This is a genomic window from Streptomyces sp. CB09001 (genome assembly GCF_003369795.1).
Taxonomy (GTDB): domain Bacteria; phylum Actinomycetota; class Actinomycetes; order Streptomycetales; family Streptomycetaceae; genus Streptomyces.
Genome location: NZ_CP026730.1, coordinates 3,889,116 through 3,942,081 on the forward strand (window position 1 = coordinate 3,889,116; position 52,966 = coordinate 3,942,081).

Sequence of the window (52,966 nt, forward strand, 5' to 3'; positions counted from 1 at the left end):
CGGTGCAGATGTAGACGCACTCGTGCCGGGGCACCGCCAGGAACTGGATGAAGCCGCGTCCGCCGAAGATGGGGAAGTTCCGTAACCCGCCGGGCTTCCCCTCCGGACGACTGCCCGCGATCTCGGCATCCGGCCCGAGGGCGGCGATCTCGGTTGCGATGCGCTCGACTTCGGCGACGACGCCCACGGGCAAGCCTGCCGTGAGGTACTCCTCGCTCGGGTTGTACTCCCACTTCCAATCGCTCACAGACCCGCCTCCGCCTCCGCCTCGGCGTGGATCTTCCGGATCTCGGCGATGGCGTTCGTCGGGTCCTCCGCGCCCGCGCTCACCACGTCCTCCAGATGGCGCAGGCGGGCCGCGCGGGACGGTCGTCGCTGGATCGCCACGAACACTCCCCAGGTGTGGACGAACATACGCAGCGGCGCGAGCGACTGCGTCTGCTGCGCGCTGGTCGTCGCCTCGACAAGATCCTGAACGAAGGCGGGCACCCGGCTCGGCGTCAGACTCGCGACCGCGGTACGGAGTGCCTCGGGCGTGAGCACGGGCATGGGGATAAGGGGCTCGGTGAGTGATTCCGGGCGTTGAGCGGTCATGGAGTCCTCCGGATCGAGGGCCGGTGCTGGTGTCGACGGTACCGACCGCGGCGACGGTCCGGTTCGCTTATTGGACGTCACACCGTCGGGAGGGCCGCCGGGCCTAGACTCGTGGTGTGGTGAGCACCGACTGGAAGAGCGACCTCAGGCAGCGCGGCTACCGGCTGACGCCCCAGCGGCAGCTGGTGCTGGAAGCCGTGGACACCCTTGAGCACGCGACCCCGGACGACATCCTGGGCCAGGTGCGCAAGACCGCGTCGGGGATCAACATCTCCACCGTGTACCGCACGCTGGAGCTGCTGGAGGAGCTGGGGCTGGTCAGCCACGCCCACCTCGGGCACGGTGCGCCCACCTACCACCTGGCCGACCGGCACCACCACATCCACCTGGTCTGCCGGGACTGCACCAACGTGATCGAGGCCGACCTGTCGGTGGCCGCCGACTTCACCGCCAAGCTGCGCGAGCAGTTCGGCTTCGACACCGACATGAAGCACTTCGCGATCTTCGGCCGGTGCGAGAGCTGTTCCCTGAAGGGTTCAACTACCGAGTCGTAGGCGACTCGTAAGCGAGTCGTACGCTGGGCGTATGAAGAGCCCCCTGCTGTCCCTGCCCGGCGCCGTTCCCGCCGAGGGTGTGGACGAAGGCGTCGCCGCCCACTACGGCGACCTGTTCCGCGAGCAGCGTGCCCTCGCCGACGGCACCGGCTTCGTCGACCTCTCCCACCGCGGTGTCGTCACCGTCACGGGCGACGACCGGCTGAGCTGGCTGCACCTGCTGCTCACCCAGCACGTCAGCGACCTGCCGACCGGGCAGGCCACCGAGGCGCTGATCCTCTCCGCGAACGGCCACATCGAACACGCCCTGTACCTCGTCGACGACGGCACGACCGTCTGGGCCCACGTGGAGCCCGGCAGCCAGGAGGCGCTGATCGCCTACCTGGAGTCGATGAAGTTCTTCTACCGGGTCGAGGTCGCCGACCGCACCGCCGACACCGCCGTCGTGCACCTGCCGGCCGGTTCGATCGCCCAGGCCCCCGCCTCGGCCGTCGTGCGCGAGACGCCGTACGGGCGTGACCTCTTCCTGCCGCGGGAGGAGCTGGAGAGCTTCGCCGCCGAGGCCGGGCCCGCGGCCGGGATCCTCGCCCACGAGGCGCTGCGGGTCGAGCAGCACCGTCCGCGCCTCGGCTTCGAGACCGACCACCGGACCATCCCGCACGAGCTGGGCTGGATCGGTACGGCCGTGCACCTGCAGAAGGGCTGTTACCGCGGGCAGGAGACCGTCGCCCGGGTGCAGAACCTCGGCAAGCCGCCGCGCCGGCTGGTCTTCCTGCACCTGGACGGCAGCGAGGTCCACCTGCCGCCGAACGGGGCGGAGATCCGCCTCGCGGACGACGGGCCCGACGGCCGGAAGATCGGCTTCGTCACCACGTCCGTACGCCACCACGAGCTGGGCCCGGTCGCCCTCGCCCTGGTGAAGCGGAACGTGCCGGTGGACGCCCGGCTGATGGCCGAGGACACGGCGGCCGCGCAGGAGACGGTCGTCGAGCCGTAGGGCCTCCAGGGCCCGTCTCAGACCTCCACGAGGACCGTGAAGGGGCCGTCGTTCGTCAGGGACACCCGCATCTGCGCGCCGAAGCGGCCCGTCGCCACGGTGGCGCCCAGCGCGCGCAGCTGGGCGACGACCTCGTCGACCAGGGGTTCGGCGACGTCACCGGGGGCGGCGGCGTTCCAGGTGGGGCGGCGGCCCTTGCGGGCGTCGCCGTAAAGAGTGAACTGGCTGATCACCAGCAGCGGTGCGGCGAGGTCGCTGCACGACTTCTCGTCGTGCAGGATCCGCACCGACCAGAGCTTGCGGGCCAGCTGCGCCGCCTTCTCCTTGGTGTCGTCGTGGGTGACGCCGACCAGGACGCACAGGCCCTCGCCGTCGATCGCCCCCACGGTCTCGCCGTCCACGACGACGCTCGCGCCGTCGACCCTCTGCACTACTGCACGCATCCCGCAATGATGCCGTGCGCCCCTAGGGTGCGGACGGGCGGGCCCGTACGGGGTTTCTTTTCGCTGCGAACCCCCCATCTGGGGCCGATCGGGTCCGATCGGGGGCACTCGGTCACATAGCGGCCACGTGGGGTGGCACGATGCTCCCAGACGCCGGGCGAGGGGACGGTTGAGGCGCATGAGCACACCGAGTACGGGGCGGTCGTTCGGGACTGCCGCGTTGACATGTCCGAGTGGCCGGGGCGGTCCGAGCGGTCCGGCCGGCCTGGGTGGTCTGGAGGCGCCCCGGGCGCCCGTGCAGCGCACGGACAGCCCCGAGCTGCCTGCGGATCCCCCGGAGCGGGACCTGATCGCACTGAGCCTGCCGGAGCTGCGCACGCTGCGCCGGGACGCCCAGCGCGAGGAGGCCGACCTCAGTTACGTACGGCGGCTGCTGCAGGGCCGTATCGACATCCTGCGCGCGGAGCTGGCGGGGCGCGGGCCGGCGACGCCGTCGTCGTCGGTGGTCACCACCGCGGCGACCGGGTCGGTGGTGGAGCGGCTCTCCGAGATCCTCGCCGACGCGCCCGCCCGGCAGCGCTCCTCCGCCCGCCACGTGACACTGGGCACCCCGCACAGCGAGGAGTGCAGGCGGCTGGCCGCGGAGATGATGGGCGAGGTGGAGCTGTCCGACCTGACGGCCCGCACCGACGGCGAGCTGACCGCCGGGATGGGGCGGCTCGTCCGCTACGAGCAGCAGGTCTCCCGCAGCCGGCAGCGGCTCCAGCGCACGGCGGACGGCTGCAGCGCGGAGATCGCCCGCCGGTACCGTGAGGGGGAAGCACAAGTCGACGACCTGCTCGTGTGACAGGGGGGCGGCCATCCGCGCCGCCTCCCGAGCCCGGTGATCCCGGGCCGTCGCCGCGGGGGGTCGCCCGTTCCGGAAGGCCACCGCCGATGCCCGCGCCCCAGCCGTCGCAGCCACAGCCGCAGCCGTCACAGACGCCGCAGCCGTCGCATGCGAACCAGTCCGCGCCCACGTCCGCCCTCTCGCCCGTCGTGCCGCCCGTCCTCGCCGAGGTCGTCCGGTCCGGCTTCGTCGAGGGGCGGCACCGGGGCAGCCTGGTGGTCCTGGGCGCCGACGGTGCGGTGGAGCTGGCGCTGGGCGAGGTGACGGCGCCGGTCTTCCCGCGTTCCTCGAACAAGCCGATGCAGGCGGCGGGCGTGCTGCGGGCAGGACTCGACCTCGCGGGGGAGCGGCTGGCGCTGGCCGCCGCGAGCCACTCCGGAGAACCGTTTCACCGTGATCTGGTCCGCAAGATGCTGGACGAGTACGGCCTGGACCCGGCGCTGCTCCAGTGCCCGCCCGACCTGCCCCTGGACGCCGAGGAACGGGAGACCTACCTGGCGTCGGGCGCCGTGCCCGACCGCGTCACCATGAACTGCTCCGGCAAGCACACCGCGATGCTGGCGGTCTGCGCCCAGCAGGGCTGGCCGCTGGAGACCTACCTCGATGCGGAGCACCCGCTGCAGCGGCTCATCCACAGGGTTGTGGAGGACGCGGCGGGCGAGCCGGTCGCCGCCGTCGGCACCGACGGGTGCGGGGCGCCGCTGATGGCGATCAGCCTGGTCGGGCTGGCCCGCGCCTTCCGCTCCTTCGTCGCCGCCGAGCCCGGTTCGGCCGAACGCCGGGTCGCCGACGCGATGCGCGCCCACCCCGAGTACGTCGCGGGCAGCCGCCGCGCGGACACCTGGCTGATGCGCGAGGTGCCCGGCACCCTCTCCAAGATGGGCGCCGAGGCCGTCCAGGCGGTGGCCCTGCCGGACGGCCGCGCCCTCGCCTTCAAGATCGAGGACGGCGCGAGCCGTGCCCTGGGCCCGGTGCTGGCCCGCGCCCTGACCCTGCTGGGCGTGGACGGGCCGGTCGTCGAGCGCATCGGGCGCGCGCCGCTGCTGGGCGGCGGCGGGGAGGTGGGGGAGATCCGGGCGTCCTTCTGACGTTCCGGGCCTTCGGGGCCGCCCCGTTAATCCCCGCGACGCAACCGGGTGGGCGATCTACGGTGAGCGTATGAGCCGCCGCACCGAGATAGACGTACGTCCCATCACCGAGGCCGAGTTCCCCGACTGGAACCGGGCCCTGAACACGGGGTTCCTGCGGCCGCCCGCCGTGGCCGAGGAGCAGTTGGAGGTCCGCCGCCACGAGTTCGTGCCCGGCCGGTCGCTCGGCGCCTTCGACGGGGACCGGTGCGTGGCCACCTTCCGGTCCTTCGACCAGGAGCTGACGGCCGTCGGCGGCGCCCCCGTCCGGGCCGACGCGATCTCCAACGTCACCGTCACCCCGACCCACCGCCGCCGCGGCCTGCTCACCCGGATGATGGCGCAGGACCTGGCCGCGGCGAAGGAGCGCGGTGACGTCGTCGCGACGCTGATCGCGGCGGAGTACCCGATCTACGGCCGGTACGGCTTCGGCCGCGGCACCACCATGACCGAGTGGACGGTCGACGTCCCCCGCGCCGGTCTGGACCCCCGCTGGGCCGCACCGGAGGACGGCGGCCGGATCGACCTTGTGGACGGCGACGACGTACGGCGGCTCGGACCCGGGCTGCACGAGCGGCTGCGCCGGACCCAGCCCGGAGCGGTCAGCCGGACCGGGCTGTGGTGGCGTTACCGGACCGGTGACCTCGACTGGAACGGCTCCCCGTGGACCGAGCCCTGCTACGCCGTGTACCGCTCGGCGGAGGGCGAGGTCGAGGGCATGGCCTCCTACCGGACCGACGACCGCTGGGGCGACGCCAAGCAGCCGCTGAACACGGCGACCGTGGACTGGCTGCTCGCCGTGACCCCGGCCGCGGAGCGCGCCCTGTGGCACTACCTGTGCTCGATCGACTGGGTCCAGACGGTGAAGAGCGGCTGGCGCTCCCCGGACGACCTGCTCCCGCACCTCCTGCCGGACCCGCGCGCGGCCCGCGTCACCACACAGGCCGACTGGCTGTGGGTGCGGATCCTGGACGTCGCGCGGGCGCTGGAGGCGCGGACGTACGACGGGCAGGGGTCGCTGGTCCTCGAGGTCGTGGACCGATGGGGGTCCCCCCGCTCGAGCGGAGCCGAGAGTGGGAGAGGCCTCACCGGCGGGCGGTGGCGCCTGGAGGCGGGGCCGGACGGGGCGTCCTGCGCGCCGGCCACCGAGAGCGCCGACCTCGTGCTGGACGTGGGCGACCTGGCAGCGCTGTGGCTGGGCGACGAGTCGGCGGTGCGGCTGGCCGCGCTCGGCCGGGTGCGGGAAGAACGAGCGGGCGCCGCCCGTGTGGTCGACGCCCTGCTGCGTACGTCCAGGCGGCCTTGGTGCCCGGACATGTTCTGAGGTGACTCCCTTCCTCCGGTGACGGTGGACGTGCGCATCCGTAGCGCGGGTTCTTCGACGTGCTCTTCAGTTGTGGTTGTGGTTGTTGTGCTCGTTGTGCTTGTTGTGCGTGGTGCCTACTGACCGGCCGGGCTCCCGGCTCCCCTCCGGAAGGGGGCCCGGCCGTCAGTACGTCGGTTCAGCCGGACTGGGCGAGCAGCATCACGAGGATCACCGCACCCACACCGCCGATCATGGTGTTCTTCGCCTTGATGCCGATGGACAGCGCGACGAACGCGATGATGCCCATCGGCCCGTACTTCCACTGCACGAGCTGCTCGAACCCGATGGCCAGAGCCGCGACGACGATGGCGATGAGCGGCATGGTGGACCCCCTGTCACCGTGGTGGCCAACCCCCGTGAGGCTCGACCACGTTGCTCAAGTTGGCTGCCAACTTCACTGTACTTATCTCCGCTTGGAAGCGTCTCATAACCACCTTTCCGCGAACTGCCCAAAGATGGCGAGAAGTTGTAGGGTTTGGTCGTGGAGCCGGAACACGCCCCCGTCAACGGGCGGGAGAGACCGCAGCGGCCACAGCCAACACATCGAGAGGTGGCCGACGAGCTGCGCGCCCGGATCAGGTCCGGTCGGCTGCGGCCGGGCCAGCGCATGCCCACGCAGGCCCGGTTGGCCGAGGAGTTCGGTGTGGAGCGGGGTGCCGTCCGCCAGGCCCTGCGCATCCTTCAGTCGGAACGTCTGCTCATCAATGTGTCCAAGGGGAGCCCCGCGACCGTCGCGCCCGACCTGTACGGCCCCCAGGCCGGCCCGGAAGCGCGGCCGATGCCCACCACCGTGGCCCTCGCCTCCCGGATCGCGGCGGCCTTCGCCGCCGAGCACGTCGAGATCGACGCGCTCTGTCTGACCTCCGTCTCCCTCACCCTCGCCCTCGGCGAACCGCTGAGCCAGATCCACGCGGGGCGACTGAAACCGGCCAAGGTCGACGTCCGGGTCCTGCTGCCGAGCGGCGACATCGACCTCGCCTTCCCGGTGGCGGTCTCCGGCGGCGCGGCGGGCGGCCCGGTGCACGAGCGGTGGCTGGCGATGCGCAACGCCCAGGGGCAGGTGCTCCGGCACAACCTGCTGAGCCTGCGTGCCACGCACGGCATCGACGTGCGCGTCTCCTTCCGTGCGCTGCCCTTCACCCCGCCGGTGAAGCTGTACGTGCTCAACGGCAGCGAGGCCCTCTTCGCGTACTACACCCTCGGCCGGCGCGAGCAGGAGATCGACCACGAGCAGCTGGAGATGTACGACGCGGAGGGCATCCGCTCGACGCTGTTCGCCTTCGAACAGGGCGGTGGCCTGCGCGACGGCGTGTTCGTGAAGCAGTCCCGGCTGTGGTTCGACGCGCTGTGGGGGACGATCAGCTCGGAGCTGGTGCTCACGGGCTGACCGTCCCCCTCACAGCGCGGGACCCGCGACCAGGAGGGCCAGCAGCACCGCTCCGGCGGAGCTGACGGAGGGGCTCTTGGCCTTGATGCCTATGGTGAGCAGGAGCAGGCCGACGATGCCGGTGGCACCGTACCTCCACTGGACGATCTGCTCGAAGGCGATGACGAAGACCGCGGAGACCAGGGCGAGGACGGGCATGGTCTTCCCCCCTTCGGGAAGATAGACTTTCGCCAACTGGGTGAGGTTGGCAACCAACTCTCCCTAGGTTGTCCCCACTTGGCTACTACCTATAAACAAGTTTCAAACAACTCCCTATAGGTAGGTCGAAGTTGTAGCGTTTGGTCGTGACTCAGGAGAACGTGTCCGTGAACGGCAGCAGAAGGCTCTCGGCACAGGAGATCGCCGACGTCCTGCGGGAGCGGATCCGCGGGGGAGACCTCAGGGCGGGCGACCGCCTGCCCACCCAGGCCGAGCTGGCCGAGGAGTTCGGCGTGGAGCGCGGCACCGTCCGCCAGGCCCTGCGCGCACTCCAGGAGGACGGCCTGCTCACCAACGTCAGCAAGGGCAGCCCGCCCCGCATCGCCGAGCCCGCCACACCGCGGGCCGAGCCGCAGCCGACGATGGTGTCGCTCGGGCCGCGCCTGGCGGAGGCGTTCGCGGCACCGCACGTCCGGGTCGACGTCGTGTGCCACACCTCGGAGACCCTGATGCTGGCCCTCAGCGAGCCGCTCCGCCTGATCCACGAGGGCCGCATCCACCCGGAGTCGATCGACTTCCGCGTGCTGATGCCCTCCCGCGACATCGACCTCGCCTTCCCCGTCCTGGTCGAGGACGAGGAGGACGACCCGGTCCACCAGCGCTGGCTCCAGATGCGCAACGCCCAGGCCCGCGTCCTCCAGCACAACCTGCAGGCCGTGCGCTCCACCCACCGCGTCGACGTGCGCATCGCGTTCCGCGCCCTGCCGTTCACCCCGCCGATGAAGCTGTACCTGCTCAACGGCGAGGAGGCCCTCCTCGGCTACTACATGCTGACCCGGCGCGAGGAGGAGTACGAGAGCCGGACGCTCCAGATGTACGACGCGCTCGGCTCCCAGTCGCTGCTGTTCTCGTTCCTGAAGCGGACCGGTCACCGGGACGCGGTGTTCGTGGAGGAATCACAGAAGTGGTTCGACGCCCTCTGGGAAACCATCACCACGGACATGACACTCTCCTAGTGACTTCCGATACGGATCAGACGGAACCGGTGAGCGAGCGGACCGGCCGCGACGAGCAGCCCGAGGCCCTGCGGGACCTGGTCATGGGCGCCCGCGTCGTCCTGTGGGACTTCGACGGCCCCATCTGCCGACTGTTCGCGGGTTACTCGGCCGACCGGGTGGCGGGCGAACTGGTGGACTGGCTGGAGCGGCTCGGCCTCAAGGAGCTGCTCACCCAGGAGGAGCAGGTCCACCCGGACCCGCACGTCCTGCTGGCCGCGGTCGACCGCAGACACCGGCAGAGCGACCTGGTCGTCGAGTTCGAGGACCGCCTGACCCGGGAGGAACGGCGCGCCGTGCCCACCGCGTGGCCGACCGCGTACGCGGACGCCCTGATCCGCACCTGGTCCGCCCTCGGCGTGGGCCTCGCGGTCACGACCAACAACTCGCCCCGCGTGGTGAGCGAGTACCTGGAGACCCGGGACCTGCTGGGCTGCTTCGCCCCGCACATCTACGGCCGCACCGGGGACCCCCAGCTGCTCAAGCCCGACCCCCACTGCCTCAACCGCGCCCTCAGCGCGATGGGCGCCGCCCCCGCACGGGCCCTGATGGTCGGCGACTCCGCCTCCGACGTGACCGCCGCCCGACGGGCCGGCGTGCCCTTCCTGGGCTACGGCCACAACGAACGGAAGACGAAGCTCCTCAAACAGGCGGGCGCGGAGACGGTCGTCGACTCCCTGGAGCCGGTCCTCAGGCTGCTGTGGGAGGGGACGGGGCCGGGACTCGTCCGGGCCTGACCCGCCCCGGCGTCGTACACGTGCTCATCCGTTCGCCGTGCGGTGGGACGGCGCGATGGCGTTCGCCGGGGTTCCGCGCGGATGAGGGCGACAACAGGAGTACCGTTTTCCCACTCCTGCACCTCCGCAAGGGTCCAAGGCGAGAGAAAAACGGTAGATGTCGCCTCAATCGGCCTCCCCCGCCCGGCTCCGTGCCGTCGAGGTGAGCGGTGACGCAAGCGCGGTCGAGGGCCCACTGCGCGGTTACCACCACGAGACGTACGTGGTTCCGCTGCCCGGAGCCGCGGGTGCCGCGGACGGGGCCCGCTGGAAGTGCCGGGAGCCGCGCAGCGGCCTGCTCTGGTTCGACCGCCGGTGCTTCGTCTCGGAGGAGCAGCTGCTGCGCGCCCTGCAGGGGCGGATCACCGACGTGCCGGACGTCTTCGAGGTCGGCGGGCTGCCCCTGCAGCGGTTCGTCGAGGGCCGGACCCTCGGATCGCTGTACGGCGCCGGGCGGGCGGTGCCCGAAGGGTTCACGCGGCAGATCCTGCGGCTCGTCGGCGAGATGGCGGCCGTCACGGCACGCACGCTGCCGGTGGAGCGGCGGTGCAGCCCCGAGGACCGGCCGGCGGACGGCGACACCGACGGCTTCATGGAACGGCTCGTCTGCTTCACCGAGCAGCGCGTCCACGCGGAGAACCTGCCGCGGTTCGGCTCCCTCTTCGCGGCCCTGGGGCTGGACGACGACGCGTTCAAGCGCCTGCGCAAGCACGTGGCCGGGCTCCGGGAACGTCCGTTCTGCCTGCTCCACGCCGACCTGCACCGCGAGAACATCATCGTCGACGCGGACCGGCGGCTGTGGACCATCGACTGGGAACTGGCCATGGTCGGCGACCCGCTCTACGACCTCGCCACCCATCTGCACCTGATGCGCTACCCGTCCTGGCAGGGCCCCCGGGTGGTGGAGCAGTGGCGCCGCACGGTCGAGGCCGTGCGGCCCGGCGGTACCCGCGGCTGGCGGGAGGACCTGGGGCGGATCGTCGGGTACAAGAGGGCCCAGTCGGTCTTCACCGACGTCATCCGCGAAGCCGTCTCGCTGGGGCGGCAGGCGCGGTCGGCCGGTCCCGAGGTCGGGGCCGCCGCCGCCAGGCTGCACACCATCCTGACCGGCGCGGCCCTGCCGCTCGGGCTGGAGTCGGTGCCCGGCCCCGCCGAGATCGGGACCGCCCTCGTGCGGTGGGGCCGTGCGCACCCGGACGAGGACGGGGCCCTGCCGGACACCCCCTAGGCTCGCCCCCATGAACGCCCCCGGTCTGCGCGAGCGCAAGAAGCAGCGGATGTTCCGGACCCTGTCGGACATCGCCGTCGAACTCTTCCTGGAGAAGGGCTTCGACGCGGTGTCGGTCGCGGAGGTGGCGGCCGCGGCCGAGGTCTCCAAGCCGACCCTCTTCCGGTACTTCCCGGCCAAGGAGGACCTGGTCCTGCACCGGATCGCCGACCACGAGGACGAGGCGGCCCGGGTGGCGGGAGAGGGGCTGCCCGCGCCGGTCGACGCACTGCGGCGGCACTTCCTGGCGGGTCTTGAGCGGTGCGACCCGGTGACCGGGCTCAACGACCACCCCGCCGTGCTCGCCTTCCACCGGCTGCTCTACGGCACCCCCGCCCTGGTCGCCCGGATGCACACCCAGCTGGAGCGGTCCGAGGCCGCGCTCGCCGAGGTGCTCGGCGGTGACCTGGAGGCCAGACTGGCGGCCGCGCAGATCATCGCCGTGCAGCGGGTCCTCGCGCTGGACAACTGGCGCCGGATCGCCGCCGGGGAACGGGTGGAGGACGTGCGGGCGGACGCGGTGGCGGCGGCGGAACGCGCGTTCGCGGGACTGGCGAGGGGGCTGGCGAGGGGGCTGGAGAGGGGGCCGGTGGCGGGGCTGCCGGGGACGGCCGGGCCGCCCCCGGAGTGACCGGCTCCGGCCGGTTCCACCGGTGCCCGTCGGCGCGCACCGGTCCCCGTCGGCGTGCACCGGTGCTCGTAGTGCGCACCGGTTCTCGTCGTGTGCACCGGTCCCCGTGTGCACCGGTGCCCGTGTGCACCGGTGCCCGTCGTGCGCACCGGTTCCCGTCGGTTCGACGAGTTCAGTCCCTGCGGTCCCGTACCCGTGTCCCGCTCAGGCGCCCGCGCCGCCGTCGACCGGCACGATCGCGCCGGTCACCCACGAGGCGCGGTCGCTGAGCAGCCACGCGGCCACCTCGGCGACCTCGCGGGGCTCGGCCATCCGGGCGAACGGGGTCGACGCGTTGATGCGCTCGACGACGCCGGGGGTCGCCGCCTCCCACGTGTCGATCATCTCCGTGGCGGTGCCGCCCGGCGTGATGCCGTTCACCCGGATGCGGTCGGCCGCCCAGCTCACCGCGGCGGTCTCGGTGAGACTGTTCAGCGCGCGCTTCATGGCGCCGTACGCGGGCAGGGCCGGGTTCGCGCGGCGGCTGCCGATGCTCGACGTGTTGACGATCGCCCCGCCACCACCGCGTCGCATGAGCGCGGCCTCGGCGTTCATGGCGGTCCAGTGCGCGCGGAAGTTCACGGCGAACTGCTCGTCGACGTCCTCGTCGCTCGTCGTGTCGAGCGGACCGGGCCGCTGGATCGCCGCGCCGTTGTTGAAGGCGCCGTCGAGCCGGCCGTGCAGGTTCCCCACGTGGTCGACGGCGGCGCGGATGCTCGCGGGGTCGGCGAGGTCCAGGGCGACGGCGTCGGCGACACCGCCGTCGGCGCGGATCTCCTTCACCACGCGGTCCAGGGCGTCGGTACCGCGGGCGGCGAGCACGACGGAGGCGCCCTCGGCGGCGAAGAGCCGGGCCGCGGCCGCACCGATGCCGCGGCTGGCACCGGTGAGGAAGAGCACCTTGCCGGTGAGCAGGCCGATGGGTGCGCTGTAGACGGTCTGCGTGCTGTTCGGCGCGTGTGTGTCGTTCGTGTCGTTCGTCATGGTTGACAGCGTCCGGCCGGCCGCCGGGCGGATACAGGCACAGGCTGTACCAGGCACCGGTCGCCGTGCGGCGTGCACACTCGGGGTATGGACAACAAGAAGGAACTCGGGGTGTTCCTGCGCAGCCGCCGCGAGCGGCTCCGGCCGGAGGACGTCGGCCTCCCCACGGGCCCGCGGCGCCGGACACCGGGCCTTCGCCGCGAGGAGGTGGCGGTCCTCGCGCACATCTCCACCGAGTACTACGTCCGGCTCGAACAGGGCAGGGCGCCGCGACCGTCGGGCGAGGTCCTCGCCGGGATCGCGGGCGCCCTGCGGCTCACGGACGCCGAGTCCGACCACCTCCACGTCCTCGCGGGCACCGCGCCGAGCCGTACCGGACTGCACCGGCGCGATGTCCGCCCGAGCATCCTCGCTCTCATCGAGCGGCTGCCGCAGACGGCCGCCTTCGTGGTCTCCGCCGCGTACGACGTGCTCGCGTGGAACGGCCTCGCGGCCGCGCTCATGGAGGACTTCGGCGAACTCGCCCCCAGGGACCGCAACCTGGCGCGCTGGGCGTTCCTCGGCACCACGCCCACCGGCACGGAGCTGTACGGGACCTCCCACGGCGCGGACTTCCGGCTGCACGTCGTGACGGGACTGCGCTCCGCACTCGCCCGGTACCCGTCGGACCCGGCGGTGCGAGAACTCGTCGACGAGTTGAGCGACGCCAGTCCCGAGTTCGGCCGGCTCTGGGAGCGGCACGACGTCCAGGCCGCGCCGACGCTCACGAAGACCTTCCGGCACCCGGTCGTCGGGGAGATCACCGTCGACTGCGACTCGCTCGTCCTCGACGACCGCGACCAGCGCCTCGTCCTCTACTCGGCGCCGGCGGGATCACGCGACGCCGAGGCCCTGGCGCTCCTGGACGTACTGGGGAGCCGGCCGGACGGGCACCTCAGCACGGCGGCCCGGGTTTGAGCTGACCGAGTAAAATATGCAACTCGGTAACGTCATTCCGGTAGGCTTGCCGGAATGACGTCGACCGACACCGCCCTCCAGCGCGCCCTCGACCGCGAGCGCGCCCACCACGAACACTGCCGGACCGTCCTCGCCGCGATGGTCGAGGGCGCCCAGGAGCACGTCGTCACCGGCGAGGACGTCTCCGCCTCCGGTGCCGACGCCGAGGTCCTCGGGTACCGGCTCCGCAGCCGGGCCAAGGAGATGCGCGAACTGCCCGCGGGACCACTGTTCTTCGGCCGGCTGGACTTCACCGAAGCGGAGGAGGAGGGGGAGGAGGGGGAGGGGGACGGGGGCGCCGGGCGGGCGCTGCACATCGGGCGGCTGCGGATCACCGAGCACCCGGCCGCCCCGCCCCTCGTCGTCGACTGGCGCGCCCCCGTCTCCCGCGCCTTCTACCAGGCCACCGCGGGCGACCCGCGCGGCGTGGACGTCCGCCGCCGGTTCGGATGGGCGCCCGGCAGCCGTGGCGACGCCGCCGACCTCACCTGCATGGAGGACGAGCACCTCGACCGGGGCGAGTCCCGGGCCAGCGCCATCGTCGCGCGGGAGATCGAACGGCCCCGCGTCGGACCCATGCGGGACATCGCCGCCACCATCCAGCCCGAGCAGGACGACCTGGTCCGCGCCCCCCTCGGCACCACCGTCTGCGTCCAGGGCGCCCCCGGCACCGGCAAGACCGCCGTCGGCCTGCACCGGGCCGCGTACCTCCTCTACACCCACCCGCAGCGCATCCGGCGCGGCGGACTGCTGATCCTCGGCCCCAACCCGACCTTCCTCTCCTACATCGCCGAGGTGCTCCCCGCCCTCGGCGAGAGCGGCGTACGGCAGTCCACGCTGGACCGGGAGATCGCCCGGCACCCGGTCACCCGCACCGACGACGCACCGGCCGCCGCCCTCAAGCACGACGCCCGGACCGCCGAGGTGCTGCGCCGCGCCCTGTACGCGCGCGTGGACCCGGGCGCCGCGGGCGACCTCGCCGTACCGGACGGCTCCTACCGCTGGCGGGTCCCGGCGGAGGCGCTGGCCCGCATCGTCGCGGAGGTCCGGGAGGAGCAGCCGCCGTACGGCGTCGGACGCGAGCGGGTCAGGGCCCGGATCGTGCGGTACGTCCAGGAGCGGGTCGAACGGCGCGCCGGGCCGCCGGCCAACGCCTGGCTGCGCCGCGTCGAACGGTCCCGGCCGGTCGGCGCGGCCCTCGACGCCGTATGGCCCCGGGTGCGCCCCGAAGAGGTCGTCGCGCCGCTGCTCGGCGACCCCGGCGAGCTGGCCCGCGCCGCCGACGGGCTGCTGGACCAGGAGGAGCAGCAGGCCCTGCTGTGGACGGGGCGGGCGCCGCGGTCGTGGAGGTCGGCGCGCTGGTCCGCCGCCGACCTGCTCCTCCTCGACGAGGTCGCCGGACTCCTCGAACACCCCGAGGGCTACGGCCACGTCGTCGTCGACGAGGCGCAGGACCTCTCCCCGATGGAGTGCCGGGCCATCGCCCGCCGGTCCGCCTTCGGTTCGCTCACCGTCCTCGGCGACCTCGCCCAGGGGACCACGCCGTGGGCCGCGCGCTCCTGGCGGACCGTCCTCGCCCACCTCGGCCGCCCGGACGCGGCCGTGGTGCCCCTGACCACCGGATTCCGGGTGCCGAAGGAGATCGTGGGCCTCGCCAACCGGCTGCTCGCACGGCTCGGAGTGGACGTGCCGCCGGCCCGTTCGCTGCGCGGCGACGGCGAGCTGACCCTGCGCGAGGCCGCGCCCGGCGCCGTCCCGGAGGCGGTCGTGGACGCCGTACGGCACGCACTCGCCCGGGAGGGCTCGGTGGGTGTCGTCGCCGCCGACCCGGACGTGCCGGGGCTGCGGGCCGCCCTCGACGCGGCCGGCATCGCGGCGGCCGGGCCCGAGGCGCTGGGCTCCCGGGTGGCCGTCGTGCCGGCGAGCGTGGTCAAGGGCCTGGAGTACGACCACGTCGTCGCCGTCGAACCGGCGGCGATCGCGGCGGCGGAGGGGCCCGGAGGGCGGGGCCTGCACCGGCTGTACGTGGTGCTGACCCGCGCGGTGTCCCGGCTGGACGTGGTGCACGAACGGCCGCTGCCGTTCTGAAGGCCCCGCGGGTCGTGGCGCGGCGACCGGCATGAACACCGTCTCCTCGACGACGGCCGCGACGGGGCACACCGCACACGGGCTGCCCCTGTTCGACACCGGCGTCAACCAGGCGTTCCGCCGCAGCACGCCACCGACGCCCACGTGGCCGGGCCGGTGCCCGGACTGGGCCCGGGTCCACGCCTCGCGCCCGGACCTGGAAACACTATTGCAAGCAGGTTGCTTGCAATAGTTAGCGCGGTGCTGCATGGTGGAGGCATGGCATCGCTCAACGTCGGCAATCTCGGCGAGTACCTGCGCGAGCAGCGGCGCAACGCGCAGCTGTCCCTGCGGCAGCTCGCGGACGCCGCAGGCGTGTCCAACCCGTACCTGAGCCAGATCGAGCGCGGGCTGCGCAAGCCGAGCGCGGAGGTGCTCCAGCAGGTCGCCAAGGCGCTGCGGATCTCCGCCGAGACGCTGTACGTCCGCGCGGGGATCCTCGACGCGGAGCGGGACCGGGAGGACGTGGAGACGCGTGCGGTCATCCTCGCCGACCCCTCGCTGAACGAGCGCCAGAAGCAGGTGCTGCTCCAGGTCTACGAGTCCTTCCGCAAGGAGAACGGGTTCGGGGCCGACGCGGAGCCGGGCGCCGACGCCGACATCGCCGTCGACGGGGCTGGAACGACACAAAACCCTCACTCGTAAGCAATTCCGGAGGACCATCACCATGGCCATCACCGACGACCTGCGCAAGACCTTCAGCGACCCCACCCCGCTCTACTTCGCCGCGGGCACCGCCGACCTCGCCTTCCAGCAGGCCAAGAAGGTGCCGGTGCTGGTGGAGCAGCTGCGCGCGGAGGCCCCGGCGCGGATCGACGCCGTACGCAACACCGACCCGAAGGCCGTCCAGGAGAAGGCGACGGCCCGCGTCAAGGAGACCCAGGGCAGCCTCCAGGCCAAGGCCAACGAGCTGTTCGGCTCCCTCGACGCCGACTTCAAGAAGCTCGGCGAGACCGCCCAGGACCTCGCGCTGCGTTCCGTCGGCGTCGCCGCCGAGTACGCCGTCAAGGCCCGGGAGACCTACGAGAAGGTCGCCGAGCGCGGCGAGCACGCGGTGCGCACCTGGCGCGGCCAGGCCTCCGACGGCATCGAGGACCTCGCCGAGGACGTGGAGGACCTCGCGGTCGCCGTCGAGCCGGCCAAGCCCGCCCCGGCCAGGCCCGCCCCGGCCAGGCCCGCCCCGGTCAAGCCGGCGACGCCGAAGCCGGCGACGGCCAAGTCCGAGCCGGTCCGGGTCACCGAGGACAAGTCCGCGGCGGCGAAGAAGACGCCCGCCCCGCGCAAGGCCCCGGCCAAGAAGAGCACCACCGCCAAGAAGACGACGCCGCCCGCCAAGTAGGGCAGGGCGCGAGGAGCGGGGAGCGGGCCGGGCACCCTTGGGGTGTCCGGCTCGTTCTGCGGGTACGGTGACCGCGTAATGACGATCCGATTCTGGTGGTGGACGTTGTGCTGATGCAGGGGTTCGCAGGCTTCATGTGGCTGCTGAGCATCGCCCTGATCCTTTTCAGCGGCTTCGCTTTGATCGACGCCGCCACGCGCCGCGAGGACGCCTACCGCGCGGCCGACAAGAAGACCAAGCCCTTCTGGCTGGTCATCCTCGGGCTCGCCTTCGTGGTGAACCTGATCTTCAACATCCTGTCGTTCCTGCCGATCATCGGCCTCATCGCGACGATCGTGTACATGGTCGACGTACGGCCCGCGCTGCGCGGCCTGTCGGGCGGCGGCCGCAGCAGCCGCCGCGGCTCCAGCAGCGACGGTCCGTACGGCCCGTACAACGGCGGACGCTGACCCCTGTACGACGACGGCGGACACCGGCGGGAACGCCCGCGCGGGAGCAGGGGCACCGGGACCGGGCGGCTCAGGCCGTCCGGTCCAGCAGGACCACGGCCAGGTCGTCGGCCAGCTCGCCGCCGTTGAGCTCGCGGACCTCGTTGACGGTCGCCCGCAGCAGCTCCTCGCCGGTCAGACCCTCGGCACGCTGGCGGCGGACCAGCTCCACCATGCCGTCCTGGCCGAGCCGCTCCCGGCCCCCGCCGACGTGGCCCTCGATCAGACCGTCGGTGTACAACATCAGGCTCCACTCGGCGCCCAGCTCCACCTGCATCCGCGGCCAGCGGGCGCCCTGCAGCAGCCCCAGCGCCGGGCCGTTGTTGTCGTAGGGCAGCAGTCGTGCGGGCACGCCCGGCGCGGCTATCAGCGGGGACGGGTGCCCGGCCAGGCACAGGCCCGCGCGGCGGCCGTCCGGGGAGATGTCCACGGCGCACAGGGTCGCGAAGATCTCGTCGTCCGAGCGCTCGTGCTCCAGCACCTGCTGGAGCGTGCCGAGCAGCTCGTCGCCGCACAGCCCGGCCAGCGTCAGCGCCCGCCAGGCGATCCGCAGCTCCACGCCGAGCGCCGCCTCGTCCGGGCCGTGCCCGCAGACGTCGCCGATCATGGCGTGCACGGTGCCGTCCGGGGTGCGCACGACGTCGTAGAAGTCGCCGCCCAGCAGCGCGCGCGAGCGGCCCGGGCGGTAGCGGGCGGCGAAGCGCAGCGGGGAGCCGGCCAGCAGCGGGGTCGGCAGCAGGCCGCGCTCCAGGCGACGGTTCTCCTGCGCCCGCAGCCTGCCCTCGGCCAGCCGCCGCTCCGCCGAGTCCGACCGTTTGCGCTCGACGGCGTAGCGGATCGCCCGGCTCAGCAGGCGGCCGTCCAGCTCGTCGCGGAACAGGTAGTCCTGCGCGCCGACCGCCACCGCCTCGGCGCCGCGCTCGGCGTCGCTGGAGGAGGTGAGGGCGAGCACGGCGTGCCGGGGCGCCAGCTCCAGGACGTGCCGCAGCACCGCCAGCTCGTCGTCGTCCTCCGCGTCGCCGCCGTTGCCACCGCCGTCGGTGCTCGTGCGGGCCGGGGCGGGGGCCGACAGGGCGAGGTCCAGCAGGATGCAGTGGACGTCGTCGGTCAGCAGCCGCCCGGCCTCGGTGAGGTTGCGTGCGGTGCGGACGCGGATCGGCTTGCCGGCCTGGTCGAGCAGGTCGGGGACGATCGGCGAGCCGGCCGGATCGTCCTCGATCAGCAGCACCGTCAGGTTCGTGGGTGCCGCGCTCTCGGTCCGGGCGCCGGGCGCCGGGTCGGTGCCGGTGCCGGTGCCGGTCTCCGTGCTGGTGTCCGTGGGCTTCTCGCGCTTCTCCGTGGGGTTCTCTCGGGTGTTCTCTCGCCGGGTGGCGGCGTTCTCGGCCTGGTGCGTCCCGGGCGGGGCCTGTTCCTTGGAAGGGCCGCTGTCCGGGGACGCGGCGGGCGCCTGACCACACTCCACGGCCGGGATCGCCCTCTGCCGCGGTACGGGTACGGGCATCGTCTTGGTTTCCTTCCCTCCCCCCGAGGGCATGGCGGGGCGAGGGACCTCGACCCACCGACGGGGACCATAGCGGGTGACCGCACCGCTGCGGAATGGTCCAGAACACGTCGGGCGGCCATCGGCCACTGTCATATGCCGCGTTTTCCCCCGCAGTTGGACACGTCGTCCCTGGGGCGGGGATGACGAAGGTCACGCGGGGGCGGGTGCCGGGCGTGGACTGGGTCACGTGGCCCGTCTCACGCACCCGGCACCGGTCGCGTGGCCCGCGTCACTCCTCGGGGGTGGACGCCTGCTCCGGGGCCGTGTCCGGGCGGACCACGCCGAGGATCGGCATCGAGCCCGCGCCCGCGACGGTGATCGAGCGGCCCGGACGGGGGGCGTGCACCATGGAGCCGTCGCCGACGTACATGCCGACGTGGCTGGCGTCGTCGAAGTAGATGATCAGGTCGCCGGGCCGCATGTCCTCGACGTCTACGTGCCTGAGCTGTTTCCACTGCTGCTGCGAGGTGCGCGGGATCGCCTGCCCGGCCGACACCCAGGCCTGTGAGGTCAGGCCGGAGCAGTCGTAGGACTTGGGGCCCTCGGCGCCCCACTGGTACGGCTTGCCGATCTGGGCGGTGGCGTACTCGACCGCCTTGCGGCCCCGCTCGGTCGCCCCGGTGTCGAGGTCCTTCAGGATGCCGGAGTCGAGCCAGGCGGTCTGCGCCCTGGCCTGCGCCTCGCGCTCCAGCCGGGCGAGGCGCTCCTTCTCCTCCTTCTCCAGCTCGGACTCCAGCTTCTCGGCCGCCGCGATCTGCTTCTCGATCTTCTTCTGGGCGGTGGCCTTGGCCTTGCGGTTCGCCTCCAGCTCCTTGAAGCGGGCGGAGGCGTCCGCCGCGTAGGCCTTCAGGTCCCGCTGGGCGCGGGTCAGCTCGCCGAGCAGGCCCTTGGTGGCGCGCTGGCCCTGGATCACCCGGCCGGTGCCGTCGAGGAAGTCCTCGGGGTCGTCGCTCAGGATGAGCTTCGCCCCGTCGGGCAGGCCGCCGTTGCGGTACTGGGAGCGGGCCGCGGCTCCCGCGCGGTCCTTGAGGCCGTCCAGCTTCTCCTGGCCCTTGACGATCTTCTTGGCCAGCTCGACGATCTCGGCGTTCTGCTTCTCGGCCTTCTCCTCGGCGGCGTTGTACTCCTCCGTGGCCGAGGCCGCCGCGCGGTAGAGCTGGTCGAGCTTCTTGCGTACGGCTTCCAGGTCCTTGCCCTTGCCGGGCGTGCCGGGCGTGGCGGGCGTGGCGGCCGGGGCGGAGGGAACGGCGGAGGCGCCGGGAGTGTCCGGGGTCGGGGACGGTGACGACGAGGCCGTGGGGCCCGGGTCCGCGAACGCCGTGCCCGGTGCCGCCAGTACGGTGATCGCGCAGACCACGGTCACGGCAGCCGTCGTCAGGCCACGCTTGCCCGTACGCATACCTCGCCCCCAACCTGATTAACCGTCAGTAACATAGCCCGCTCGGGGGATCGTGCCATGCCGGCGCGAAAAGCGACAGAGGTCGTGCTTTCCTCCCGCTTCCCCTCGGTTGCTTCCCTCGTTCGCCCTTCCTCTTGCCTTCCTCTTTGCCTTCCTCTTTGCTTCCTCGGTGTGTGACGAACGCCGCACGGAGATCGTTCCCGGTCGAGGGCCTGCCCGACCCCGCCGGACCCCGCCCGACCCGCCCGACCCCGTCCGTGCCGTGGGCTCAGGCGCGGGGCGCCAACGCCTCCCACCGCACCGTCACTTCGCCCTGCCGCCACCGCACCGGCCCGTCCGTCACCGGCCAGTCGCCCGTCAGGTCCCGCACCGCCCGCATCCAGCGCTGCCGGGCGCCGTAGGAGGCGTAGGGCGCGGCGGCGGCCCAGGTGCGGTCGAAGTCGCGCAGGAAGGCGTGCACGGGTTCGCCGGGGACATTGCGGTGGATGAGCGCCTTCGGCAGCCGTTCGGCCAGGTCGGAGGGGTGGTCCAGGGAGCCGAGCCGGGTCGCGAAGGTCACCGTGCGCGGCCCCTCGGGCCCGAGCGCCACCCACACGTGCCGACGCCCGATCTCGTCGCAGGTCCCCTCGACCAGCAGCCCGCCGCGCGAGTGCTCCGACGCCGGTGCGAGCCGCGCGCACAGCCGCCGCCAGACGGCGGCGACCTCGCCCTCGTCGTACTGGCGCAACACGTTCGCCGCGCGGATCAGCAGCGGGGGTGCGGAGACGGGGACCTCGAAGCCGCCGTGCCGGAAATCGAGCCCCGCGCGCGCGTACGGCTGGGCCGCCGCCACCCGCGCCGGGTCGATCTCGACGCCCACCACGCGCGCGTGCGGCGCAACCGTGCGCAGGCGGTGCAGCAGTTCGACCGCCGTCCAGGGCGCCGCGCCGTAGCCGAGGTCGACGGCGACCGGGTCGGCGGCGCGGCGCAGCTCGGCACCGTGCACGGCCGCGATCCAGCGGTCCATGCGGCGCAGCCGGTTGGGGTTCGTCGTCCCGCGCGTGACCGTGCCCACGGGGCGGGTGGCGGTGGCGCGGGGTGGCATGCCTACGAGGGTATGCGGCCGCCCGGGCCGCATTCGCCGACGGGATGGTGGTACCCGCACCCCGTGGCAGGGTGCCCGCCGCCACCGGTTCGGGCGGGGGACCCGATCAGTCATCGAACGGTTGAGCGATCGGCGGTAATGATTCGGCAAAGGTCGGAAAACCGGAATGGAGCACCGCCCGTCCGGTGTTCCCAACCCTTGGAGGGCAACCCAGGTCCTCCGACCGGCATGCCCGCAGCGAGGAGGAACGGCTCGTGAGCCAGTACGTCAGCAGGCTCGGGCGTCGCTCACCGGCGGCCTCCCCGCGGCTGAGGCTGAACCGAAGGCCTCGCCGCGTCGCCATGCTCTCCGTGCACACCTCACCGCTCCACCAGCCCGGCACCGGGGACGCCGGAGGCATGAACGTCTACATCGTGGAGCTGGCGCAGCGCCTGGCCGCGATCAACATCGAGGTCGAGATCTTCACCCGGGCGACCACCGCCGCCCTCCCGCCCGTCGTCGAGCTGGCCCCCGGTGTCCTCGTCCGGCACGTCGACGCGGGCCCGTACGACGGACTGGCCAAGGAGGACCTGCCCGCCCAGCTCTGCGCCTTCACCCACGGCGTGATGCAGGCCTGGGCCGGTCACCGCCCCGGCCACTACGACCTCGTGCACTCCCACTACTGGCTCTCCGGCCACGTCGGCTGGCTCGCCGCCCAGCGCTGGGGCGCGCCCCTCGTGCACGCCATGCACACCATGGCCAAGGTCAAGAACGCCAACCTGGCCGACGGCGACACGCCCGAACCGGCCGCCCGCGTCATCGGTGAGACCCAGATCGTCTCCGCCTCCGACCGGCTGATCGCCAACACGGCCGAGGAGGCCGACGAACTCGTCCGCCACTACGCCGCCGACCCCGACAAGGTCGCCGTGGTCCACCCCGGCGTGAACCTGGAGCGGTTCCGCCCCTTCCCCAAGGGCCGCGTCCCCGGCCCGGGACAGCACGGCAACGCCCGCGCCGCCGCCCGCGCCCGCCTCGGCCTCCCCCAGGACGCGCTGATCCCGCTCTTCGCGGGCCGCATACAGCCCCTGAAGGCGCCGGACATCCTGCTGCGCGCCGTCGCCGTCCTCCTCGACGAACGCCCCGAGCTGCGCTCCCGCATCGTCGTCCCCGTCGTCGGCGGACCCAGCGGCAGCGGCCTCGCCAAGCCGGAGGGGCTGCAGAAACTCGCCGCGCGGCTCGGCATCGCCGACGTCGTACGCTTCCGCCCGCCCGTCGGCCAGGAACAGCTCGCCGACTGGTTCAGGGCCGCGTCCGTCCTCGTCATGCCTTCCTACAGCGAGTCCTTCGGCCTGGTCGCCATAGAGGCCCAGGCGGCCGGTACGCCGGTGCTCGCCGCCGCGGTCGGCGGCCTCCCGGTCGCCGTGCGCGACGGACACACCGGCTGCCTCGTCCACGGCCACGATCCCGCCGAGTACGCGCGCGTGCTGCGCGACTTCGCCGACAACCCCGAGCTGACGCCCCGCATGGGGGACGCCGCGGCCCGGCACGCCCAGTCCTTCGGCTGGGACAGCGCCGCCGCCACCACCGCCGACGTCTACACGGCCGCGATCCAGTCGCACCGCCGTCGCGTACGCTCGCACCATGGCTGAGGCACCACAGCAGAAGGCAGCGCAGGTCCTCGAGGAGGCGCTGAAGGACGCCGAGCTGGAGTGGGAGAGCCCGGAACCCGGCACCTACGTCGTCAAGCTCCCCGGCACCCGCAAGCTGTCGACGACGGTCTCCCTCCTCCTCGGCCGGCACTCCCTCTCCCTCAACGCCTTCGTCATCCGCCACCCCGACGAGAACGAACCGGCCGTCCACCGCTGGCTGCTGGAACGCAACCTCAAGCTCTACGGCATCGGTTACGCCGTCGACCGCCTCGGCGACATCTACGTCACCGCGAGACTCCCCCTGGCCGCCGTCACCCCCGACGCGGTCGACCGCCTCCTCGGCCAGGTCCTGGAGGCCGCCGACGGCGCCTTCAACACCCTGCTGGAGCTGGGCTTCGCCTCCGCCATCCGCAAGGAGCACGAGTGGCGCACCGCGCGCGGCGAGTCGACGCGCAACCTGGAGGCGTTCCAGCACCTGATCGAGCGCTCCGGCGACTGATCGGGCGCTGTGGGACGGCTATAGGCGTCAGGTCCGGGCGCCACTCGCCCGGTACCGCCCCGGCGTGACCCCCACCAACCGTTTGAAGTGCCGGGTCAGATGGGCCTGGTCGTAGAACCCGGTGGCGCCCGCCACGTCCGCCGGTGCCCGTCCGGCCAGCAGCAGCCGCCGGGCCCGGTCGACGCGGCGGGACATCAGGTACTGGTGCGGTGCGATGCCGTAGGCGCCGCTGAACGCCCGTACCAGGTGCGCCGGATGGGCCGGCACGAGCGCCGCGGCCTCCTCCAGCCCGATCCCCGGGACGACCCGCTCGTCGAGCAGCTCCCGCAACCGCCGGGCGAGCACGGGGTCCCGGCGGGCGCCGGGCGCGCCGGTTGCGGGTCGCAGGTGCTCGTACAGCCGGTCGCCGATCAGGGTCAGCCGGCTCTCCGCCTCCAGCTCGTCGCCCGGCAGCGCGAGCGCGGCATGCAACTGCCCGACCCGCCGCCGCAGCACCGGATCCCGCAGGTCGGGCGCGTCCACCGCCGGTCCGATCAGCTCGTCGCCCAGCCGTGAGGCGTCCAGGTACAGGACGCGCTTGCGGAAACCGTCCGGGGTCGCGGGGGAGCCGTTGTGCGGTACGTGCGGCGGCAGCAGCGACACCGTGTCGTGCGGGGTGCCGTGCTCGTGCCGGTCCAGGTCGTACCGTACGGCGCCGTCGTCGACGATGAGCAGCGTCCAGGCGTCGTGGACGTGCATCGGATAGGCGTACTCGGTGTAGTGGGCGTGGAAGACCTCGACGACGCCCGGGACGCGGGGCCGCCACGCGGAGACGCTGCGTTCGTCCTTCCGCCGGTCGTTGCGCTGGCGGGCCATGCAAAAAACGTACAAGACCGGGCGGGGTGCGGGTCGGCAGTCTCACGGTATGAGCACGCACGAAGCAGCCCCCGAAGCAGCCCCCGAGGCTCCCGGAACCGAGGCCCCCGTCCGCTTCGACACCAAGATCGCCGTACTGCTGCGCGAGGATCTGGAGACCTGGCAGCGCCTCAACGTCACGGCCTTCCTGGTCAGCGGCCTGGGCAAGCAGTTCCCCGAGGTGATCGGGGAGCCCTACGAGGATGCGGACGCCGTCGGCTACCTGTCGATGTTCCGCCAGCCGGTGCTGGTCTTCGAGGGCACGAAGGAGACGCTGACGACGGCCCACGCGCGCGTACTGTCCCGCGCCCTGCCCCGCGCCCTCTTCACGTCCGACCTCTTCAGCACCGGCAACGACCGCGACAACCGGGCGGCGGTGCGGGCGGTGGCGACGCCCGACCTGGACCTGGTGGGCCTCGCGGTGTACGGCCCGAAGAACGCGGTGGACAAGGTGCTGAGGGGGGCGCGGATGCACCCCTGAGCGAGCGGCGGGACCCTGAGCGAGCGGCGGCGACCCTGAGCGAGCGGCGGGATCAGACGGCGCCGGTGTCGACCCGGGGTGCGGGGGCGGCGGACGCTTCCCGGGCCACCGGCGTCTCGTCGGCCGGCAGGCCCCGCATGAGCCCCCAGTACCCGGCCGCGGCCACCGTGCCGACGACGGCGCAGATGCCCCACAGCCACTCGGCGCCCCAGTGGTCGATGACGAACCCGGACATCAGCGGGGCGACGAGGGCGGCGACCGCCCAGGACATGGAGTACATGCCCTGGTACCGCCCGCGCCCGTGCAGGGGCGACAGCCGGACGACCAGCCCGGTCTGGGTCGGCGCGTTGACGACCTCGGCCAGCGTCCACACGCACACGGTCAGGGCGAACACCGCGACCGACCCGGCGAAGGCGGTGAGCCCGAACCCGTACCCGGCCAGCAACGCCGAGCCGATGAGCAGCAGCCGTGGATCACGGTGCTGGATGAACCGCGTGACCGGAATCTGCAGCACGACGATCAGCACACCGTTGACGGCGATCGCCATGCCGAAGTCGGCGGGCGTGAACCCGGCCTCGCCCATGGCCACCGGCAGCCCGACGTAGGCCTGCTGAAAGATCAGCGCGATGAGGAAGGACAGCCCGACCACGCTCATGTACCGCCCGTCGCGCAGCACGGTCCCCATGGAGACGGCCGCGTCCTTGCCCGGGACGTCGGCGCTCTTCTCCTGCTGGGGCCGTGACTCGGGCAGCTTCACGAAGACGAGCACGGCGCACACCAGCGTCATACCGGCCTCGATCATGAACCCGGCGAGATAGCTGTACTCGGCGATGAACCCGGCCGCCATGGAGGAGATCGCGAAGCCGAGGTTGATCGCCCAGTAGTTGAGCGAGAACGCCCGGATACGGTCCTCGGGCCGCACGATGTCCGCCATCATCGCCTGCACCGCCGGCCGGGAGGCGTTGCTCGCCATGCCGACCAGGAAGGCGACGGCGGCGATGGCCACCGGGTCCCGCATGAAGCCGAGCAGCGCGACCGACAGCGCGGTCGAGGTCTGCGCGACCAGCAGCGTGGGCCGCCGCCCCAGCCGGTCGGTCATCACCCCGGCGCCCAGCGAGGACACGACCCCGCCGAGCCCGTGCAGGGCGGCGACCAGACCGGCGTACGAGGCGGAGTAGCCGCGGTCGATGGTCAGGTACAGCGCCATGAACGTGGCGACGAAGGCACCGAGCCGGTTGACCAGAGTGCTGGTCCACAGCCACCAGAACTCGCGGGGGAGCCCGGACACGGTCTCGCGTGCGGCACGTCTGAGTCCGGCGACTGGCATGGGTCCCCCCGGGGTGGCTGAGGCTGCGGCTGCATGCGCCTGTAAGCGGCTACGGCAGTGAGCACAACTTACAAACGCCTCACTCGGGGAAGCCATCCAATTAACACTTCTCGTCAACCGTCCGCCCACCGGGCGCACGCGCCGGGGATCAGGGCCTTGGATTACGCTCGGGAGCATGGCCGACGCACCGTACAAGCTGATCCTCCTCCGCCACGGCGAGAGCGAGTGGAACGAGAAGAACCTGTTCACCGGCTGGGTGGACGTCAACCTCACTCCGAAGGGCGAGAAGGAGGCGACGCGCGGCGGCGAGCTGCTCAAGGACGCCGGCCTGCTGCCCGACGTGGTCCACACGTCCGTCCAGAAGCGCGCGATCCGCACGGCCCAGCTCGCGCTGGAGGCCGCCGACCGCCACTGGATCCCGGTCCACCGCCACTGGCGCCTCAACGAGCGCCACTACGGCGCCCTCCAGGGCAAGGACAAGGCGCAGACCCTCGCGGAGTTCGGCGAGGAGCAGTTCATGCTGTGGCGCCGCTCCTACGACACCCCGCCGCCCGCGCTGGACCGCGACGCCGAGTACTCCCAGTTCTCCGACCCGCGTTACGCGATGCTCCCGCCGGAGCTGCGCCCGCAGACGGAGTGCCTGAAGGACGTCGTGGGGCGGATGCTCCCGTACTGGTTCGACGCGATCGTCCCCGACCTCCTCACCGGCCGCACGGTCCTGGTCGCCGCCCACGGCAACTCCCTCCGCGCCCTCGTCAAGCACCTCGACGGCATCTCCGACGCCGACATCGCGGGCCTGAACATCCCGACGGGCATCCCGCTGTCCTACGAACTCGACGCCGAGTTCAAGCCCCTGAACCCGCACGGCACGTACCTGGACCCGGACGCCGCCGCGGCCGCGATCGAGGCCGTGAAGAACCAGGGCAAGAAGAAGTAATCTTCGATTCCCAGGCCCCCTACCTGCGGCTTTCTCGCGGGTAGGGGGCCTGCTGCCGTGCCCGGGCCGTCTCTGGGCCGTCAGGCGTGGGTGGTGCGGCGCGTCAGTCGGACACGCACCCGGAACGCGACCAGGAAGCCCGTGGCCCAAGCGACGGTCTCCGGTACGGGTGCCCAGAGGGGCAGCGAGGCCACGAGACCACCGAGCAGCGGCAGCGAGGCCGGGTTCGGGGCGATGGTGATGGTGAGAAGCGGACGTGCGAGCATGGCTGCTCCCGTTGTGTGCTGGCGAAAAGCATCGATGGGATGGGCCGCTCCCCTGGCACGGGAGCGGCCCTCGAAATGCATGCGCACTTTATTGAGAGAAACATCCTCGGCGCAAATCGCCTTTTGAGAGCGGCGCGGAACCGTAAATTCCCCTCAGGGGTGCGTGGGCTTCCCCCGGAAGTGCCGTACATGTGTCGGTCGATGCGGGCAAGGTGTCCCGCGGCAGTGGAGGCAGCGCGCACCCTGCTTCCCTGAAAAGAGGGCCTTCTGTCGGGCTATGCTTGACCGCGTCGCGGTCAAGCATAGCCCGACAGAAGGCCCTTGATGCCTCATCAGCCGCATCTCTTGCGTGTCGCAGTCCCGGTGAGGGGCCGGGGGTGCATGAGAGGCGCCCAAGTCCCGGTACTTTGAGTCCGCTAACTATTACTTCGATCTAATGCGTCATCTAATGGTGAAGCTAATCAGCGCCACTATTCGGCCTTCTTATTTAGTATGTCGGCCTGCGTTTAACTACCGCTTCTGTGTCTACGGCGTAGGTTGCTGCCGGACTCTTATTTAGTGCGCTTCCTTGCGAACGCTGTAGCTACGGCTTCCGGGGTCCGCTCCTGGCTCGACGGCATCAGGTGCGCGTACACACGGAGTGTCAGGCCTGGGTCCGAGTGGCCGAGGTACTCGGCGAGGGCCTTGATGTTCTCGCCCGCGTCCAGGAGCACCGAGGCGTAGAAGTGGCGGAGCGCGTGCATGCCGTTCTCGCGGGACTCGGCGTACGGCCGGCCGCGCTCGGGCACGGGGATGACGCCGGCCGTAGCCAGCGCCGGCTTCCACGCTTCCTCGTTGAGCGACGTACGCCAAACGTGCCTGCCGCGCGGCCCGGTGAAGATGAGCCGCTTGGTCACCGGAGGCCCGTCGGCCACCTTCCACGGCAAGGTGATCTCGACCGGCGGGAACCGCTTCATGTGCGCCCGGAGCGCATCAGCGACAGGGCCAGGAATCGGCACGTCCCGTAGCTTGCCGCCCTTCGGTGGCGCGAACACGGCCGTGCCGCGGCTCAGCTTCAGTTGCTGGACCACGTGGAGCGTGTCCGAGTCGAAATCGATGGCGTCGACAGCCACGCCCAGAATCTCGCCCCGGCGGAGCCTGCAACCGCCGCCCAGATCGACCATGGCTTGGTAGCGCTCGGGCATGGCGGCCCAGACGGCGAAGACCCGCTCGGGCGACCAGGGCACGACGCGCTTGTTGTCGACGGTCGGTGGTCGGACGGACCCGGCGGCACACGGGTTGCGGGGAAGATGACCGTCATCCACGGCCGCGCTGAGCGCCGCGCGCACGTTGGAGTAGATCGTCCGGGCGTACGACCCCCGGACACCGTTCTCCTGCAACTGCCGTATCCAGTCCCGGATGTGCGCCGGCTGGAAGGAGCCGAGCGGACGCGAGCCGAGGTAGGGGAAGGTGTGCAGCCGTAGTTGCGATTCCATCGAGGCTTGGGTGTTCGGGTCGGCGCCCTACGTGGCGACCCAGCGTTCGGTGTACTGCTGGAAGGCGATCCGAGCGGCGCGTGGGTCGGTGTACTGCCCCTCTGGACCCTCAACGCGAGCAACGCCGGCAGCGACCTGGATGGCGTCGGTCAGCAGCTCGGCCGTGGCCCAGGCCGGAGGCGGCGATTCGCCACCTTCGGGGCCGTCGATGCGGATGACGGCATGGAAGTGGACAGCCCCGCGCTTCTGGTACTCGGCCACTTTCGCGAAGGAGACCCGGGCGTGGTCCCGGAAGGCTCGTTGGGTGAGGCCGGCGCGCTTGGCGACCTCTCGGCGGAGGTAGATCGAGAAGCGTCGCCAGAGGGCACCAGCGTGCGCGTTCCACAGCACGGTCGCTTCGTAGTCGTAGGTGTTGGCGTCGAGGGGTGTGCCCAGGACCGGGGCGTCTTCGTCATGCCGGACGCCGCAGCGGCAGCGCCGACTGCCCGACGGGCGGTTGTGGACCGGGCCGAAGCTGGGCGCGGTGAAGGTGGCGAAGCCGCGCGGATGCGTTACGACCTGTTGAGGTGTGCCCTTGCCGGCGCGGAGTCCGGCGGTGATCAGGTGGAAGGTGTCGCGACGGTACGTCTCGGCGCAGGCCGCGCACCGGGTCGCACGACGGTTGTTGCAGCGGACGAGGCAAGTCTTGTCTTCTTGCCCTGGGTCTTGCCGGGCATCTTGGTGAGCTGGGTTTTGCTGGTCAAGGGCGGTGGGCTCGTGCGTGACGCTGGGAGCCTTGGATGCAGTCCACCTGGTGCTCAGCCGACGACAGCCCGCCACGACGGCGGGTTGGCTGACCCGGTGCCGGCCGATCGTGGACTATGCGTGGACTCGTCCCGCCTGGTCTGCCCCGTGCATGGCTGTGACCTGCTGTATCACACAGGCCCCGAGCGGCCTCCGGAGCCGTGTGCATGCACGGAGGCCAAGGCCGGGCTAGGTCAGAAGCCGCCACTGGTCCCGCCAAGCGGTGACGTCCTCGGGCTTTATGACGGTGTTCCTCGAATCGGGGTTTCGAGGGCGCACACCTCCCACTTGCTCCAGAAACCGCTTGTGACGGGCGTGTACTTCAGCGCGCAGCGTGGCGCCGTCAGCGACGTAGAAGTCATGACCGTCCGCTGTGATGTGAACCAGGATGACTCGGCTACAGGTCAGAGCTGTGAACTTCTCGATGTCCGCAATCATCCAAGCGCCCTTGGTGGCAACCATCACTTGTGCGGTGTGCTCGCCAATCTCGACGTAGGTCTGAGCGCCCTTCAGCTTGGCCGGCAGCCCTCGCAAGAGCGCCTCGGCGACAGCGAGATGACGCCCCGCCTGGTGGGTTTGCGCATGAGTGCGTGTGGCCATTGGCATGGCGAACAGCATGCCCCACGGTGCGACTGGAGAGAAGCTGACGTCGCACCCTGAACACAAGGCCCTGCGCCGTCTTCTGACCTTGAGTAGAGGCAGCCCGTAGCTGAACAAGGTCGGGCGTGCCGGATGCGTGCCAGATCCAGTGGGGAACCACGGGGAACAGCGGGGACGGGTCCCGGGGTCGGCCAGGCTCCAACACCACTTCGTCGCAGGTCAGCGCACCGACCGCCGCCAGAAGACCCAAGCTTCCCAAGCTGAGGGCTCCGACATCGTCGTCACGGGCCGGCCATCGCGGCACGCTCTGGTAGACAGCACCGGCAGCGCGGCGGAGGCCGGTGGGGGTACAACGAGGCATACGCGTGCGTGGCCGGTCGGCGCACCCGCCGTCGTGGCTGACTGTCGTCGGCTGAGGCTCAGACGGGTCGCATCGAAGGTGCCAGCCGTCAGCCGAGTGCGCCAAGGCCGGGCCGTCTCCGGGCCGTCCGAGGTCGCTCGACAGTGGCCAACGATGACCAACGACGACCACCAGGCGCACGAGCCCACCACCCCTGAGCAGCAAAAACGCAGGCCACCGAAATCCCCGGCAAGACCCCCTGTGGCCTAAGGTGTCTAGAGAAGGAGAGGAGGCCCACGGGATGGCCAACACCGCAGACGACCGACGCCCCAAGTACCAGCGGATCGCGGACACGCTGCGCGAAGCGATCCGGTCGGGCGAGTACGGTCCCGGTGATCGACTCCCGGGGGAGAACGACCTCATGGCCACGCACGGCGTGGCCCGCATGACGGCCCGCCAGGCCTTGAGCGTCCTCCGGGACGAAGGCGTCGCCGAGGCCCGCAAGGGCGCCGGAGTGTTCGTCCGGGAGTTCCGTCCGCTTCGACGCCGCGGCATCCAGCGTCTGGCCCGGCAGCAATGGGGCAACGGCAGGTCCATCTGGTCGGCCGACATCGAGAACCGCTCACTCGACGTGGACCAGGTCACGGTGTCCGAGGAGGCGGCGCCTGACGACGTTGCCGCGGTCCTGGACCTGGCCGGCGGGGAGACGGTGTGCGTGCGGCGTCGGCGCTTCGTGCTGGACGGCAAGCCGGTCCTGCTCGCGACGAGCTACCTGCCCGCCGCCCTGGTCGCCGGGTCCGCGATCACTCAGGAGGACACCGGGAAGGGCGGGACGTACGCCCGGCTCGCCGAACTCGGCCACGCGCCGGTGCACTTCCGTGAGGAGATCCGCTCACGCATGCCGTCGAAGGCCGAGGCGAGCCAGTTGAGCATGGCGGCGGGCACCCCGGTCATCCTCATCTGCCGCACCGCATTCACGGACGAGGGTCGCGCCGTCGAGATCAACGAAATGAAGCTGGACGCCGCTTCGTACGTCTTGGAGTACGACTTCGACGCGTAAGACGGGCGGTCTTGTCCCACGCCACGGCCCGCGTTACGACCCTGCCGGGGGCAGGCTCGGTCTCACGAGTAGAAGCCGGCCCCGTACTCGTCACGGCCGCAGACGAAGTCGCCTGGGCGCTCCGCCCTCAGGACCTCGTACCTGGCAACAAAGACGTCCAGGGCCTCATGGACAGAGCAGTCCAGATGGTCACGGAGGGTCTTGACGCCCCGAATGATCTGGTTGCTGATGATCTGCTCGTCGGCAACGTCGACTGTTGCGCCATCGGTCATGACCGCGATCGAATCCGATGGGTGGCACACCGGGCAACAGAGTTGCCTGGCGCCGGGTGCGGCCGGGCCGGGAGTTCCTACAGTTCGGCGTCGCCCCACTCCTGGATGACAACCTCGTCGCCGACCGACAGCTTCCCCGGCGTGATCACGGAGAACTTCGCGCCGAACACCACGCCGCCGCTTGCCGCCCTCCGGTAGGTCGCGAGGGTGCGCAGTGGCTCCGGACCCCGCCTTGCTCCGGCCTCCTGCTCAACCAGGGTGACGGCACAGCGCACCGCGAGCTTGGCATAGCCCAACTCGGCACCGCCGATGGAGATGCGGCGCGCGCGATCCTCGGCGTGCGGTAGGGCTGCCCAGTCGCTGTCGACGACGATGTTCGGGCGGAAGCGGTTCATCGGCAGGGCCGGGGCGCCGCGTTCGGCCAGCCGCTGGTTGAGGAGGGCGAGGGAGGCGCGGGACAGCAAGTGCACCGCACTGCTGTCGGCGTAGCCGGACGGGCCAGGGGTCAGGCCGTCGGTGATGCGGTCGTGCTCCGGCGGGACGCGGACCAGACGGCTGGGGGTGCCGAGGAACTCCGACAGCCAGGCGGCGGCTTCGTCGCCCTGGTCGATCCCCTGGAAGGCGGTGCCGAACAGGTCGACGTCGCGGCGCGGCGCGGATGTCGTCACGTCGAGGCACAGCGTGCCGAAGCGGCCCGTGCCGTCGGCACCGTCCGCACCGCCGGCCGCGTCAAGCGTGAGCCGAGTGCCGTCGGTGCTGATGGCAGGCCGGATCAGGGCGAGGCTGGGGTGCCGGCGTTGCGTGCGGAAGATTCCGTCCTCGCTGATGACCATGAAGCTGCGGTCGTGGGCGAGGCCCGCCGGAGTCAGGAGCGCATCGCTCGTCGACGTGCCTGCACACCCCTTGACGGGATAGCAGATCAGATCCACGACGTTGGCCATGCGGCGTCCCTTCGGTCCGCGATCACAGTAGAACGTACGTCGCTGTCGCGGAGCGCCTCCGGACGGCAGAAGCGCAGGTAACGCTCCAGATGCGGAGGGTAGCCGTGTGTGATTCGCTGGTATGCGCAACTGCCGCTCACGAAGCGAGGACGGATCACATGAGTGCAGGTGGAGAAGCTCGCGCCCGACTCCAGCAGATGCGTGACAAGGCGCAGGAGTTGAAGACCGAGTCGGAACGGACCAGCGATCCTGACGAGCGGAAGAGGCTCCAGGAGAAGGCCCGAAGGCTGCAGAGCCAGAGCGAAGAGGAAAGCATGGAGCGGGGCGGGGACATCTATCCGTCGGAGTGAGGAAGCGAGACGGTACCAGCGGTGCCGTCGAGAGCTGGGCTATGTTCTGGGGTCATGACTACCGGGCCGGCCTCGCGCCACACACGGATGGGTGACCCGGTGCTCTCCTGAGTGCCGTACGGGCCGGTGCGGGCCCGCTGTCCGACCGAGGAACCTGTGGTACCGCGCGGGCTCCGCCTCCGTCGTGTTGATCAAAGCTCGACACATCAACCACGACAGGAGAGTTCATGCCCACCAAGTCGCTGCAGATTCCGACCGCGGACGGACAGTCCGACGCGTTCGCCGCCTTCCCGGGTGACGGAGATCGGCACCCGGGGGTGCTGATGTACGCGGACGGCTTCGGGATCCGGCCCGCGCTGCGGGAGGTGGCCCGCGAACTGGCCGGGCACGGGTACTACGTACTCGTGCCCAACTTCTTCTACCGGCACGGCCCGGCGCCGGTCATCGAGCTTCCCGAGCACATCGGAGAAGAGGCCCGGGGTGGGGTCTTCGCCCAGCTGATGCCCTTGATCGAGGCGCACACGGCGGAACGGGTGCTGCGTGACGCCGACGCCTTTCTCGCGTTCCTCACCGCTCGGCCCGAGGTCGGGCCAGGGCCGGTCGCGGTGACCGGCTACTGCATCGGCGGCCTCCTGGCGACGCGCACCGCGGTGGCCCATCCGGGCCAGGTGGCCGCCCTCGCCGCGTTCCACGCGCCCGTGGGAGCCGACGGGCCCGACAGCCTCGCCAAGCTCACCGCCGAGGTCCACTTCGGGCACGCCGAGAGCGACTTGACGCCCGAGGGCCTCGGCGAGCTGAACCAGGCCCTGGATGCGGCGGGTGTCCGCTACACCTCGGAGATCTACCCCGGCACCGTTCACGGCTTCACCATGTCCGACACCGATGCCTTCGACGCCGCCGCACTGCGGCTCCACTGGGAACGCCTGCTGCCGCTTCTCGGCCGCACCCTGGATCGTGGTGGGGATCTCGGTCGCTCGCGTCGTTGACGGGTGTGCGGTCGGTGCTGACAGGCTCGGTTCGACTCTTCGGCCGGGAGCCTCAGGGCCCTGTCGTGGCATACAGCGTGTGCAGGTCGATCAGACGTACGTCCGGTGAGGTGGCGGCGGCGTGACGGGCCTTGGCGTTGAAGCCGGCGCCGCTGAAGCAGAGGAGCCGGGTGTGGCTGGTGTCGTAGCGAGAGGTTCGGGTGATGACGTCCCGGATGTGACGCAGCCGGTCGATGTGGGCGAGGCCCATCATGTCGTTCCACTTGGCCTCGCCGATCGCCAGGAGCGGGGCTTTGCCCCTGTCGGCGACTCCGACGACGGCGACGTCGACCTCGTGGGAGGCGCGCGCCGACGGATCGCTCACGACGCCCTGGCCGACGTGGGCGGGAAGGCCGCCGAAAAGATCGGGGTCGGCGTGGTGCAGTGCCCACTCGCGGCAGACCTGCTCGAAATGAGGGCCGAGGATGTTGACCACGAAGCGGCGGCGGCTGGCCTGCCAGACCCGGGCGGCGCTTCCGGGGCGTTCCAGCTGGGGCCAGACCGGTCGCATTACCGCGTGGTAGAAGGCGATCAGGGGCTCGGAGATGCGATACGTGGAGCGGTTGGCGCGGAAGGCGTCGGCTTCGCGCCGGAGCAGTCCGGAGTCCTCCAGGACGTTGATCGGGTGGGCGATGTCGGTGGCCTTGCGTTCCAGGTAGCCGGCCATGCCGCCACGCGTGGTGTTGCCCTCTGCCACCGCACCGAGCACCGAGAGGTAGAGCGCGGTGTCGCGCAGGTCGGGTTCCTCGGCGAGCAGGTAACGGGCCTCACGGAAGAGTGGCGTCTCCGGGTTCAGTACGGTGCGGATGACCCAGTCGTCGAAATCGTCCGGCCCGGACGGGCTGTCGCCGCGCGCGAATTCCCGCCGGTATGCGGGGGTACCGCCCACGACGGCGTGCACCTCCAGGGCCAGTCGTGGGTCGTCGATCCCCCAGAACCGCGCTGCCAGCCGGTGATCGAGGGAACGAACCACGAGTTCCAGGCCTGCACGGCCGCGCAGTGGTGCGTTTCCGGACAGCAGGCGGCCCATGAACGACAGTGCCGAGCCGCAGAGCAGGAGACGGGCGCGGGAGCCGACGCGCTGCTCCCGCAGTGGCCGGAGTGCGTTCTGAATGATCGACGGCAGTTCCGGGTTGGCCTTGGCCAGGTAGGGAAATTCGTCGATCACCACTGGCACCGGCCGGTCGGTGCCCAGAGCCAGCAGGGCGTCCACCGCCTCGTGCCAGTCGGCGAAGTGGTACGGGCTGGCGGGACGGTCATGTGCCGTGAGGGCGGTGCTCAGTCGGCGCAGGGACTCGGCGTCGGCAGCCTCTGTCGCGCCGAAGTAGAAACCGCCTGCCGCTTCGCAGACCGCCTCCAGCAGGAAGGTCTTCCCCTGGCGCCTCCTTCCGGAGACGACCCCCAGCGTTGCCCCTGGTTGGGGGTCGGTGACGAACCGGGTCAGAGCCGCCCACTCGTGGTCGCGGTCGAACATGTCCAGGGGTTTCTCCATGCGGCCGCCTCATGATGTAGGGGTGTGTTTTTATAAACTGTACTCCTATGAAATGCCACCCCGACGGCTCCCGGACGAAGAGGCGCGCGGTCGGCGCTGGCAGGTCTCGCTCTTGGCCATCGACCAGGCCCGGCCGTCGGTTGGGTCCCGGGCTGTTCCCGGGCCGCCCCCGGACAGAACCGGGGATGCAGCCGCATTGCGGAGCTGGGCACCTCGGATGCCGACCGCGCGTCCACGAACCTAGCCGTAGCCACTGACAACGGCCTGCTCATGAGAAGCCGGCGGGGAGCCTCTAGGCAGACGGTGCCAGGCTGCGCACGACGTCGAACTCGTTGCCCTCGGGGTCGGCCATGACCACCCAGCTCCGGCCGGGCCCCTGGCCCACGTCCACCTTGGTGGCGCCGAGGGCGAGGAGCCTGGCCGCCTCGTCTTCCGTACTGCCGTCGATCGGACTCACGTCCAGGTGGAGCCGGTTCTTCACCGTCTTGCCCTCAGGCACCCGGATGAAGACGATCGTGGGCGGCATCTGGCGGGCGCGGACCTCCTCGACCGTCGGCTCCCAGGAGCCGATCTCGACCTTGCCCTCGCCCCGGTCGATCACCTTGAAGTCCAGCACCGCGCACCAGAAGGCCGCGAGCCGCTCCGGATCGTGGCAGTCGAGGACCAACTCCGTGAACCTACTGGTCATTTCTCCCCCAGGCAGTGCGGACGGGCGCTCAGCCTATGGGGCGGCCTCTACCGCCATCGAGCCCACTTTCAGTTCCCGGCGTCCGGCCCACCGGATTCGTGCTCCTCGGCGACCGCGTACCCGGGCACCGACGGCCACCGCACCGTCAGCACCACGGTCTCCTCCTCCGCGTACCAGGAGTGGTCGACGCCCCTGCCCCACACGACGTAGTCGCCCTGTTCGGCCAGTACGACGCTGCGGCCGGGGAAGTCGACCCGGAAGCGTCCGCTGATGAGGACCTGCAGCGCGGTGCGGTCCTCGCCGGTGACCCAGTGGGCCCGCTCGTCCCCCTTCGGATGGACGCCCCACTTGATCTCGACGTCCTCGCTGTGCCGGGGGTCGGAGGCGTCCTTGAAGTGCCCCAGCAGCCATCCCCGGTCCAGTGCCGCGTCCTTGCCCGCGTTGCCCACGTACACGCCGTCCGTCATGCTTCCGGAAGCTAGCAGTGGAAAACCCTTCGCCCCCGACCGACCCTCCAGGTACGGTCACCGGCGCGTTCGTAGCGGTGATTCCCACGTCGAAAGCAGGTTTCGTCCATGGCATGTCGTATCGGTGAGCTCGTGCTCGGTTGCCACGACCCCGAGGTGCTGGCGCGGTTCTGGTGCGAGGTGCTGGACTTCGTCGTGCTCGACCGTGAGGGCAACGAGTACTTCGAGATCGGGGCGCGCGACGGGTTCGGCGGATCGCAGCCGACGATCATCCTGAGCCGCCGGGACGAGCCGGAGCCCGGCAAGTCCCGGCTGCACATCGACCTCAACGCCACCGACCGCGATCAGGACGCCGAACTCGAGCGCCTGCTGAAGCTCGGGGCGCGGCCGGCGGACATCGGGCAGACCGGCGAGGAGCAGTGGCACGTCCTCGCCGATCCCGAGGGCAATGAGTTCTGTCTGCTCAAGGCCCGAATCCGCCCGCTGTGAGTGGCCGGCTCGTCACGCCGGTTCCACCGGGAGCCACAGTTCCGTTGTCGCCGTCGTGAAGTCGTCCGCGCGGTCCAGGACGGAGACGATCGACGGGCCCGGGCGCAGGCGCCACGGGTTGGAGGGGAACCACTCGGACGCCGTGGCCGCCCAGGTGGTCTGGAGGGCGTCCGGATAGGGGCCCGAGCTGCGGAAGACCGCCCATGTGCCCGCCGGAACCTCGATGGCGTCGAGGTCGTCGGGGGCCGGGGTGCCGGCGGTGACGGCCACGCCGTGGAGGTAGGTCAGTTCGGTGCCCTCCGGACTGTCCTGGGCCACGTCGTCGCTGACCTGGAGCAGGCCGGCCGGTTCCGTGTCGCCGAGGGACTTCAGGCGGACGTGGGCCTCCTGGGGGAGGGCGGCGATGTGCTGCTGGATGTGCGGGTTGACGCCCTCGTGGATGAGCGGGACGCGGGTCGCGTGTCCGATCAGGCGGAAGGCGGGGCGGTCGGTGAAGCGGGTGTCCATGGGGGTGCTCCCTTCGACGGTCAGGCGGAACCTGAGCTGCGGCTGTGTCCGAAGGGGGCCGCCGTCGCGGCGTACGTCGCGCGGGGCGGCGCCGTGGACCGACCGGAACGCGCGTCCGAACGCCTCCGTGGAGCCGTAGCCGTACCGGACGGCGATGCCCAGCAGGTCGTCCCCGCCCCGTACGACGTCGGCGGCGGCGACGGTCATGCGGCGCCGGCGGACGTACTCCGACAGCGGCATGCCCGCCAGCGACGAGAACATCCGGCGCAGGTGGTACTCGGTCGTGCCGAGCCTCGCGGCCAGCGCGGGGACGTCCGGCTCCTCGCCGAGGTGGTCCTCGACCAGGTCGACCAGGCGGTTCAGTGCCGAGATCATGCGGCCTCCCTTCGGCATCCACCGTGGCAGGGGGCACATGGGCGGCGCCCGATCGCCGCGGTCCGGTCCGGTCGGTTGTGTCGGTTCGGTCGGTCCGGTCGGTTCGGTCAGGCGGGCGCCGGCACCGGGGGCTGGTCCGGCCACGTGACGGCGTACCCGGGGTCGCCCCCGCGGGACAGGCGTACGTAGCGGAGCAGTTCGCGGACGATTCCCGCGTTGCCCATCGCCCAGCCGAGCTGGGGTTCGAGGTCGCCCGGGTTGGACCGGAAGTCGACGTTGGACCAGCGGGCGCCCTCGCGGTCGCGGGTGGCGCGGGCGGTCAGGTCCGTGACCAGGACGTCGGCGAAGTCGGACGCGTCCCGCTGCTCGGCGATCCGGTCGCAGGCCAGGGCCAGGACACCCGCGGTGCCGCAGCAGCGGCCGTTGTTGTCCCAGAAGCCGGGGCGCAGCCGCCGGGGGAGGCCGGAGCGGGTGACCGTGTGCCAGCAGCGGTCGGCCAGGGCGGTCCAGGCGGGGTCGGAGGTGACGTCGCGCAGGGTGCGGAAGAGCTGGGCGTCGCCGGACGGGCCGTGGCACCAACCGTAGCTGACCGGGTCGATCAGGTCCGGGAGGAACTGCGGGGTGGAGTGCGGGGCCAGGAAGCCGTCGGGGCCGGCGGAATCGCGGGAGACGACGTCGGCCACGGCGGCCAGCGCCAGGTCGAGCAGGTCCTCGCGGCCGGTGGCGCCGCCGACGCGGGCGAGGGCCAGGGCGATGCCGAGGGTGCCGTGCGAGACGTGGTGCAGGCGGGAGTCGGTGTCCGGGCGGTGCGGCCAGTGGACGCCGTGCGCGGTCTGCTCCGCCGTACGCAGGTACGGCTCCAGGGCCAGGACGGCCAGGTCGGGGTCGCCGGCCAGCAGGGCGCCCAGGCCGATGCCCGCGTTGCCGCCCATCAGCTCGAAGAGTTCGCCCCAGCGCGAGCCGTCGAAGCGGGAGCGGACCAGGCGCAGGGCGCGGTCGGCCGCCTCGCCCGAGGCCGGGTCGCCCAGTTCGGTGTGGACCGTCCGCAGGACCAGGGCGAGTCCCGTGCGGCCGAAGTAGAGGGAGTCGTCCACCAGGTCGTCGACGTGGGCGGCGAGGGCCCGGGCCGCGCGCAGGGCGGTGTCGGCGTACGCGTCGTCGCCGAAGTGCCGCCACGCCTCCAGGAGCACGGGGACGTTGCCGGCCGTGCCGTTGTAGAGCATCGGCTCGACGGCCTCCTCCGAGGGCCTGACCGGCCAGGCGAGGCCGCCGTCGGGGGTCTCCCGCGCCGCCCCCGTCAGCCAGCGCAGCCCGTCCACCGCGATGTCCTCGACCTCGTCGACCGCCACGCCCGTGGCTCCTGGTGCCGTCATGGGGCCACTCTCGCACCTGCCGAGCAGGGGACGGCGGGACTAACCTCCGGTCATGCCGAGCTTCGAGATCACACCGATAGGCACGGTCCGCAACGACCGGACGGACGTCCAGCACACGGACAACTGGGGTGCCGTCCGCAGCACGATCACCGTCGACGAGCGCTTCGGAGAGGCGTGCCTCCAGGGGCTGGAGGACTTCTCCCACGTGGAGGTGCTCTTCGTCTTCGACCGGTTGCCGGAACTCGACGACTACCGCGAGCCCCGCCCGGGCCGCGGCCGGGCCGACCTCCCGCCCGTGGGCGTCTTCGCGGGGCGCGGGCCCCGGCGGCCGAACCGCATCGGGTCGACGTGCTGCGCCGTCGTCTCCGTCCGCGGCCGGGAACTGACCGTGGTGGGTCTGGACGCGGTCTCCGGCACGCCGGTCGTCGACCTGAAGCCGGTCATGGCGGAGTTCAGCCCGGTGGACGTCCGGCAGCCGGAGTGGGCCGGCCGGCTGATGGCGGAGTACTTCCGGCCGTAGGCGGGCCGCTCCCGGCCCCGGGTGCGTCCGTCGGCTCAGCTCGCCGTCGTCAGGTGGCCGCGGTCGCCCCGGCGCCCCCGCAGGGTCCGCCACACCGTCCCCAGGGCCAGCGACTGGACCAGCGCCGAGAGCACGATGCCGCCGACGAAGAACCACGTCGGGGCGGAGCCGTCCCAGCCCGCCTCGCCGAGCCAGGCCACGAAGCCGAAGGCCGGGAAGGTGAACAGGGCCGGCCAGACCCAGATGAGGGACGCGTCGGGGCCGGTCCCGAAGAGGGTCTGCGCCGCGGCGACCGCCATCGCGCCGCCGACGACGGTGAGGTACACCGCCGAGACGCGGTTGGCGAGGGCCAGGCGGACGAGGCTGCGTATCCGGTCGGTCCCGTCGGTCCGATCGGTCCCGTCGGTCCGATCGGTCCCGTCGGTCCGATCGGTCCGGTCGGTCCGGTCGGTTCGGGCGTTGTTCGGCTGGTTGCTGTTCATGGGATCCGGGCTCCCCGCGGTGGTGGTCGTGGTCGTGCTCCTGAACCAGGGTCGACCGGGAGCCCGCCCCGGGCCTGAGTACCCGTACTCAAGTCCGGGGCGACGCGGTACCCGCCTGCGGGAGGCCCGTACGGCCTATACCGACAGGGGGACTTCGTGGATCTCGTCCGCCTTGTGGCCCGCGCGTTCGTGCACGCGCTGGACCGCCTCGGCCGACGGCCCCTCGGAGAGGCAGTAGATCGTGCCGGAGGCCGGGTCCGCCCACGCCTGTTCGAAGTGGACGTTCTCGTCCTTCTCCACGGCGAGATCGGCCTGGTGGGCCTGGTGCAACTGGTCCGAGGTGATGCCGTGCATCCCACGGTGTACGTCCATGAAGTGAGCCATGGCGTCTCGCACCCCCTTCAGGGTCCTTCTTCCAGGGTGCGCCCGCGCGGCGGCCGGGGCGAACCGGCCGCCGCACCACTGTCGACCGCCTGCCACCGCCTGCCACCGCGCCGCGGCCTGCCGCGTCAGCCAGGGCCTACCGCGTCAGCCGCGGCCTACCGCGTCAGCCGCACTGGCAGGGGCTGCCCGACTGGCAGCCGCAGCCGCAGCCCGAGCCGCAGCCGCAGGCGGCGATCAGCTGGAGGCTGCGGACCTCGGTGGGCTGCTCGGTGGGGCGTTCCTGGGCGGGGTCGGGCTTCGTGCTGGGGGAATCGGCCATGGTTCCTCCTGGAGCGGGTGCCTGGCGCCCTGGGTTCCGGGGCCCCGGGGTCCTGAGTCCATTGCACGCCCCGAACCGCCGTCGCATCAACGGCGCACGGAAGCGAACGCGCGCCCCACTGCGCCGTTGACGCGCGCGGGACTCAGGCCCTCAGGCTCCCTCGACCTGCGTCGCCGGCTGGATGTCCGCCTGGAGGTCGTCCGCGTGCTCGCCGGTGACCAGGTAGACCACCCGCTTGGCGACCGCGACCGCGTGGTCGGCGTAGCGCTCGTAGTAGCGGCCCAGGAGCGTGACGTCCACCGCCGTCTCGATGCCGTGCTTCCAGCGGTCGTCCATCAGGTGCTGGAAGAGGGTGCGGTGCAGGAGGTCCATCGCGTCGTCGTCCTGCTCCAGCTGGAGGGCCAGGTCGACGTCCTTGGTGATGATCACCTCGGCGGCCTTCGCCATCAGGCGCTGGGCGAGCTGGCCCATCTCCAGGATGGTCGCGTGCAGGTCGTGCGGCACCGCACGCTCCGGGTAGCGCAGCCGGGCCAGCTTGGCCACGTGCTGGGCCAGGTCGCCCGAACGCTCCAGGTCGGCCGACATCCGCAGCGAGGTCACGACGATGCGCAGGTCCGTCGCCACCGGCTGCTGCCGGGCCAGCAGGGTTATCGCCCGCGCCTCCAGCTCGTGCTGGAGGTCGTCGACCTTCTGGTCCGCCTCGATGACGGCCTCGGCCAGCTTCAGGTCGGAGTCGAGGATCGCGGTCGTGGCGCGTCCGATGGCCGACCCGACCAGCCGGGCCATCTCCACCAGACCGTCACCGATCGAATCAAGTTCCTCGTGGTACGCGTCCCGCATCAGGATTCCCTCTCGTACGTCCGTTTCGGGGGCTCGAGGACGGCCTCGCGCCCCTCGCCGTGCCCCCACGCTTACACGTTCCGGCCTGTACGCGTCCGTTTCCGGCACCCCAAATGAACCATCCCTGGCTCCAAGGTGAACTCTGGGCGACGAGTGTTCGAGGTCGCACCCGGATGGCTGGGGCGGGACGGTCCGCCGTGCCTAACCTGGAGACATGGACGTGAACGCGGCGGTCGCCGCAGTGGCAGCGATCGCCGGAGTACTCACCGGCGTCATCGCCATGCTGGCGTTCCGCTGGAGCGAACGGGAGCAGAAGCGCCCCACCCGCACCTCGCTCCACACCGACCCCGTGCTGCCGCCCGGTGTCGACACCGTCCTTTCCGTACTGCGCTCCTCCGCGGTCGTCCTCGACGAGGCCGACGCGGTGGTCAAGGCCAGCTCTGCGGCGTACGCCCTCGGCCTGGTCCGGGGCGGCAGGCTCGCCGTCGAGCCGATGTTGCAGATGGCCAGGGACACCCGGCGGGACGGAGAGATACGGCAGGTCGAGCTGGACCTGCCCCGGCGCGGCAACGGGCGGGGGGAGGCCCTCGCCGTCTCCGCACGCGTCGCGCCCCTGGGGTCGCGGCTGGTGCTGCTGCTGGTCGAGGACCTCACCGAGGCCCGCCGCATCGAGGCCGTACGGCGCGACTTCGTCGCCAATGTGAGCCATGAGCTGAAGACGCCGGTGGGGGCGCTCTCGCTGCTGTCCGAGGCCGTGATGGACGCGGCGGACGACCCGGAGGCCGTGGAGCGGTTCGCCGGGCGGATGCAGATCGAGGCGACCCGGCTGACGAACCTGGTGCAGGAGCTCATCGACCTGTCCCGGGTGCAGAACGACGACCCCCTCGACGACGCCGAGCCCGTCCGGGTGGACGAGCTGGTCGCCGAGGCCATCGACCGCTGCCGGCACGCGGCCGGCACCAAGCAGATCACCATGGCCGCCGGAGGCACGGCGGATCTGCACGTGCGCGGCAACCGCGGCCAGCTCGCCGCCGCCCTCGGCAACCTCGTCGAGAACGCCGTCAACTACTCGCCGGCCCGCACCCGCGTCGGCATAGCCGCCCGCCGCGTCGCCGCCCCCGGCGGCGACCTGATCGAGATCGCCGTGACCGACCAGGGCATCGGCATCTCGGAGAGAGACAAGGAGCGCGTCTTCGAGCGCTTCTACCGCGTGGACCCGGCCCGCTCACGGGCCACCGGAGGCACCGGTCTGGGTCTCGCGATCGTCAAGCACGTGGTCGCCTCGCACGGCGGGGAGGTCACGGTGTGGAGCGCCGAAGGCCAGGGCTCCACCTTCACCCTGCGACTGCCGGAGGCGGGCCTCGCCCGCGACCGCGCGCAGCGCCGGTCCGACCACGCCGGGCTCAGCGACGAGACCGAGCGGTCGTCCTCATCCCCGCATTCCCCGCATTCCCCCCATACGTCCACGTACGAAACGTTTCCTGCCCCGGAGGTCCTTCCGTGACCCGTGTGCTCGTCGTCGAGGACGAGGAGTCCTTCTCCGACGCCCTGTCGTACATGCTCCGCAAGGAGGGCTTCGAGGTCGCCATCGCGACCACCGGCCCCGACGGACTCGACGAGTTCGAGCGCAACGGCGCCGACCTCGTGCTCCTCGACCTGATGCTGCCCGGCCTGCCGGGCACCGAGGTCTGCCGCCAGCTGCGCGGCCGCTCGAACGTTCCCGTGATCATGGTGACCGCCAAGGACAGCGAGATCGACAAGGTCGTCGGGCTGGAGATAGGGGCCGACGACTACGTCACCAAGCCCTTCTCCTCCCGCGAGCTGGTCGCCCGCATCCGTGCCGTACTGCGGCGGCGCGGTGAGCCCGAGGAGGTCGCTCCGGCCGCCCTGGAGGCCGGCCCCGTCCGCATGGACGTGGACCGGCACGTGGTGACCGTGGGCGGCACCAAGGTCGACCTGCCGCTCAAGGAGTTCGACCTGCTGGAGATGCTGCTGCGCAACGCGGGCCGGGTGCTGACCCGCATGCAGCTGATCGACCGGGTCTGGGGTGCCGACTACGTCGGTGACACCAAGACCCTCGATGTCCACGTCAAGCGGCTGCGCGCCAAGATCGAGCCCGACCCGGGCGCGCCGCGGTACCTGGTGACGGTGCGCGGACTGGGCTACAAGTTCGAGCCGTAGGCCGGCCCACCGGCCGCCCGACCGCGGCGGCCCACCGGACACGGCGAAGGGCGGGACCTCACGGAGAGGTCCCGCCCTTCGGTCGTACGCCGGTGCGTCCGTACGGTGCGTCCGTACGGTGCTCAGTGGCCGGCTTCGGTGCCCGCGCCGGTCTCGGTGCCGGTGCCGGTCCCCGTGCCGGTCCCGTCCGTGTCGCCGGTGGCCCCACCGGTGGACTCGTCCGTCCCGGGGGCCGTCTCGCCGTCCGCCGGGGTGCCCGAGGTCTCACCGTCGGCCGGTTCGCCCGAGGTCTCCGCGGAGGCCTCCCCGGAGGGCTGCGCGGAGGCGCCCGGGGCCGCCGGGGTCTCGCTCGGGCCCCACTCGGCGAAGAAGCTCTCGGCGGGGACGACGAACGCGCGCAGGCTCACGGCGCCGGTCTCGCTGAAGTTGAAGGTGATCTTCTGCGCGTTGCCGTCCTGGACCGCCTCGCGGCTGCTGGGCAGGACCGCCGCGGCGTTGTCCTTGCCGCCGAGGATCAGGCGGCCGCCGGCCGGGACGGTCAGGTCGCCCTTCTCGCCCTTGGCGGGCTTCAGCTCGGCGGACTTGTCGGTACCGGCCACGGTGACGGACTCGAGGGTCTGGTCCTTGTCACTGCTGTTGAACAGGGTGGCGGAGACCACGGCCGGGCCGGTCGACTCCAGGTCGGGCTGGGTGATGACGACCGCGTTCTGGACCTTGATGTCGCCCACGGACGTCGCAGCGTTGTCCGGCTTGATCTCCAGCGTCTGGGCGTTGTGACCGGCGCCGCACGCGGCGAGCGAGGCGATCGAGAACGCGATGGCGGCGGCGGCGAGGGCACCGCGTCGAAGGCTGCTGCTCACGGCGGCGGCAACTCCTTGGACTCGAGCGGGGTGGCGGCAACGGATAAAGCCGCCCTAAGTGGCTGTCAGCGGCCTCAGGCTACCGAGCCGTTGTTGAGCCGCCGCACCCGACCCTCCCCGAAGACATCCGGCTTCGCTCGGCAGGCGGTAGCCGCCGGGGGCGGCACGGGCGCCGTCCCCGCACGGTCGGGGCGCCGGCAGGCGTTGTTCCGTTGGGCCCTTTAGCGGCTCGTACTCGTCCGACATTCAGCTATGAAGCCCTGCGCCATACAGGTCGGGATCGGTACGCGAAATTTCCGTGAAGGAATGCGCGGGCGGCCAGGAAATTGATCACCGCGGGACGGTCGGGGGCGCGTCGTGATCAATTCCGGATTCGTCCGGAACCCTGCCGCGGCCTCCGAACGGAGTAGCGGAAGTCGCACGCACGGAACCGGACATATCGGGATCTTCGGGCGGGTGGCGAGGGCTCCGGATGTGTGTGACGTGCGTGTTTCGACCGGCCTGGAGAGCGGCTCCGACCTGCGAATACGTTCTTCCGCTCGCCCGGCGCAGCACGTTCCTGTTGCTGTTGTCAAGCCCCGAGATATGCCCTGACCTGCGAAAACGCCATTCAGAAGACGCCGTTTCCGTGTTACCCTGGATAGCCACGGAAGGGGTACCTGTCACATGACGTTCAAGGTTGGCGACACCGTGGTCTATCCCCATCACGGGGCCGCGCTGATCGAGGCTATCGAAACTCGCCAGATCAAAGGCGTGGACAAGACCTACTTGGTGCTGAAGGTCGCCCAGGGCGACCTGACGGTACGTGTGCCAGCGGACAATGCGGAGTTCGTCGGCGTGCGTGATGTGGTCGGTCAGGACGGGCTGGACCGGGTCTTCGAAGTACTGCGCGCGCCGTACGCCGAGGAGCCCACGAACTGGTCGCGTCGTTACAAGGCAAACCTGGAGAAGCTCGCCTCCGGCGACGTCATCAAGGTCGCGGAAGTCGTGCGCGACCTGTGGCGCCGCGAGCGCGAGCGTGGACTCTCCGCAGGTGAGAAGCGCATGCTCGCCAAGGCCCGCCAGATCCTGGTGAGCGAGCTGGCTCTCGCGGAGAACACCAACGAGGACAAGGCGGAGGCCCTGCTCGACGAGGTGCTCGCCTCCTGATCCGACTGGATCCGAGGCGAGGCGCAGACCGTCACCCACTCGGTTCAGCGCACTGAAATGCCGCGGTGCCCGATGACATCCTTGCTGTCGCCGGGCGCTGCGGCATGTTCGTACCCGGATACGGTTTCCGGCATCCGGACGTCCGGATGCCGATGATCCTCGTACGCTCACCCCGGGAGGTTTCCCCGGGTCCTGGCGTGCCGGGCCCGGGCTGCTGGCTCGACCAGGGTCACGGAAGGGTCCGGTCAAGGCGTCGCGCCCGGCACGGTGAGGCCATACCCAACTAGGTCGAGCACACAAACCTGACAGGAACCGATGTCTGACGAATCGCGTCCCTCACCCGCCGAGACGGCCGCGGAGACGCCCGCGGAGACGCCCGCCGCGGACCGTCCGCGTGCCAGAACCGCCGCCGTGATTCCGGCCGCGGGCCGGGGCGTGCGGCTCGGCCCGGGTGCCCCCAAGGCCCTGCGCGCGCTGGGCGGCACCCCCATGCTCATCCACGCGGTCCGGGCGATGGCCGCCTCCCGCGCGGTCTCCCTCGTCGTGGTCGTCGCCCCGCCCGACGGCGCGGGCGAGGTCAAGAGCCTCCTCGACGCGCACGCGCTGCCCGAGAGGACGGACTTCGTCGTGGTGCCCGGCGGCGAGACCCGGCAGGAGTCGGTACGGCTCGGCCTGGACGCGCTGCCGCCCGAGTACGACATCGTCCTCGTGCACGACGCGGCCCGGCCGCTGGTGCCGGTGGACACGGTGGACGCCGTGATCGACGCCGTGCGGGAGGGCGCGCCCGCGGTGGTGCCGGCGGTGCCGCTCGCCGACACCGTCAAGCAGGTCGAGCCCGCGGCGGCGCCGGGCGGGCCGGAGCCGGTGGTGGCCACTCCCGAGCGGGCGCGGCTGCGCGCGGTGCAGACCCCGCAGGGCTTCGACCGCGCGACGCTGGTGCGGGCCCACGGGACGGTGACCGACGACGTCACCGACGACGCCAGCATGGTCGAGCAGCTCGGGCTCGCGGTGGTGGTGGTGCCGGGGCACGAGGAGGCGTTCAAGGTGACGCGGCCGCTCGACCTGGTGCTCGCGGAGGCGGTACTGGCGCGCAGGAGGCTGAACGATGGGTTCTGAGGCGGGCGGGCAGACGGTGCTGCCGCAGGTCGGGATCGGTACGGACATCCACGCCTTCGAGGACGGGCGTGAGCTGTGGTGCGCCGGGCTGAAGTGGGAGGGCGAGGGCACCGGGCTCGCCGGGCACTCCGACGCGGACGTCGTCGCGCACGCGGCGTGCAACGCGCTGTTCTCCGCGGCGGGGGTCGGCGACCTGGGCCAGCACTTCGGTACCGGGCGGCCGGAGTGGTCCGGGGCGTCCGGGGTGACGCTGCTGACCGAGGCGGCGCGGATCGTGCGGGCGGAGGGATTCCGGATCGGGAACGTCGCGGTGCAGGTGGTCGGCGCGCGGCCGAAGATCGGCAAGCGGCGGGACGAGGCGCAGGAGGTGCTCTCCGCGGCGGTGGGGGCGCCGGTGTCCGTGTCCGGGGCGACGACGGACGGGCTGGGGTTCCCCGGGCGGGGGGAGGGGCTGATGGCGGTGGCCACGGCGTTGGTCGTGCGGGTGCCCTAGCCGGGCGGGGGCGGCGTGAGGAGTGCCGCCCGGGGACGCGCCGTGCGGGGCTCCGCCCCGCGCCCCCCAGGGGCTCTGCCCCGCGCCCCCCAGGGGCTCCGCCCCTGGACCCGGCCTGTGCCCACCCACCACCCGACTCGCGGGGACAAGGAGTCGCCGCAACAACGGCATGCGTGTGCCCCTGGCACTGCTCGGCGCCTACTACCCTGGACACGTGACTATTCGCCTGTACGACACCAGCGCCCGGCAGATCCGTGACTTCGCCCCCCTCACGCCGGGCTGTGTCTCGATCTACCTGTGTGGCGCCACCGTGCAGGCCGCCCCGCACATCGGGCACATCCGGTCGGGGCTGAACTTCGACATCATGCGCCGCTGGTTCGCGTACCGCGGCTACGACGTCACGTTCGTCCGCAACGTCACCGACATCGACGACAAGATCATCTGGAAGGCGGCCGAGCAGAACCGCCCCTGGTGGTCCATCGGCTACGAGAACGAGCGGGCGTTCAATGACGCCTACGACGCCCTCGGCTGCCTGCCGCCGACGTACGAGCCGCGCGCCACCGGCCACATCACCGAGATGGTCGAGATGATGCGCGGGCTCATCGAGCGCGGGCACGCCTACGAGGCCGAGGGCAACGTCTACTTCGACGTACGGTCCCTGCCCGGGTACCTCTCCCTTTCCAACCAGGACCTCGACGAGCTTCGCCAGCCTGCCGGAGAAGGCGAGATCGGCAAGCGGGATCCGCGCGACTTCGCCATGTGGAAGGCGGCCAGGCCCGGGGAGCCCAGCTGGGAGACGCCGTGGGGCCGGGGACGGCCCGGCTGGCACCTGGAGTGCTCCGCGATGGCGCACAAGTACCTGGGCGAGGAGTTCGACGTCCACGGCGGCGGGATCGACCTGATCTTCCCGCACCACGAGAACGAGATCGCCCAGGCCAAGGGCTTCGGCGACGCCTTCGCCCGCTACTGGGTGCACAACGCCTGGGTCACCATGAGCGGCGAGAAGATGTCCAAGTCGCTCGGCAACAGCGTGCTCGTGAGCGAGATGGTCAAGCAGTGGCGCCCAGTCGTGCTGCGGTACTACCTCGGCACCCCGCACTACCGCTCGACCATCGAGTACAGCGAGGAGTCCCTGCGCGAGGCCGAGTCGGCGTACGCGCGGATCGAGGGCTTCGTGCAGCGCGTCACCGAGCTGGCCGGCCACGCCGTCGAGCCCGCCGCCGAGGTGCCGCCCGCCTTCGCCGAGGCGATGGACGACGACCTGGGCGTCCCGCAGGCGCTCGCGATCGTGCACACGACCGTCCGGCAGGGCAACAGCGCGCTGGCCGCCGACGACAAGGACGCCGCCGTGGCACGGCTCGCCGAGGTGCGGGCCATGCTCGGTGTGCTCGGCCTCGACCCGCTGGACGCGCGCTGGGCCGGGGAGCAGGAGCAGGGCGAGGACCTGCGGCACGTCGTCGACAGCCTCGTACGGCTCGTGCTCGACCAGCGCGAGGGCGCCCGGGCGCGGAAGGACTGGGCCACCGCCGACGCCATCCGCGACCAGCTCGCGCAGTCCGGACTGGCCATCGAGGACAGCCCGCAGGGGCCCCGCTGGAGCCTCGGCTCCCGCTGACCCGAGTCCCGGATCGTAGATCGATTGTGCCGCCCGGCCCTCCGGGCGGCACACTGCACAAGACGCACGTACGACGCACACCCCCAAAGACCCCCGTAGACCCCGAAGACCCCGAGAAGCAGAGAAGCGGAGACAGGTACTCATGGCCGCGAACAACCGCCGCATGTCCGGCAAGAAGGGCGCGCAGGTCGGCAGCGGCGGCAAGCGACGCCGGGGCCTGGAAGGCAAGGGGCCGACGCCCCCCGCCGAGATGCGCAAGGGGCACGCCAAGCAGCGCGCCGCCAACGCCAAGGCGCGCCGCACCACGGGCCGCCCGCAGCAGCGGCGCGGCGGGGGGCGCTCGACGTCCGAGCTGGTCGTCGGCCGCAACCCGGTCTACGAGGCGCTGCGCGAGGGCGTGCCCGCCTCCACGCTCTACGTCCAGCAGTTCATCGACAACGACGAGCGGGTGCGCGAGGCCCTCCAGCTCGCCGCCGAGCGCGGTGGCATCAACCTCATGGAGGCGCCGCGTCCCGAGCTGGACCGGATGACCAACGGGCTCAACCACCAGGGCCTCGTGCTCCAGGTCCCGCCGTACGAGTACGCGCACCCCGAGGACCTGGTCGCCGCCGCCCACGACGAGGGCGCCGACCCGCTGATCGTCGCGCTCGACGGCGTGACCGACCCCCGCAACCTGGGCGCCGTCGTCCGCTCCGTCTCCGCCTTCGGCGGCCACGGCGTCGTCGTGCCCGAGCGGCGCGCGGCCGGCATGACGGCGGGCGCGTGGAAGACGTCCGCCGGTACGGCCGCCCGTACGCCGGTGGCCCGCGCCACCAACCTCACCCGGGCGCTGGAGTCGTACCAGAAGGCCGGCCTCACGGTCGTCGGCCTCGCCGCCGACGGCGAGGCCGAGCTGGGCGACCTGGAGGCCCTGGGCGGCCCCGTGGTCATCGTCGTGGGCAGCGAGGGCAAGGGCCTGTCGCGCCTGGTCGGCGAGACGTGCGACGTACGGGTCCGCATCCCGATGCCGGGCGGGGCCGAGTCGCTGAACGCCGGTGTGGCGGCGGGCATCGTGCTGTACGAGGCCTCGCGTCGACGCCCCTGAACGGGTGTTCGCCGTATAGCTCAAACGGGGTGTTCGAGGCGGTCCGGACATGCTTGACGCGGTCCGGACAGATCGGGCCGGTCAAGGCAGTGTCCTAACGACACATCACTCGGTTAGATGAGTGTGGACACCAGAACACCCCGCACACCCACGGGGGACCGCTCGTCGGGATACGACGACGCTCCCGCGCTGAGCATGGTGAAGGTGCCGAGCGATCCGGCCCAGGTCATCGTCAACCACGCGAGCTTCCGCGTGCAGTTCGGTGCCTCCGCGCGGCGGACCCAGTCCCCGCGGATCGCGCGGCACCTGAGCGCCACCCAGGACACCGCCCGCATGCCCGCCGCCCCGGGCCGCCGCCGCGCCGTCGTGTGGAGCGGGCGGTCCGACCCGGACGACACCGGTGCGCACCGGCTGCTCCAGGCGGTGCGGGCGGGAGCCGGTCACCACCCCCGGGACCCGGCCGCCGACCGCTCCGCCGACGCCGGAGCCACCCAGGTCATCCCCCGGGTCGACCTCGACGGCGGCCCCCTGGACTACGACGGCGGCCCCGCCACCCAGACGCTCGAGACCCCCCTCGTCGGCGCCCAGCGCGGCCCCGTCCCCGACGGCACCCGGCTGCTGCCCGCCATGCGCACCGTCGGCAGCGCCTACGACGAGCCGGCCTACGACGACTCCGCCTACGGCACGCAGGAGTTCGGGACCGGCCCCGGCGGCTACGGCGACGACGGTTACGGCCCCGACTACGACGAGACCGAGCGAGGGGGCGAGCCCCGCAGCCGGCGCCGCACCGACGACCCGGCACGGCACGCCTACTTCCCCGGCCGCCGGATGAACCTCGGCGTCGTCCTGCTGCCGCTGCGCGTCTTCCTCGGCTTCATCTCCATCTACGCCGGCATGGGCAAGCTCTGCGACCCCGTCTACTTCGACGGCGGCGAACGCGGCTCCATGGTCAAGTGGCTCAACACCCTGCACCCCTGGGACGTCGCGGAGCCGCTGCGCCAGTTCGCCCTCGCCCACCCGGTGGGCGCCGGGCTGGTCATCGCCTTCCTCCAGGTGCTGGTGGGCGTCCTGACCGTCCTCGGCTGCTGGCAGCGCGTGGCCGCCGTCGTCGGCGCCGGCCTGTCCGCCGCGCTCCTGGTCACCGTCAGCTGGAAGAGCGTCCCGGTCTACGACGCGCCCGACATCATCTACCTCGCCGCCTGGTCCCCGCTGATCATCGCCGGGGCCCCGGTCTACTCCGTGGACGGCAGGCTCGCGGGCAGCGCCTGGCGCCGGCTGGGCCCCCGCGCCGACATCTGGGACCTGCGCCGCTACGTCCTGCGCCGCGGCGCGCTCATCACCTTCCTCGTCGCCGGAGTCACCCTTCTCGTCGGCTCCGTCCTCGGCGGTGCCGTCCGGGACGCCGACCGCGTGGTCGTCCCCGGGCCCGGCGAGTCCCCGCGCAACGAGCTACCCGGCTCCCCGCTCCCGCAGGACCCCGGCACGCGGGGACCGAAGACCTCGTCTCCGGAGGCCTCCGCCTCCCCGACCCAGGGCGCCACGGGCGACAGGTCCACCCCCTCCCAGGACGCGGCGACCACCCCCGGAGCGACCCGCGACAGCAGCGGCACCGCCACCGGCGGCGGTACGCCGACCCAGACCCAGGGCACCACGGGCCAGGCCCCGCCCCGCCGGTCCTCCCCGGCCGGCCAGGCACCGAGCACCACGGCCGGACCGACCACGGGCGGCACCTCGACCGGCGGCAGCGGCGGCGGGGGCTCCACCGGCTCCACGGGCAGCGGTGACGGCGGCGGCTCGTCCTCCACCGGAGAGCCCGGCGGCCGCCTGGTGGGCGGCCTCCTGGGCTGACCCGACGCGTTCGCGCCCTGCCTCCCGGGTGACAACGGGGGACAGGGCGCGCGTCGTTGGTGCGTCAGTGCGTCGACGCGGCGTACGCCACGAAGCTCGCCCAGGTGCCCGGCGCGAGGGCTAGCCGGGCGCCGGCGGTGTGTTTGGAGTCGCGCACGTGGATGGCGCGGGGCGCTATCGCGATCTCCACGCAGGAGTTGCCGTCGGGACCGTCGCTGTAGCTGCTCTTGAACCAGACCAGTTCAATGGTGTCCTCTGCACAAGCCTTGCGGATCATGTCTCTCCCAGCACCTGCTCGATGAAGGCCAGCGACTCCCGAGGAGTGAGAGCCTGCGCCCGGATCGTCCCATACCGCAACTCAAGGATCCGCAGGTGCTTCGGGTCAAAGGTCGGCCGACCGCTGAACGCACCGTCGGAACGACCCGCTGCCGTACCGTCCGCGAACTTCAGCACCTCGATCCGTCCATCCAGCCCAGGGTGGGCTCCGGCGCTGATGGGCATCACCTGAAGCGTGACGTGCCGC

At 71.8% G+C, this 52,966-nt stretch carries 59 protein-coding genes and 2 pseudogenes (2 of these 61 only partly in view); 32 read left to right on the forward strand and 29 right to left on the reverse strand.

All coding sequences use genetic code 11. From position 1 onward, the window contains the following. Together C4J65_RS18020 and C4J65_RS18025 are read right to left on the reverse strand one after the other, a co-directional pair. Window positions 1-247: the 5' portion of a hypothetical protein gene (locus C4J65_RS18020; protein ID WP_115743324.1), read on the reverse strand. Its footprint begins 17 nt before the window's first position; only the first 247 of its 264 coding nucleotides appear in the window; its start codon is at window positions 245-247; its stop codon lies beyond the left edge, outside the window. Then, on the reverse strand, window positions 244-549 hold the full coding sequence (locus C4J65_RS18025; RefSeq protein WP_240330450.1) for a DUF6247 family protein: 306 nt from the start codon (window positions 547-549) through the stop codon (window positions 244-246). Before C4J65_RS18025 ends, C4J65_RS18020 begins: the two co-directional genes overlap by 4 nt. Before the next feature lie 161 nt (window positions 550-710). Between C4J65_RS18025 and C4J65_RS18030 the strand changes: the two genes are divergently transcribed. Then, window positions 711-1,148: a transcriptional repressor gene (locus tag C4J65_RS18030; RefSeq protein ID WP_115743326.1), complete on the forward strand. Its 438-nt coding sequence runs from the start codon at window positions 711-713 to the stop codon at window positions 1,146-1,148. Window positions 1,149-1,179: 31 nt separating this feature from the next. Next, on the forward strand, window positions 1,180-2,145 hold the full coding sequence (locus C4J65_RS18035) for a folate-binding protein YgfZ (protein ID WP_115743327.1): 966 nt from the start codon (window positions 1,180-1,182) through the stop codon (window positions 2,143-2,145). 17 nt (window positions 2,146-2,162) lie between these two features. On the opposite strand, the gene dtd is transcribed toward C4J65_RS18035, so the two are convergent. Continuing rightward, the gene (gene dtd / locus C4J65_RS18040) at window positions 2,163-2,588 is read right to left on the reverse strand and encodes a D-aminoacyl-tRNA deacylase (RefSeq protein WP_115743328.1); all 426 of its coding nucleotides are present in this window, start codon (window positions 2,586-2,588) and stop codon (window positions 2,163-2,165) included. A gap of 178 nt (window positions 2,589-2,766) precedes the next feature. On the opposite strand from dtd, the gene C4J65_RS18045 reads away from it, so the two are divergent. From C4J65_RS18045 to C4J65_RS18055, 3 genes are all read left to right on the forward strand, one after another. Beyond that, window positions 2,767-3,435: an aerial mycelium formation protein gene (locus C4J65_RS18045; protein ID WP_115743329.1), complete on the forward strand. Its 669-nt coding sequence runs from the start codon at window positions 2,767-2,769 to the stop codon at window positions 3,433-3,435. 89 nt (window positions 3,436-3,524) lie between these two features. Further along, a complete protein-coding gene (locus C4J65_RS18050) occupies window positions 3,525-4,565 on the forward strand; it encodes an asparaginase (RefSeq protein ID WP_115743330.1) in 1,041 nt (346 codons plus the stop codon). Between the two features lie 70 nt (window positions 4,566-4,635). Then, entirely contained in the window at window positions 4,636-5,928 is a 1,293-nt protein-coding gene (locus tag C4J65_RS18055; protein WP_115743331.1) for a GNAT family N-acetyltransferase, read from the forward strand. 178 nt (window positions 5,929-6,106) lie between these two features. On the opposite strand, the gene C4J65_RS18060 is transcribed toward C4J65_RS18055, so the two are convergent. Then, a complete protein-coding gene (locus C4J65_RS18060; protein WP_003974784.1) occupies window positions 6,107-6,292 on the reverse strand; it encodes a hypothetical protein in 186 nt (61 codons plus the stop codon). A gap of 153 nt (window positions 6,293-6,445) precedes the next feature. On the opposite strand from C4J65_RS18060, the gene C4J65_RS18065 reads away from it, so the two are divergent. After that, window positions 6,446-7,357 carry a GntR family transcriptional regulator gene (locus tag C4J65_RS18065; RefSeq protein WP_115743332.1) on the forward strand — a complete coding sequence of 304 codons (912 nt, stop codon included), beginning with the start codon at window positions 6,446-6,448 and terminating at the stop codon, window positions 7,355-7,357. Window positions 7,358-7,366: 9 nt separating this feature from the next. Here the strand turns inward: C4J65_RS18065 and C4J65_RS18070 are convergent, their stop codons facing one another. After that, window positions 7,367-7,555 (reverse strand): hypothetical protein, encoded by a 189-nt coding sequence (locus C4J65_RS18070; protein ID WP_011029490.1) that lies wholly within the window; start codon window positions 7,553-7,555, stop codon window positions 7,367-7,369. Window positions 7,556-7,695: 140 nt separating this feature from the next. Here C4J65_RS18070 and C4J65_RS18075 point away from each other — a divergent pair, with 140 nt between their 5' ends. The 4 genes from C4J65_RS18075 (at window position 7,696) to C4J65_RS18090 (ending at window position 11,284) form a co-directional block, all read left to right on the forward strand. After that, window positions 7,696-8,571, forward strand: a complete 876-nt coding sequence (locus tag C4J65_RS18075; protein ID WP_115743333.1) for a winged helix-turn-helix domain-containing protein — start codon at window positions 7,696-7,698, stop codon at window positions 8,569-8,571. Further along, a complete protein-coding gene (locus C4J65_RS18080) occupies window positions 8,520-9,347 on the forward strand; it encodes an HAD family hydrolase (protein ID WP_115743334.1) in 828 nt (275 codons plus the stop codon). Before C4J65_RS18075 ends, C4J65_RS18080 begins: the two co-directional genes overlap by 52 nt. Window positions 9,348-9,504: 157 nt before the next feature. After that, window positions 9,505-10,614, forward strand: coding sequence for an aminoglycoside phosphotransferase family protein (locus C4J65_RS18085; RefSeq protein ID WP_115743335.1), 1,110 nt, complete (start codon window positions 9,505-9,507; stop codon window positions 10,612-10,614). Window positions 10,615-10,624: 10 nt separating this feature from the next. Beyond that, window positions 10,625-11,284 carry a TetR family transcriptional regulator gene (locus C4J65_RS18090; protein ID WP_240330451.1) on the forward strand — a complete coding sequence of 220 codons (660 nt, stop codon included), beginning with the start codon at window positions 10,625-10,627 and terminating at the stop codon, window positions 11,282-11,284. Window positions 11,285-11,488: 204 nt separating this feature from the next. Here C4J65_RS18090 and C4J65_RS18095 read toward each other — a convergent pair whose 3' ends face one another. Further along, entirely contained in the window at window positions 11,489-12,307 is an 819-nt protein-coding gene (locus C4J65_RS18095) for an SDR family oxidoreductase (RefSeq protein ID WP_115743336.1), read from the reverse strand. An 87-nt stretch (window positions 12,308-12,394) separates the two neighbouring features. On the opposite strand from C4J65_RS18095, the gene C4J65_RS18100 reads away from it, so the two are divergent. From C4J65_RS18100 to C4J65_RS18120, 5 genes are all read left to right on the forward strand, one after another. Continuing rightward, entirely contained in the window at window positions 12,395-13,264 is an 870-nt protein-coding gene (locus C4J65_RS18100) for a helix-turn-helix transcriptional regulator (RefSeq protein WP_115743337.1), read from the forward strand. A gap of 54 nt (window positions 13,265-13,318) precedes the next feature. Beyond that, window positions 13,319-15,391, forward strand: coding sequence for an AAA family ATPase (locus C4J65_RS18105; RefSeq protein WP_115743338.1), 2,073 nt, complete (start codon window positions 13,319-13,321; stop codon window positions 15,389-15,391). 258 nt (window positions 15,392-15,649) lie between these two features. After that, the gene (locus C4J65_RS18110; protein ID WP_115743339.1) at window positions 15,650-16,075 is read left to right on the forward strand and encodes a helix-turn-helix transcriptional regulator; all 426 of its coding nucleotides are present in this window, start codon (window positions 15,650-15,652) and stop codon (window positions 16,073-16,075) included. A 22-nt stretch (window positions 16,076-16,097) separates the two neighbouring features. Further along, a complete protein-coding gene (locus C4J65_RS18115) occupies window positions 16,098-16,769 on the forward strand; it encodes a hypothetical protein (RefSeq protein WP_115743340.1) in 672 nt (223 codons plus the stop codon). Between the two features lie 113 nt (window positions 16,770-16,882). Next, window positions 16,883-17,218: a DUF2516 family protein gene (locus tag C4J65_RS18120; protein WP_162833234.1), complete on the forward strand. Its 336-nt coding sequence runs from the start codon at window positions 16,883-16,885 to the stop codon at window positions 17,216-17,218. A 70-nt stretch (window positions 17,219-17,288) separates the two neighbouring features. On the opposite strand, the gene C4J65_RS18125 is transcribed toward C4J65_RS18120, so the two are convergent. The 3 genes from C4J65_RS18125 to C4J65_RS18135 form a co-directional block, all read right to left on the reverse strand. Next, window positions 17,289-18,758 carry a fused response regulator/phosphatase gene (locus C4J65_RS18125; RefSeq protein WP_162833593.1) on the reverse strand — a complete coding sequence of 490 codons (1,470 nt, stop codon included), beginning with the start codon at window positions 18,756-18,758 and terminating at the stop codon, window positions 17,289-17,291. Window positions 18,759-19,029: 271 nt separating this feature from the next. Beyond that, window positions 19,030-20,199 (reverse strand): C40 family peptidase, encoded by a 1,170-nt coding sequence (locus C4J65_RS18130; RefSeq protein ID WP_115743342.1) that lies wholly within the window; start codon window positions 20,197-20,199, stop codon window positions 19,030-19,032. A gap of 268 nt (window positions 20,200-20,467) precedes the next feature. Beyond that, window positions 20,468-21,283 carry a class I SAM-dependent methyltransferase gene (locus tag C4J65_RS18135; RefSeq protein ID WP_115743343.1) on the reverse strand — a complete coding sequence of 272 codons (816 nt, stop codon included), beginning with the start codon at window positions 21,281-21,283 and terminating at the stop codon, window positions 20,468-20,470. Window positions 21,284-21,537: 254 nt separating this feature from the next. Here C4J65_RS18135 and mshA point away from each other — a divergent pair, with 254 nt between their 5' ends. Both mshA and C4J65_RS18145 read left to right on the forward strand, forming a co-directional pair. Beyond that, entirely contained in the window at window positions 21,538-22,911 is a 1,374-nt protein-coding gene (gene mshA, locus C4J65_RS18140) for a D-inositol-3-phosphate glycosyltransferase (protein ID WP_115743344.1), read from the forward strand. Further along, on the forward strand, window positions 22,904-23,410 hold the full coding sequence (locus tag C4J65_RS18145; RefSeq protein ID WP_115743345.1) for a YbjN domain-containing protein: 507 nt from the start codon (window positions 22,904-22,906) through the stop codon (window positions 23,408-23,410). The genes mshA and C4J65_RS18145 overlap by 8 nt, the downstream gene beginning before the upstream one ends. 27 nt (window positions 23,411-23,437) lie before the next feature. Here C4J65_RS18145 and C4J65_RS18150 read toward each other — a convergent pair whose 3' ends face one another. After that, a complete protein-coding gene (locus tag C4J65_RS18150; protein WP_115743346.1) occupies window positions 23,438-24,265 on the reverse strand; it encodes an AraC family transcriptional regulator in 828 nt (275 codons plus the stop codon). A 49-nt stretch (window positions 24,266-24,314) separates the two neighbouring features. Here C4J65_RS18150 and C4J65_RS18155 point away from each other — a divergent pair, with 49 nt between their 5' ends. Further along, window positions 24,315-24,785 carry a DUF2000 domain-containing protein gene (locus C4J65_RS18155; protein ID WP_115743347.1) on the forward strand — a complete coding sequence of 157 codons (471 nt, stop codon included), beginning with the start codon at window positions 24,315-24,317 and terminating at the stop codon, window positions 24,783-24,785. Window positions 24,786-24,837: 52 nt separating this feature from the next. On the opposite strand, the gene C4J65_RS18160 is transcribed toward C4J65_RS18155, so the two are convergent. Further along, complete coding sequence (locus tag C4J65_RS18160) at window positions 24,838-26,112, reverse strand: MFS transporter (protein ID WP_115743348.1); 1,275 nt, start codon at window positions 26,110-26,112, stop codon at window positions 24,838-24,840. A 175-nt stretch (window positions 26,113-26,287) separates the two neighbouring features. Here C4J65_RS18160 and C4J65_RS18165 point away from each other — a divergent pair, with 175 nt between their 5' ends. Continuing rightward, on the forward strand, window positions 26,288-27,049 hold the full coding sequence (locus C4J65_RS18165) for a phosphoglyceromutase (protein WP_115743349.1): 762 nt from the start codon (window positions 26,288-26,290) through the stop codon (window positions 27,047-27,049). 80 nt (window positions 27,050-27,129) lie between these two features. Here C4J65_RS18165 and C4J65_RS18170 read toward each other — a convergent pair whose 3' ends face one another. The 4 genes and pseudogenes from C4J65_RS18170 to C4J65_RS18185 form a co-directional block, all read right to left on the reverse strand. Continuing rightward, window positions 27,130-27,315, reverse strand: a complete 186-nt coding sequence (locus C4J65_RS18170; protein ID WP_115743350.1) for a hypothetical protein — start codon at window positions 27,313-27,315, stop codon at window positions 27,130-27,132. A gap of 551 nt (window positions 27,316-27,866) precedes the next feature. Beyond that, window positions 27,867-28,889: pseudogene (locus tag C4J65_RS18175) on the reverse strand (tyrosine-type recombinase/integrase); the annotation flags it as partial. A 3-nt stretch (window positions 28,890-28,892) separates the two neighbouring features. Next, window positions 28,893-29,468, reverse strand: a pseudogene (locus tag C4J65_RS18180) (replication initiator); the annotation flags it as partial. Between the two features lie 294 nt (window positions 29,469-29,762). Continuing rightward, entirely contained in the window at window positions 29,763-30,191 is a 429-nt protein-coding gene (locus C4J65_RS18185) for a hypothetical protein (protein WP_115743351.1), read from the reverse strand. Window positions 30,192-30,814: 623 nt separating this feature from the next. On the opposite strand from C4J65_RS18185, the gene C4J65_RS18190 reads away from it, so the two are divergent. Then, entirely contained in the window at window positions 30,815-31,573 is a 759-nt protein-coding gene (locus tag C4J65_RS18190) for a GntR family transcriptional regulator (RefSeq protein ID WP_115743352.1), read from the forward strand. Window positions 31,574-31,635: 62 nt separating this feature from the next. Here C4J65_RS18190 and C4J65_RS18195 read toward each other — a convergent pair whose 3' ends face one another. Next, window positions 31,636-31,845, reverse strand: coding sequence for a hypothetical protein (locus C4J65_RS18195; protein ID WP_115743353.1), 210 nt, complete (start codon window positions 31,843-31,845; stop codon window positions 31,636-31,638). 77 nt (window positions 31,846-31,922) lie between these two features. Continuing rightward, complete coding sequence (locus tag C4J65_RS18200; protein WP_115743354.1) at window positions 31,923-32,786, reverse strand: MOSC N-terminal beta barrel domain-containing protein; 864 nt, start codon at window positions 32,784-32,786, stop codon at window positions 31,923-31,925. A gap of 158 nt (window positions 32,787-32,944) precedes the next feature. Between C4J65_RS18200 and C4J65_RS18205 the strand changes: the two genes are divergently transcribed. Beyond that, entirely contained in the window at window positions 32,945-33,136 is a 192-nt protein-coding gene (locus C4J65_RS18205; RefSeq protein WP_115743355.1) for a DUF6381 family protein, read from the forward strand. Between the two features lie 227 nt (window positions 33,137-33,363). Continuing rightward, the gene (locus C4J65_RS18210; RefSeq protein WP_115743356.1) at window positions 33,364-34,122 is read left to right on the forward strand and encodes a dienelactone hydrolase family protein; all 759 of its coding nucleotides are present in this window, start codon (window positions 33,364-33,366) and stop codon (window positions 34,120-34,122) included. 52 nt (window positions 34,123-34,174) lie between these two features. On the opposite strand, the gene C4J65_RS18215 is transcribed toward C4J65_RS18210, so the two are convergent. The 3 genes from C4J65_RS18215 to C4J65_RS18225 all read right to left on the reverse strand — a co-directional run bounded on the left by C4J65_RS18215 (window position 34,175) and on the right by C4J65_RS18225 (window position 36,808). Next, a complete protein-coding gene (locus C4J65_RS18215) occupies window positions 34,175-35,653 on the reverse strand; it encodes an ATP-binding protein (RefSeq protein ID WP_115743357.1) in 1,479 nt (492 codons plus the stop codon). Window positions 35,654-35,945: 292 nt separating this feature from the next. Then, window positions 35,946-36,341, reverse strand: a complete 396-nt coding sequence (locus C4J65_RS18220; RefSeq protein ID WP_115743358.1) for a VOC family protein — start codon at window positions 36,339-36,341, stop codon at window positions 35,946-35,948. Between the two features lie 68 nt (window positions 36,342-36,409). Beyond that, window positions 36,410-36,808 carry a signal peptidase I gene (locus tag C4J65_RS18225; RefSeq protein WP_115743359.1) on the reverse strand — a complete coding sequence of 133 codons (399 nt, stop codon included), beginning with the start codon at window positions 36,806-36,808 and terminating at the stop codon, window positions 36,410-36,412. A 108-nt stretch (window positions 36,809-36,916) separates the two neighbouring features. On the opposite strand from C4J65_RS18225, the gene C4J65_RS18230 reads away from it, so the two are divergent. Next, a complete protein-coding gene (locus tag C4J65_RS18230) occupies window positions 36,917-37,297 on the forward strand; it encodes a VOC family protein (protein WP_115743360.1) in 381 nt (126 codons plus the stop codon). 12 nt (window positions 37,298-37,309) lie between these two features. Here C4J65_RS18230 and C4J65_RS18235 read toward each other — a convergent pair whose 3' ends face one another. After that, window positions 37,310-38,179: an AraC family transcriptional regulator gene (locus C4J65_RS18235; RefSeq protein ID WP_162833235.1), complete on the reverse strand. Its 870-nt coding sequence runs from the start codon at window positions 38,177-38,179 to the stop codon at window positions 37,310-37,312. Window positions 38,180-38,286: 107 nt separating this feature from the next. Further along, window positions 38,287-39,552 carry a lanthionine synthetase LanC family protein gene (locus C4J65_RS18240; protein WP_115743361.1) on the reverse strand — a complete coding sequence of 422 codons (1,266 nt, stop codon included), beginning with the start codon at window positions 39,550-39,552 and terminating at the stop codon, window positions 38,287-38,289. Between the two features lie 52 nt (window positions 39,553-39,604). Here C4J65_RS18240 and C4J65_RS18245 point away from each other — a divergent pair, with 52 nt between their 5' ends. Beyond that, window positions 39,605-40,072: an SAM-dependent methyltransferase gene (locus C4J65_RS18245; RefSeq protein WP_115743362.1), complete on the forward strand. Its 468-nt coding sequence runs from the start codon at window positions 39,605-39,607 to the stop codon at window positions 40,070-40,072. Window positions 40,073-40,107: 35 nt separating this feature from the next. Here C4J65_RS18245 and C4J65_RS18250 read toward each other — a convergent pair whose 3' ends face one another. The 4 genes from C4J65_RS18250 to phoU all read right to left on the reverse strand — a co-directional run bounded on the left by C4J65_RS18250 (window position 40,108) and on the right by phoU (window position 42,097). Beyond that, on the reverse strand, window positions 40,108-40,554 hold the full coding sequence (locus C4J65_RS18250; protein ID WP_115743363.1) for a hypothetical protein: 447 nt from the start codon (window positions 40,552-40,554) through the stop codon (window positions 40,108-40,110). A 135-nt stretch (window positions 40,555-40,689) separates the two neighbouring features. Then, window positions 40,690-40,938 (reverse strand): SCO4226 family nickel-binding protein, encoded by a 249-nt coding sequence (locus tag C4J65_RS18255; protein ID WP_030868395.1) that lies wholly within the window; start codon window positions 40,936-40,938, stop codon window positions 40,690-40,692. A gap of 163 nt (window positions 40,939-41,101) precedes the next feature. Further along, entirely contained in the window at window positions 41,102-41,257 is a 156-nt protein-coding gene (locus C4J65_RS36360; RefSeq protein WP_205351033.1) for a hypothetical protein, read from the reverse strand. Window positions 41,258-41,407: 150 nt separating this feature from the next. After that, window positions 41,408-42,097, reverse strand: coding sequence for a phosphate signaling complex protein PhoU (phoU, locus tag C4J65_RS18260; protein ID WP_031047766.1), 690 nt, complete (start codon window positions 42,095-42,097; stop codon window positions 41,408-41,410). Window positions 42,098-42,311: 214 nt separating this feature from the next. Between phoU and C4J65_RS18265 the strand changes: the two genes are divergently transcribed. Continuing rightward, window positions 42,312-43,601, forward strand: a complete 1,290-nt coding sequence (locus tag C4J65_RS18265; RefSeq protein WP_115743364.1) for an ATP-binding protein — start codon at window positions 42,312-42,314, stop codon at window positions 43,599-43,601. Further along, window positions 43,598-44,278 carry a response regulator transcription factor gene (locus tag C4J65_RS18270; protein ID WP_003974745.1) on the forward strand — a complete coding sequence of 227 codons (681 nt, stop codon included), beginning with the start codon at window positions 43,598-43,600 and terminating at the stop codon, window positions 44,276-44,278. Before C4J65_RS18265 ends, C4J65_RS18270 begins: the two co-directional genes overlap by 4 nt. Window positions 44,279-44,400: 122 nt before the next feature. Here the strand turns inward: C4J65_RS18270 and C4J65_RS18275 are convergent, their stop codons facing one another. After that, entirely contained in the window at window positions 44,401-45,138 is a 738-nt protein-coding gene (locus C4J65_RS18275; protein WP_115743365.1) for a DUF461 domain-containing protein, read from the reverse strand. Between the two features lie 666 nt (window positions 45,139-45,804). On the opposite strand from C4J65_RS18275, the gene C4J65_RS18285 reads away from it, so the two are divergent. The 6 genes from C4J65_RS18285 to C4J65_RS18315 all read left to right on the forward strand — a co-directional run bounded on the left by C4J65_RS18285 (window position 45,805) and on the right by C4J65_RS18315 (window position 52,443). Continuing rightward, window positions 45,805-46,287, forward strand: a complete 483-nt coding sequence (locus C4J65_RS18285; RefSeq protein WP_003953493.1) for a CarD family transcriptional regulator — start codon at window positions 45,805-45,807, stop codon at window positions 46,285-46,287. Between the two features lie 315 nt (window positions 46,288-46,602). Then, entirely contained in the window at window positions 46,603-47,403 is an 801-nt protein-coding gene (gene ispD, locus C4J65_RS18295; protein ID WP_115743367.1) for a 2-C-methyl-D-erythritol 4-phosphate cytidylyltransferase, read from the forward strand. Next, window positions 47,393-47,896 carry a 2-C-methyl-D-erythritol 2,4-cyclodiphosphate synthase gene (gene ispF / locus C4J65_RS18300; protein ID WP_115743368.1) on the forward strand — a complete coding sequence of 168 codons (504 nt, stop codon included), beginning with the start codon at window positions 47,393-47,395 and terminating at the stop codon, window positions 47,894-47,896. Before ispD ends, ispF begins: the two co-directional genes overlap by 11 nt. 214 nt (window positions 47,897-48,110) lie before the next feature. After that, complete coding sequence (gene cysS, locus C4J65_RS18305) at window positions 48,111-49,511, forward strand: cysteine--tRNA ligase (RefSeq protein WP_115746508.1); 1,401 nt, start codon at window positions 48,111-48,113, stop codon at window positions 49,509-49,511. 142 nt (window positions 49,512-49,653) lie between these two features. Further along, window positions 49,654-50,595 carry a 23S rRNA (guanosine(2251)-2'-O)-methyltransferase RlmB gene (rlmB, locus tag C4J65_RS18310; protein WP_115743369.1) on the forward strand — a complete coding sequence of 314 codons (942 nt, stop codon included), beginning with the start codon at window positions 49,654-49,656 and terminating at the stop codon, window positions 50,593-50,595. A 117-nt stretch (window positions 50,596-50,712) separates the two neighbouring features. Further along, window positions 50,713-52,443 (forward strand): DoxX family protein, encoded by a 1,731-nt coding sequence (locus tag C4J65_RS18315; protein WP_162833236.1) that lies wholly within the window; start codon window positions 50,713-50,715, stop codon window positions 52,441-52,443. A gap of 64 nt (window positions 52,444-52,507) precedes the next feature. Here C4J65_RS18315 and C4J65_RS18320 read toward each other — a convergent pair whose 3' ends face one another. Beyond that, window positions 52,508-52,720: a DUF397 domain-containing protein gene (locus tag C4J65_RS18320; RefSeq protein ID WP_115743371.1), complete on the reverse strand. Its 213-nt coding sequence runs from the start codon at window positions 52,718-52,720 to the stop codon at window positions 52,508-52,510. Further along, a protein-coding gene (locus C4J65_RS18325; RefSeq protein WP_115746509.1) for a helix-turn-helix transcriptional regulator crosses the window boundary here: on the reverse strand, window positions 52,717-52,966 show its final stretch. Its footprint extends 599 nt past the window's final position; 250 of the gene's 849 nt are visible here — the last part of the coding sequence; its start codon lies off the right edge, out of view; the stop codon is at window positions 52,717-52,719. The genes C4J65_RS18320 and C4J65_RS18325 overlap by 4 nt, the downstream gene beginning before the upstream one ends.

Excerpts from the sequence above, each read along its gene's own strand:
- C4J65_RS18060 (WP_003974784.1), bottom strand. The coding sequence starts at position 6,292 with ATGCCGCTCATCGCCATCGTCGTCGCGGCTCTGGCCATCGGGTTCGAG.
- C4J65_RS18050 (WP_115743330.1), top strand. The coding sequence starts at position 3,525 with ATGCCCGCGCCCCAGCCGTCGCAGCCACAGCCGCAGCCGTCACAGACG.
- C4J65_RS18095 (WP_115743336.1), bottom strand. The coding sequence starts at position 12,307 with ATGACGAACGACACGAACGACACACACGCGCCGAACAGCACGCAGACC.
- C4J65_RS18250 (WP_115743363.1), bottom strand. The coding sequence starts at position 40,554 with ATGAACAGCAACCAGCCGAACAACGCCCGAACCGACCGGACCGACCGG.
- C4J65_RS18205 (WP_115743355.1), top strand. The coding sequence starts at position 32,945 with ATGAGTGCAGGTGGAGAAGCTCGCGCCCGACTCCAGCAGATGCGTGAC.
- C4J65_RS18285 (WP_003953493.1), top strand. The coding sequence starts at position 45,805 with ATGACGTTCAAGGTTGGCGACACCGTGGTCTATCCCCATCACGGGGCC.
- C4J65_RS18085 (WP_115743335.1), top strand. The coding sequence starts at position 9,505 with ATGTCGCCTCAATCGGCCTCCCCCGCCCGGCTCCGTGCCGTCGAGGTG.
- C4J65_RS18215 (WP_115743357.1), bottom strand. The coding sequence starts at position 35,653 with ATGGAGAAACCCCTGGACATGTTCGACCGCGACCACGAGTGGGCGGCT.
- C4J65_RS18120 (WP_162833234.1), top strand. The coding sequence starts at position 16,883 with ATGCAGGGGTTCGCAGGCTTCATGTGGCTGCTGAGCATCGCCCTGATC.
- C4J65_RS18110 (WP_115743339.1), top strand. The coding sequence starts at position 15,650 with ATGGCATCGCTCAACGTCGGCAATCTCGGCGAGTACCTGCGCGAGCAG.
- C4J65_RS18170 (WP_115743350.1), bottom strand. The coding sequence starts at position 27,315 with ATGCTCGCACGTCCGCTTCTCACCATCACCATCGCCCCGAACCCGGCC.
- C4J65_RS18125 (WP_162833593.1), bottom strand. The coding sequence starts at position 18,758 with ATGCCCGTACCCGTACCGCGGCAGAGGGCGATCCCGGCCGTGGAGTGT.
- C4J65_RS18165 (WP_115743349.1), top strand. The coding sequence starts at position 26,288 with ATGGCCGACGCACCGTACAAGCTGATCCTCCTCCGCCACGGCGAGAGC.
- C4J65_RS18320 (WP_115743371.1), bottom strand. The coding sequence starts at position 52,720 with ATGATCCGCAAGGCTTGTGCAGAGGACACCATTGAACTGGTCTGGTTC.
- C4J65_RS36360 (WP_205351033.1), bottom strand. The coding sequence starts at position 41,257 with ATGGCCGATTCCCCCAGCACGAAGCCCGACCCCGCCCAGGAACGCCCC.
- C4J65_RS18025 (WP_240330450.1), bottom strand. The coding sequence starts at position 549 with ATGCCCGTGCTCACGCCCGAGGCACTCCGTACCGCGGTCGCGAGTCTG.
- C4J65_RS18245 (WP_115743362.1), top strand. The coding sequence starts at position 39,605 with ATGCCGAGCTTCGAGATCACACCGATAGGCACGGTCCGCAACGACCGG.
- C4J65_RS18235 (WP_162833235.1), bottom strand. The coding sequence starts at position 38,179 with ATGATCTCGGCACTGAACCGCCTGGTCGACCTGGTCGAGGACCACCTC.
- C4J65_RS18155 (WP_115743347.1), top strand. The coding sequence starts at position 24,315 with ATGAGCACGCACGAAGCAGCCCCCGAAGCAGCCCCCGAGGCTCCCGGA.
- C4J65_RS18070 (WP_011029490.1), bottom strand. The coding sequence starts at position 7,555 with ATGCCCGTCCTCGCCCTGGTCTCCGCGGTCTTCGTCATCGCCTTCGAG.
- C4J65_RS18100 (WP_115743337.1), top strand. The coding sequence starts at position 12,395 with ATGGACAACAAGAAGGAACTCGGGGTGTTCCTGCGCAGCCGCCGCGAG.
- phoU (WP_031047766.1), bottom strand. The coding sequence starts at position 42,097 with ATGCGGGACGCGTACCACGAGGAACTTGATTCGATCGGTGACGGTCTG.
- C4J65_RS18255 (WP_030868395.1), bottom strand. The coding sequence starts at position 40,938 with ATGGCTCACTTCATGGACGTACACCGTGGGATGCACGGCATCACCTCG.
- C4J65_RS18200 (WP_115743354.1), bottom strand. The coding sequence starts at position 32,786 with ATGGCCAACGTCGTGGATCTGATCTGCTATCCCGTCAAGGGGTGTGCA.
- dtd (WP_115743328.1), bottom strand. The coding sequence starts at position 2,588 with ATGCGTGCAGTAGTGCAGAGGGTCGACGGCGCGAGCGTCGTCGTGGAC.
- C4J65_RS18130 (WP_115743342.1), bottom strand. The coding sequence starts at position 20,199 with ATGCGTACGGGCAAGCGTGGCCTGACGACGGCTGCCGTGACCGTGGTC.
- C4J65_RS18145 (WP_115743345.1), top strand. The coding sequence starts at position 22,904 with ATGGCTGAGGCACCACAGCAGAAGGCAGCGCAGGTCCTCGAGGAGGCG.
- C4J65_RS18135 (WP_115743343.1), bottom strand. The coding sequence starts at position 21,283 with ATGCCACCCCGCGCCACCGCCACCCGCCCCGTGGGCACGGTCACGCGC.
- C4J65_RS18090 (WP_240330451.1), top strand. The coding sequence starts at position 10,625 with ATGAACGCCCCCGGTCTGCGCGAGCGCAAGAAGCAGCGGATGTTCCGG.
- ispD (WP_115743367.1), top strand. The coding sequence starts at position 46,603 with ATGTCTGACGAATCGCGTCCCTCACCCGCCGAGACGGCCGCGGAGACG.
- C4J65_RS18190 (WP_115743352.1), top strand. The coding sequence starts at position 30,815 with ATGGCCAACACCGCAGACGACCGACGCCCCAAGTACCAGCGGATCGCG.
- C4J65_RS18315 (WP_162833236.1), top strand. The coding sequence starts at position 50,713 with ATGAGTGTGGACACCAGAACACCCCGCACACCCACGGGGGACCGCTCG.
- C4J65_RS18185 (WP_115743351.1), bottom strand. The coding sequence starts at position 30,191 with ATGCTGTTCGCCATGCCAATGGCCACACGCACTCATGCGCAAACCCAC.
- C4J65_RS18105 (WP_115743338.1), top strand. The coding sequence starts at position 13,319 with ATGACGTCGACCGACACCGCCCTCCAGCGCGCCCTCGACCGCGAGCGC.
- C4J65_RS18265 (WP_115743364.1), top strand. The coding sequence starts at position 42,312 with ATGGACGTGAACGCGGCGGTCGCCGCAGTGGCAGCGATCGCCGGAGTA.
- C4J65_RS18035 (WP_115743327.1), top strand. The coding sequence starts at position 1,180 with ATGAAGAGCCCCCTGCTGTCCCTGCCCGGCGCCGTTCCCGCCGAGGGT.
- C4J65_RS18115 (WP_115743340.1), top strand. The coding sequence starts at position 16,098 with ATGGCCATCACCGACGACCTGCGCAAGACCTTCAGCGACCCCACCCCG.
- ispF (WP_115743368.1), top strand. The coding sequence starts at position 47,393 with ATGGGTTCTGAGGCGGGCGGGCAGACGGTGCTGCCGCAGGTCGGGATC.
- C4J65_RS18160 (WP_115743348.1), bottom strand. The coding sequence starts at position 26,112 with ATGCCAGTCGCCGGACTCAGACGTGCCGCACGCGAGACCGTGTCCGGG.
- rlmB (WP_115743369.1), top strand. The coding sequence starts at position 49,654 with ATGGCCGCGAACAACCGCCGCATGTCCGGCAAGAAGGGCGCGCAGGTC.
- C4J65_RS18225 (WP_115743359.1), bottom strand. The coding sequence starts at position 36,808 with ATGACGGACGGCGTGTACGTGGGCAACGCGGGCAAGGACGCGGCACTG.
- C4J65_RS18195 (WP_115743353.1), bottom strand. The coding sequence starts at position 31,845 with ATGACCGATGGCGCAACAGTCGACGTTGCCGACGAGCAGATCATCAGC.
- C4J65_RS18150 (WP_115743346.1), bottom strand. The coding sequence starts at position 24,265 with ATGGCCCGCCAGCGCAACGACCGGCGGAAGGACGAACGCAGCGTCTCC.
- C4J65_RS18220 (WP_115743358.1), bottom strand. The coding sequence starts at position 36,341 with ATGACCAGTAGGTTCACGGAGTTGGTCCTCGACTGCCACGATCCGGAG.
- C4J65_RS18240 (WP_115743361.1), bottom strand. The coding sequence starts at position 39,552 with ATGACGGCACCAGGAGCCACGGGCGTGGCGGTCGACGAGGTCGAGGAC.
- C4J65_RS18045 (WP_115743329.1), top strand. The coding sequence starts at position 2,767 with ATGAGCACACCGAGTACGGGGCGGTCGTTCGGGACTGCCGCGTTGACA.
- C4J65_RS18055 (WP_115743331.1), top strand. The coding sequence starts at position 4,636 with ATGAGCCGCCGCACCGAGATAGACGTACGTCCCATCACCGAGGCCGAG.
- C4J65_RS18230 (WP_115743360.1), top strand. The coding sequence starts at position 36,917 with ATGGCATGTCGTATCGGTGAGCTCGTGCTCGGTTGCCACGACCCCGAG.
- C4J65_RS18210 (WP_115743356.1), top strand. The coding sequence starts at position 33,364 with ATGCCCACCAAGTCGCTGCAGATTCCGACCGCGGACGGACAGTCCGAC.